A 55,914-nucleotide genomic window follows, 5' to 3' on the forward strand; every position below is an offset into this window, starting at 1 on the left:
GCTGAACGGCGCCAATGCCCGGTTCGTCCATGCCTCGGGGCTCAACGACCCGCTGGTCCGCAACGACGGCCCCTACGACCTGGTGTTCGCGAACATCCTGGCGCCGCCGCTGGTGGCGCTCTCCCAGGATATAAGGATGGCCCTGAAGCCCGGCGGGATCGCCATCCTCTCGGGCCTCCTGCGCACCCAGGAGCGCCGGGTCCTGGCCGCCTACATGTCCAAGGGCTTCCGGCTGGTGCGCCGCATCCATCGCGACGCATGGGCCACACTCGTCCTGCGTCGCGCCTGACGCCTGGAACCGGCGCCATAGGCCGGCGTTCTTCCGCCCGAGCCCAAGCGGGGCCTTAGGGAGAAGGACGCCAAAATGTCCGACCAATACGAACGCACCACCGTGACCGGCGAACCGGCGCAGGTGGTTATCCGCGAACGCAGCAGCAGCGCCGGCTGGTGGGTCGCCGCCCTCGTGGCCGTCATCGCCCTGGTGGGCGTCGTCTTCTACATGAGCAACTCGGGCACCACGCCGAACGAACTGGAGGCCGCCCGCGAGCAAGGCGCCGCCGAAGCGAACCTCGCCACCGCCACCCAGAACGCGCAACAGGCCGCCACCACTGCGGCGCAGTCCGCCCAGAACGCCGCAGCAAACGCCGCGTCGGCCACCGAGAGCGCGGCCAGCGCCGCGGCCGCCCGGACCGATCAGGCGATCGACAACGCCGCCCAGGCCGCCGACAACGCCGTGACGATCGAACCCGAGCCCAAGAACTAGCCGACCGCCTTCGTCGCGCCGAGCGTCGCAAGCCAGTGGCGTTCGCGCGACTTGATCGCATCGGCGCGCCCGAGCGGGGTCAGGTCTTCGTCGTCGATGCTTTCCAGCACTTCGAAGGCGAAGGCCCCCTCGCCGTGGGCGTTCCAGGCCGCCTGCATGGTCCTGTTGGCATGGCCCCCGGTGCGCAGGCTGAACCAGAGGCCGTTCTGCTGGGCGCCCAGGTTGCGCGAACCCGCCACCCAGACCTGGCCGGAGGGCGCGCAGCGCACCGCATAGACCCCGGGAACGGATCGCTTCTCCTTGTAGTCGCGGATGGCCTCGCGGCGGCTCTGCTTGTCCATTGCGCCGAAATACGCGACCGAGCTTCGGTCGTCAATTTTACCCGGATTAAATAAGCGAAAGCGCGGCCCTTTGCCCAGCGCGGTCGAAGGGCTTAAATCCCGCGCATGTTCCAGACCTTCGACGAAACCACCGACCGCTCCTTCGGGCCCAGGCACGTGCCCCTGATCCGCCAGGCGATGGCGAAGCAGGGCCTGGACGGCTTCCTCGTGCCCCACGAGGACGAGCACCAGAACGAGTACCTCCCCGCCGCCAACGACCGCCTGGCCTGGGCCACCGGCTTCACCGGCTCGGCCGGCGCGGCCGTGATCCTGAAGGACAAGGCCGCCGTCTTCGTGGATGGCCGCTACACCCTGCAGGTTCGCGACCAGGTGGACACCGGCCTGTTCGAGATTCGCGATCTGGTGGAGGGCGGCGTGCCGGCTTACCTTGAGGCCGCCACCGCCCGCGGCCAGAAGATCGGCTACGATCCGCGCCTGCATAGCCCCGACGCGCTCGGACACCTGAAGGCGGCCGCGGCCAAGACCGGCGCCGAGCTTACCCCCGTCAACGACAACCCGCTGGACCTGGCCTGGGGCCAGAGCCGGCCGGCGCAGCCGGCCGCGCCGGTCGTACCGCACCCGGCGGAGTTCTCCGGCGAGGACTCCAACGCCAAGCGCGCCCGCGTCGGCGCGCAGATCGGGGCCAAGGGCGGCGACGCCGCCGTACTGACGGCGCCCAGCTCCATCGCGTGGCTGTTCAACGTCCGCGGCGGCGACGTCATCCGCTCGCCCCTGCCCATCGGCCAGGCGATCCTGAACAAGGACGGCACGGCGCGCCTGTTCCTCGATCCCGCCAAGGTGACGCCGGACCTACCGGCCTGGCTGGGCAATCAGGTTCGGCTGGAGACGCCGGACGAGCTGCCCGCCGCGCTGGCCGAGTTGAAGGGCCAGAGCGTGGTGGTCGATCCCGCCCAATCCTCGGCCTGGTACTTCGACACCCTGGCCCAGGCCGGCGCCACGGTGATCCGCGCCGAGGACCCCTGCGCCCTGCCCCGCGCCCAGAAGAACGCCGTGGAGATCCAGGGGACCCGCAACGCCCACATCCGGGACGGCGCGGCCCTTACCCGCTTCCTGCACTGGCTGGCCACCGAGGGTCAGATCAATCCTCCCGATGAGGTGGAGGCGGTCAGCAAGCTGGAAGCCCTCCGCGCCGCCACCGGCAAGCTGAAGGACCTTTCCTTCGACACCATCGCCGGCGCCGCCTCGAACGGCGCCATCGTCCACTACCGACCGACGGAGCGCCTGAACAAGCGCTCCGAACAGGGCTCCCTTCTGCTGGTCGACTCGGGCGCCCAGTACCTGGACGGCACCACCGACGTCACCCGCACCGTGGCTATCGGCGAGCCCAGCCGGGAGATGCGCGAGCGCTTCACGCTGGTGCTGAAGGGCCACCTGGCGTTGGCGGCGATCCGCTTCCCAGCCGGCACCACGGGCTCGGCCATCGACGTGCTGGCCCGCCATGCGCTTTGGATGCACGGCCTGGACTACGACCACGGCACCGGCCATGGCGTCGGCAGCTACCTGGGCGTCCACGAGGGGCCGCAGCGGATCTCCAAGGCGCCGAACAACGTCGCCCTCAGGGCCGGGATGATCCTCTCCAATGAGCCCGGCTACTACAAGGAAGGCGGCTACGGCATCCGCATCGAGAACCTGCAGGTCGTGACACCCGCGGCCCCAATCCCCGGCGGGGAGCGGCCGATGCTTGGCTTCGAGACCCTGACCATGGCGCCCATCGACCGCCGCCTGATCGACCGCAACCTGCTGAGCCCCGCCGAGCGGGCCCAGCTCGACGCCTACCACGCCCGGGTCCGCGACCTGGTCGGCCCGCTGGTGGAGCCGGAAGTCCGCAGCTGGCTGATCGATGTGACGGCGCCGATCTGATGAGCGAAGCCAACGCCCAGCAGGTCGCCTACTGGAACGAATCCGCCGGCCCGACCTGGGCCGACCTACAGGCGCCGCTGGACCGCCAGCTCGCGCCGCTGGGTCGGCGCGCCATGGCGGAGCTGGACCTGAGCTCGGGCCAGCGCGTCCTCGACATCGGCTGCGGCGCCGGGGAGACGACCCTGCAACTCGCCCACAGCGGGGCCGAGGTGCTGGGCGTCGACATCTCCCACGTCCTGCTGGACGTCGCCCGGCGGCGTGTGCGCGACACCAACCTCGCGCGTTTCCTCGAAGCTGACGCCCAGACCTATCCCTTCGAGCCCGCGAGCTTCGACGCGGTGTTCTCCCGCTTCGGAGTGATGTTCTTCGCTGACCCCGAGGCCGCCTTCGCGAACATCCGCCGGGCCATGAAGCCGGGCGGCCGCATGGCCTTCGTCTGCTGGCGTACGCCGGCCGAGAACCCCATCATGAGTCTGCCGATGATGGCGGCGCTCGCCCACGTCGACAGCCCGCCTCCGCCCCCCGAGCCAGGCGCGCCGGGTCCCTTCGCCTTTGCCGACCCCGAGCGGGTGAAGGCCATCCTGGCGTCCGCCGGCTTCCAGGACGTCGCGGTGACGCCGCACGAGCAGGATATCGGCCCCGGCGACCTGGACACCACGGTGGGGCTGGCGCTGAAGGTCGGGCCGCTGGGCGCCCTCCTTCGCGAGAACCCCGGCCAGCGTGACGCGGTGATCGCCGCGGTCCGCGCGGCCCTCGCCCCGCAGGTGGGTCCGGAGGGGGTGAAGCTGGGCTCGTCCACCTGGATCGTCACGGCGGTCTCTCCGGCGTGAGCACCTGGTGGCGGGGCGGGCTGGCGGCAACGCTGGCCGGGGCGGCGCTGGGTGTGCTGGGCCCGTTCGGCACCTATGGGGATCTCTCGATCACCGAGCGCTACGCCTACTGGATCGGCCTGACCGTCCTGATGTGGACCCAGACCGCCGTGGTCTTCGCCGCCCTGCGCCTGGCCTCCCGGTTCGCGCGGCAGCCGCTCTGGTTGCAGGCGACCGCCGCCGCCCTCCTGGGCGCCGTGCCCACTACCTTCGAGGTCGCCTATGTGGAGGGCTTGCTTCGCGTCGGTGGCGTACTGACCCCACGCTCCCTGGCCGAAACCTACGGGAGCGTGGCCGTGATCGCGGTCGGACTGTTCCTGCCGCTGACCACGATCCTCCATCGGCGTCCCCATGCGCCCGCGGTCGAGTCCGCCAGTTTCGCCAGGGCGCTTCCGGCCGAGGTGGGAAGCGCCGTCGTCGCCCTCGCCGCCGAGGACCACTACCTGCGGGTCCATACCGATCGCGGCGACAGCCTGATCCATCATCGCTTGTCCGACGCGGTCCGCGAACTCGGCGATGCGGGCATCCAGGTCCACCGGTCGTGGTGGGTCGCCAAGGACGCGGTGGAACGCGTCGAGCGCGATGGCGACCGCCACGTCCTTGTACTCCGCGGCGGCGTGCGCGCGCCGGTCAGCCGGACCTATGGCCTGGCTGCGCGCAAGGCCGGCCTCATCCCCTGAGCGCCACCGCCAGTCGCGAAACGGCTCGCGATTCCGCGAAAAGCGCGTTGCGGTCGCCGCCTGCCCCGCGGCAACAGCCCGCCGCCGGCGCGGATGCCGGCGTGTGGAGACTCCCATGAAGAGCATGCTCATCGCGGCCCTCGCCTGGGCCGCCGCCGGCGCCGGCGCCGCCATGGCGGCCCCGCCCTCCCCCGCCGACGTCAAGGCGCTTCGCGCGCTGGGCGACGCGGCGGATGCGGCCTGGGACGCCCGGGACGCCGACCGTATGGCCAGCTACTACGCCGCCGACGCGAGCCTCCTGGTCGGCGGCGGCGGGCCCGTTCAGCTGGGCCGCGACGACATCCGCGCCTACTTCACCCGCGCCTTCGCCCAGCGCGTCGGGACGATGCGGCACGTCAGCGAGTTCCGCGGGCAGGACATGCTGGGCCCGGACCTGGTGCTCACCGACCTCTGGGTCCGGGTGGAAGAGCGCCAGCCGGACGGGACATGGAAGGAGGTGCGCCGTTTCAACAACATCTCGCTCGCGGTCCGCGAGGACGGAGCCTGGAAGATGAAGGCCGTACGCGCCTATCCGGTGGGCTAGCGTGACGCCAGGAACCCGTGTCTCCTCCGCGCCGGAGGAGACACTATGAAGCCGCTGATTCCGACCGTCCTCGCCGTCCTGGCCCTCGCCGGCCCTGCCGCCGCGTCCACGGCCGACGAGGAGGCCGCCGTCAAAACCGCCCAGCGGTTCTTCGACGCGATGGCCGCCAACGACGGCGCCGGGGTCACCGCCACCGCCCTGCCGGCCAGCGTGTTCACCGCCATCCGGCCGGCGCCCGGCGGGGGCACGAAGGTGTCGCGGGTGACCGTCGAGGACTTCATCAAGAACCTGCGCCCCGGGCTGCACGAGGCCATGTGGTCGCCCAAGGTGGTCCTGCGCGGGACCCTGATGGCGACGGTGACGGCGCCCTATGAGTTCAAGCTGGACGGCAAGACCACCCACTGTGGGATCGATGTCTTCGACCTCGCCAAGGTCGACGGGCAGTGGAAGATCGCGAGCGCCGTTTGGACCGCCGAACCCGATGCCTGCGCCGAGCTGAAGGCCAGCCGGTAGGGCGGCGGATCGGTTCAGGGGGCGACGCTGAAGCCCTCGCTTGGCGAGACCCATCGCACCGGCTGGTCAAGTTGGGGGCGCCGTTTGCCGTCGACACTCACCTCGCCGTTGAGCTGGTCACCCGTTGGAACGTAGCGGGTGCAGATCTCACGGTTCAGGATGGCGTTGAATCCAGGCCGCATGGCGTTGCGGATCGCCTCGGCGTTTGGCGCGTCGGCCGGCTGGCCATCGATCGTGAACAGCATCGCCGCGAAGTCACCTTCGGTGATCCGCCCGCACACCGCCCCGCCCTTGATGACCACAGGCGCCTTCGATCGCGCTACGATCAGGGGTTCGGCGCGCAGCAGGATGGCGGCGGTGTTCTGCAGGGTTCCGTCCGGGTCCCGGGCATAGGCTGCGATCGACGCGCAGGTCTTCCGCGCCACGTCCGGGGCGTGGCACTGCAGTTTTCCACCTTCGGCGGGAGATAGGGGATCCAGGTCCGCAGTCGCGGCGGCGAACAGGAAGGCGAGGAGAATCATGAACCAACCCCGGTCGATCGAGCGTCGGATCTATGCCGGCCCCGCCTGGCCCTGGCCAGGGGCCCCGATCAACGCCGCGATGGCGCTGAACAACGCCATCATCGATACAGGCTTCAGGACCAGGTCGTCGGCGCCGGCGGCCCGGCATTCGGCCTCGATCGTCGAGCCGGCGTCCGCGGTGATCACGACGACCGGGATGCCCGCCTTGGTGTCCGCGCGGGCGCGAATGTGCCGGATGGCGGTTATGCCGTCCATGCCGGGCATCCTCAGGTCCATGAGTACGAGATCGAAGTCGGCCTCGTCGATCATCCGCAGTCCGGCCGGACCGTCCTCGGCCTCGTCCATCTCGAAGCCACCGGCGCGGAGCATCGCGCCGAGAACCCGCCGGTTCACGGAGTTATCCTCGACCAGCAGGATCCGCATCGGCCGAGGGGTTCCGGTTTCCACAGACGCGCTAACCATGCTCGCGTCTTAGCGGTCAAACCGCCGACGGGCAGTCCGCCCAATCGTCGCGGGGGCTAGCCTGCGACGAGCGCCAGCCACTCGTCCTCCGTCATGACCTGGATCCCCAGTTCGCTGGCGGTCTTCAGCTTCGACCCGGCGCCCGGTCCCGCCACCACGATGTCGGTCTTCTTGGACACCGAGCCGGACACCTTCGCCCCCATCCCCTCGGCCTGGGCCTTGGCCTCGTCGCGGGTCATCTTCTCCAGGGCTCCGGTGAAGACCACGGTCTTGCCTGCGATGGCGGTGTCGGTCTTCGGGCGCTCGGCCGGGATCACGCTCAGCTCCGCCAGCAGGTCGTCGACCAGGGCCCGGTTGTGGTCCTCGCCGAAGAACTCGGCGATCATCCGCGCAGCGACCACGCCGACGGCGTCCACCGAGGCAACTTCCAGGAAGGCGTCGCCGGGCGTCTCGGCGGCGGCCTGGCGGGCCGCGGCCTCCAGGCTGGACCAGTCGCCGAACCGCGCCTCAAGCGCCGCCCGCGCCCTCGAGTTCAGCTTCGGGATCGCGATGCGCAGATGCGCATCCAGCGAGATCTCCGGAGGGATCAGCAACGCCTGGCCCGAACGGGCGAACTCCAGAATCGCGGCCACCGCCGTCGGACCCAGGCCGTCCAGGTCGGAAAGCTCGGCGTACAACGGCCCGGCCGTCTGCTCGGCGGCCGCCTTCGAGATCTCGACGAAGCGCTCCACCGTCTCGAAATGCCGCGCCAGCGCCAGCGAGGTTGTCTCGCCGATGTGGCGAATGCCCAGCCCATAGATGAAGCGGTCCAGCGCGATGCGCCGGCGATCCTCGATGCTGGCCAGCAGGTTGCCGACGCTGGTCTCGCCGAACCTCTCCATTTCCAGGATTTCGGCGCGCTTCTCGTGCAGCCGGAAGATGTCGGCGGGCGCCTGAAGCCAACCCTTCTCCACGAACAGGGTGAGCTGCTTCTCGCCCAACCCTTCGATGTCGAACCCCCGCCGCGACACGAAGTGGCGCAGGTGCGCCAGCTTCTGGAACGGACAAGCGAACTCGCCCGAGCAGCGCCGGACGACGGTCTCGGCACCGGCGGCGGTGGTCTCGCGCACCAGCTCGGTGTGGAGCGGGCAAGGGCAGTGGGTGGGGAATTCGAAGGGTTGCGAGTCCTTCGGCCGCTCCTCGGGTACGATCGAGACGATCTGCGGGATCACGTCGCCGGCCCGCTGCAGGATCACGGTGTCGCCGACCCGGATGTCCTTCCGCGCGATCTCGTCGGCATTGTGCAGTGTGGCGTTGACCACGACGACGCCGCCCACCGTCACCGGGTGAAGCCGCGCCACGGGCGTGATCGCGCCCGTACGCCCCACCTGGATGTCGATGGCCTCCAGGATCGTACGCGCCTGCTGGGCTGGGAACTTGCGCGCGATCGCCCAGCGGGGCGTGCGGGTGATGAAGCCCAGCCGCTGCTGCCAGTCCAGCCGGTCCACCTTGTAGACCACCCCGTCGATGTCGTAGCCGAGGTGCGGCCGCAGGGCCTGCATCTTGGCGTAGGCCTCCAGCAGCCCGGAGGCGTTCTCCACCCTGCAGCTCTCCGGCGTGGTCTGGAAGCCCCATGCCTTCAGCTTGCCCAACGCCTCCCACTGCGTCCGGGCGACCGGCGCGGAGTGGGAGCCCCAGGCGTAGGCGAAGAACCGCAGCGGCCGCGCGGCGGTGATCTTCGCATCGATCTGCCGCAGCGAGCCGGCGGCGGCGTTGCGTGGGTTGGCGTAGGTCTTCTGGCCGGCGGCTGCGGCGGCCTCGTTGATCGCCGCGAACGCCTCGTGGCTCAGGTAGACCTCGCCGCGGATCTCGATCTCGTCGGGCCAGCCCTCGCCCGCCAGCCTGTGCGGGAGGCCCGTGATCGTGCGGACGTTGGCGGTGACGTCCTCGCCCACGCGTCCGTCCCCGCGGGTGGCCGCGTGGACCAGCTTGCCGCCTCGGTAGAGGATCGAGCACGACAGCCCGTCGATCTTCGGCTCGGCGGTGTAGCCCACCGTCTCGTCGGGCGGGAGGCGCAGGAACCGGCGGATGCGGGCGTCGAACTCCACCGCCTCGTCGTCGGCGAAGGCGTTGTCGAGGCTGAGCATCGGCACGCCATGCTCGATCGGCCGGAACTTCTCGGACCGCGCCGCGCCCACCTTCAGCGACGGCGAGTTCTCGCGGACCAGGTGCGGGAAGCGCGCCTCGATCTCCAGGTTCCGGCGCTTCAGGGCGTCGTAGTCGGCGTCCGAGATCGTCGGGTCGTCGTTCTGGTGGTAGCGGATGTCGTGCGCCGCGATCTCGTCGGCGAGCCGGGTCAGCTCGTCGGCGGCTTCGGCTTCGGTCAGGGCGTCGATGGGCGTCGGGGAATCCATCCGGCGAACCTAGCGCTGAGCGGCGACCCAATCGAGGATCGCCTTCGCTTCCGGGTCGTCGCCCAGCGAGGTCGCGGCGATGATGCGGCGGTCGGCCCACAGCTCCAGGGCGTCGAGGATCGCCCGGCGCTGCCGCGGCGGCCAGTCGGCGAACGCGGCGTGGTCCAGCTTCGGCAGGATCACATAGGCGTCGCTGGTGGCTGCGTCCGCATAGGCGGGGGCCTCGATCATGACGGCCAGGAAGCGCGACAGCGCATATTTGAAGGTGGGCACGCCGCCGGCGGTGCTGATCGCGCGGAAGACCAGCAGATCGAGATCCTGCGGCGACAGCCGGTCCATGCCGCGCGCCTCCAGCGCCTCGACCCAGGGCCGGCGATCCGGAGCGACCGTGTCGGCGCGGAGGTCGTGCGGCTGGTCGGCGAAGGCCTCGCCGAGCCGGGCGACGACAACCTCCGGCTCCTGCATCACGCGTCCATCAGGGCCCGGGCGGCCGCGCGGGCGGCGTCGGTGATCTGGGCGCCCGCCAGCATTCGCGCGATCTCCTCTTCGCGGTCGGCGGGGGACAGCACCTCGACCGCCGTACGGAGGCGCTCAGCGTCGCCCGCCTTGGCGATGCGCCAGTGGGCCTCGGCGCGGGCGGCCACCTGCGGGCTGTGGGTGACGACGAGAACCTGGGCGCCCGGCCTTCCTTCTTCAGGGGCGGCCAGGCGCTTCAGGCGCAGGCCAACGGCGTCGGCCACGGCGCCGCCGACGCCCTGGTCCACTTCGTCGAAGATCATCAGCGGCTGCGCGCCGGCCGTGCGGGCGGCCAGGGCGGCCTTCAGCGCCAGCGCGAACCGGGCCAGCTCGCCGCCCGAAGCGATGGCGCCCAGGTCGCCGAACGGCGCGCCGGGGTTCGTGGAGATCTCGAACGCCACGCGGTCCAGGCCAGCGGAACCGGCGCGATCCTCGGCCAACGGCTCGACGGCGACGCGGAACCGGGCCTTTTCCAGCTTCAGCGGGGCAAGTTCGGCCATGACCGCCTCGGCCAGCCGGTCGCCGGCGGCTCGGCGGGCCTTCGTCAGGTCTCCGGCCGCGGCCAAGTAGGCGGCGCGCGCTGAGGCCTGTTCGGCCTCCGCGGCCCTCAGGCTCTCCTCGGAGGACTCCACGGCGCGCAGGCGCTCGGCGAACCGCACCCGCAGGATCGGCAGCTCCTCGACCGCGACGTTCAGCTTGCGGGCCAGGCCGCGCAGGTCGAACAGCCGCTCCTCGGTCTTCTCCAGGCGGTCGGGCTCGAAGTCGAAGGCGCCCGCGGCGCCGTCGATAGCGGCCTCCGCCTCGCCCGCCTCGACCAGCACCCGGTCCAGGGCCTCGGACGCGGCGGCCAGCCGCAGGACGGCAGGGCCGTCGACCGCGGCGCCGGCGGTCAGCGCCCGCTCCCTCGCCCGCTCGAGGGCGCGGATGGCGCCGGCCACCTTAGCCCCCAGGCCCTCGAAGGTCTCCCGCGCCGACTGGATGTCGGCCAGCGCCTTCTCCGCCGCGCCCAGCACGGCGCGTTCCTCGGCCAGCGCCGTCTCCTCGCCCTCGCGCGGGTCCAGCCGGTCCAGTTCGGAGAGGCGGAAGGTCAGTTCCTCGGTCTCGGCGGCCGAGCGGGCCACGTCGGCGCGCAGGGCCTCGGCCCGCTCCCGCGCCTCGCGCCATGCTTTCCAGGCCGAGGCGACCGCGCTCCCCTGCCCGTCCAGCGCGCCATAGGCGTCCAGCAGCGGCCGGTGGGTGCGAGCGTCCAGCAGGCCCACGGTCTCGTGCTGGCCGTGCACCTCCAGCAGCGCCTCGCCCAGTTCCTTCAGCACGCCGACGCCGGTGGCCTGGTCGTTGACGAAGGCGCGGCTGCGGCCGTCGGCGCTGAGCGTCCGGCGAAGGACCAGGTCCTCGTCGCGGGCGTAGGCCAGGCCCTTCTCCTCCAGCAGGTCCCAGACGGGATGATCGGGCGCGGGCGCGAAGGCGGCGGTGGCCACGGCCTGGGCCGCGCCGCGGCGCACCAGGCCGGCGTCGCCGCGCGCGCCGGTGGCCAGGCCCAGGGCGTCCAGGATGATCGACTTCCCCGCGCCGGTCTCGCCGGTAAGCGCGGTCAGGCCCGGCCCGATGGACAGGTCCAGGGCCTCGATCAGCACCACGTCCCGGATCTGGAGACCGATCAGCATCGCTGCGGAAGATCGTACGGAATCGCTCGGGAAAGAAGGGGCGCGGACAGGTTTTGTTCTGCCCCCCGCAATCCGGCTACTTCGGCTCCGGCGTGGTTTCCACCGGCGGGAGCTTCTCGTCCTTCTTGCCGAGGGGCAGCTTGAAGATCGTGCGCTGGTCCGTCGCCTTGCTGGTTTGGACGACGACGTTCGAGTCGGTCGCGCCGGGCGGCTGGACCGTCTTGTCCTTGTCGCGCCGGAACGGCATGCGGAAGATCCCGCGCCCGCCGCCGCCCTTGGGCTCCACCGCGGGCTTCAGGCCCTTGGAGGTCAGCAGCTTGTAGGCGTCGCCGTACCAGGGATCGCCCGGATAGTTGTAGCCCAGCACCGCCCCGTTCCGCTTGGCTTCTTCCATCAGGCCCAGGGTCAGGTAGCTCTCGACCAGCCGGTACAGCGCCTCGGGCGTATGGCTGGTGGTCTGGTAGCGGTCGACCACGGTCTTGAAGCGGTTGGTGGCGGCCAGGGTGTCGCCGGCGCGCAGGTACCAGCGGCCGATGGTCATTTCCTTGCCGGCCAACTGGTCGTTGACCATGTCGATCTTCAGCCGGGCGTCGGCGGCGTACTCCGTGCGCGGATAGCGCTGGACCACGTCGCGCAGCGCATCCAGCGCCTGGGCGGTCGCGGCTTGGTCGCGGTTCACGTCGACGATCTGCTCGAAGTAGCAGATGGCCTTGATGTAGTGGGCGTAGGCCGCCGTCGGATTGCCGGGATAGAGCTGGATGAAGCGGTCCGCGTCGGCGACGGCCTCGGCGTAGTCGTTGCCCTGGTAGTGCGCGAACGCCTGCATCAGGATCGAGCGGCGCGACCATTCCGAATAGGGGTGCTGGCGCTCCACTTCCTGGAAATAGTTGACCGCCTGGTTCCATTGCCGACGGTCCAGCCGGTCGGCGCCGGTCGCGTAGAGCAGCTCCACGGGCCGCTCCTCATAGGCCAGCCGGGGCTTGTTCTTCTTGTTGCCGGCGCAGGCGGACAGGGCGAGAGCGCAAGCAGTCACCACGAGCAGAGCACGGGTGGAATTTCGAACCGAAGACACCTTCACCTCAAGACAGCGCGCGCGCCCCCACGCGGAGAGTCGCTTCTACACTACGACTTGTGGCGAGCAAACGGCGGCGCAGTCGCAGATCAGAGCGATTGTCTGAGACCTTCCACCTGCTCTTCGTGCGTGGTGGTGGGTCTCGGCAGGCCGATCTGGTCGCTGACCATCTCCGACAGCGACGGCAGGCTGGCGCGATCGATCCGGTATTTCTCGCCCCACAGGTCGGCGCGCATCAGCGCCTTGGGGCAATGCAGATAGGCCTCGCGCACCTCGATCTTGAGCAGGGTCTTGGGAACTTTGCCGAAATCGACGAAATCGTTGGCCAGTTCGTCGTCCACCAGCAGGCTGGCGCGGCCGTTGACCCGGTAGATGTCATCGACCCCGGGGATCATGAACATGAATCCCACCTCGCCCGTGCCGTCGGCGATGTTGCGCAGCGTGTCGAGTCGGTTGTTGCCCGGCCGGTCGGGCATGATCATCGACCTGCCGTCCTCGGCCACGTGGACGAATCCCGGCCCGCCCCCGCGCGGCGAGACGTCCAGGCTGCCCGTCGGCCCCACCGAGGCGATGGTCGCGAAGGGCGAAAGGGCGATGAAGCGGCGACCATGCGGATCGATGAAATCCAGGCACTTGGCCACGGTGAACTTGTGCGGCGGGTTGTACAGCCGATCCAGTTCGGCGGATGCGTCGTCGGGCATGGCGAGGTCTCCCTTCGCCACCTTACCTCCCGTTGCGAATTATTCGCAAGAAGCTAGACCGCCTGGCGCAGGTCCTCGACCAGGGTGCGCATGCGCCACGCCTGCGGACGGGCCAGCAGCGCGCGGACCACGGCGTTGTTCAGGCCATGGCCGGCCAGCACGCCCTCGAACCGGCCCAGCAGCGGGCCGCCCAGCACATAGAGGTCGCCGATGGCGTCCAGCGCCTTGTGCCGCACGAACTCGTCGGGGCGGCGAAGGCCCTCGGGGTTCAACACCCGGTCGCCGTCCAGCACCACGCAGTTGTCCATCGAGCCGCCGCGGGCCAGGCCCATGGCGCGCAGGGCCTCGACCTCGCGCAGGAAACCGAAGGTGCGGCAGTCGGCCAGCTCCTCGCGGAACGCCTGCTCGTCCATGAACAGGTCGATGGACTGGCGGCCGATGGCGGCGCTGTCGAACGAGATCTCGAAGGCTACTTCGAAGGTGTCGGCCGGCTTCAGCGTCGCGCGCTTGTCGCCGTCCACGACCTCGACGGTCTCCAGGATCTCGATGTAGCCGCGTGGGCTTTCCTGCTCGCGCAAGCCGGCGCGGTCCAGGATGCGGATGAACGGCAGCGACGAGCCGTCCATGATCGGCATCTCGGGTCCATCGACCTCGACGATCGCATTGTCGACGCCCAGCATGGCGAAGGCCGCCATCAGGTGCTCGATGGTGGCGACCGTGACGTCCGCGTCGTTCCCGATGACGGTGCCGAGCTGGGTCTTGCAGACCGCCTCGCCGCTCACCGGAACGACGTTGTCGCGGTCCTTCACGTCGGTGCGCACGAAGACGATGCCGGTATTGCTGGCCGCCGGGCGCACGGAGACGCGCGTGTAGGCTCCGGTATGCACGCCGACCCCGGCGAACAGGGCCGGAGACCTGACGGTGTGTTGGAACGCGGCCAAGGTGGACCTTCCTGCAACGAACTCGGTGCGACGACCGACCTTATGCCCCAACGCCTTGGCTAAGCTGCTTGATGCAGCGCAGCAAAGCACATCGTGTTTCGCAATGTTTCGCTTCAGGATTGGTTAATGGACCGGGTCAACCCAGCACTGTTTTTGCTCGATTTTGCGGCGCAGAGGTGAATCTACACCGCCGGATAGAGCTGGGTTCCGACCAGGTTGCGCGCGCGATCCAGGATCCGGACCTGCACGGCCCGCCCCAGCTTCGCCAGGCAGGCCGCGAGCCGTTTGGCCTGGGCCTCGGCCCGGGCGCCGGATCGGAACACGATCGGCTCCAGACCGGCGCATAGCACCGCCCAGCCGTTGGCCAGCGGCGAGACCCAGATAATGCGGTTGGCGCTCATGGGAAACCTCCCGGAGTTGCCCCCAGGAGGTTCTACCAAGTCCCGCCATTAATCGGCGTGACGATTTCGTGGAGTTTTCGGGACGATCACGTCGTCCGGGACACACTAGTTCGCCAGGCGACGCAGGAAGGACGGGATCTCCAGGTCCTCGTTCTGGTCCAGGTCCTCGACGTGCTGGGCGACTTCCATCGGCTGGGCGCCGCCGCGCGCCGGAGCCGGAGCCGGACGCGGCGCCGAGGCCTGGGGCGCGGAAGCCGGAGCCTGCGGGGCGTCGTAGCGCGGGCGGCCGCCGAAAATGCTCAGGAACCCACCGCGCGGCCGGCGCGGCTCGTAGGCCGGCTCGGCGAACAGCGGTTCGTCCGCCACGTCGCTGGCTTCGGCGGCTTCCGGATCGACGATGCGGGTCATCGGCTGGACGGCCGGCGCCTCGGCCGACGCAGCCGCCACGGCGGGCGCGCTGAAGATGTCGGGCTGCTCCTCCTCGCGGGCGTCCATGGCCAGCGCGGGCTCGGCGGCCGCGACCGGCTCGGCCACGGGCTCGGCCGCGCGCGGCGTCACGGTGGCGCGCAGCGGCTCGGCCTGCAGCGAGCGGCGCTCGATCTTGGGCTCGATGGCCGCGATGGAAGCGCCGTCCATGCCGGTGGCGACCACCGACACGCGGATCATGCCCTCCAGAGTCGGGTCGAAGGCCGCCCCGAAGATGATGTTGGCTTCCGGATCGACCTGTTCGGAAATGGCGTTGGCCGCCTCGTCGACCTCCAGCAGGGTCATGTCCAGGCCGCCGGTGACGTTCACCAGCACGGCCTTGGCGCCCTTCAGCGAGACCTCGTCGAGGAGCGGGTTCTGGATGGCGTTCTGGGCGGCCATCAGGGCGCGGTCCTCGCCCGTGGCCTCGCCCGTGCCCATCATGGCCTTGCCCATCTCGGTCATCACCGTCCGGACGTCGGCGAAGTCCAGGTTGATCAGGCCGGGCAGCACCATCAGGTCGGTGATCGAGCGCACGCCCGAGTGCAGGACCTGGTCGGCCATGCCGAAGGCTTCGGCGAAGGTGGTCCGCTCGTTGGCGACCCGGAACAGGTTCTGGTTGGGGATGACGATGAGGGTGTCGACGTAGCGCTGCAGCTCAGCGATGCCGGCGTCGGCCAGGCGCATCCGGTGGCGGCCTTCGAAGTGGAAGGGCTTGGTGACCACGCCCACCGTCAGGATGCCGCGCTCACGGGCGCACTTGGCGATGATCGGGGCTGCGCCGGTGCCGGTGCCGCCGCCCATGCCGGCGGTGATGAAGACCATGTGGGCGCCGTCCAAGTGCTCACCGATCTCCGGAATGCTCTCCTCGGCCGCGCTCATGCCGACCTCGGGGTGGGCGCCGGCGCCCAGGCCCTGCGTCACCTGCACGCCGAGTTGGATGCGGCGCTCGGTCTTGGCGAACTGGAGCTGTTGCGCGTCCGTGTTCCCGACCACGAACTCCACGCCTTCGAGGCCCGCTTCGATCATGTTGTTGACGGCGTTGCCGCCGGCGCCGCCGATGCCGAACACGACGATGCGGGGCTTCAGTTCCGTGGCGCGCGGCGCGGAAAGCGAAATGGCCATTTGGACGTCCTGTCCTTCCCCAAATTGCGGTCTAGCGCGCCCGACACCCCATCGCCGACGCGCCTGAGTAACGATGCGTTAAGTACGCGCCGACACCCTTAATCGAGTGTTAACCGCATACTCTGAGTCGGAAGGTCGTCGAGCTTAGCTGAACGTGTTTTTCCGCCTGACCCACAAGAGGAACACAGGCGAATCAACAGTAACGCTGCGGCTGTGTGACTCAGGGCTGGCAGCGCCGGGGTCAAGGCCGCGGTCGCAAAGATCCGCCATTACCTGTGCGTCAATCTCCCGGTCGCGGCGCGGCGGAGGCCGGCGCCGCGCCACCGCCGAGCGCGCGATAGAGCTCCACCCGGTTCGTCGCCTGGGCAAGCTGGGCCGCGAGCTGGGTCTGGCGCGCGGCGTAGAGCGTGCGCTGGGCGTCCAGCAATGACAGGTAGCTGTCGACGCCGCGGTCGTAGCGGGCCTGGGTGAGGCGCTGCGTCGCCGCGGCGGCCTCGACCAGCCGATCCTGCGCCGAGATCCGGTCGGCGATGGTCGCCCGCGTCGCCAGGGCGTCCGCGACCTCGCGGAATGCGGTCTGGATCGCCTTCTCGTATTGGGCGACCGCGGCGTCGCGCGACGCCTCGGCGCCGCGCAGGCCCGCGATATTGGCGCCGCCCGCGAAGATCGGCAGCACCACCTGCGGCGCGAAGCTCCACGTCCGCGTGCCGGCGCCGAACAGGTCCCCGAGTTCCGGACTGATCGCGCCCGCCGAGCCGGTCAGGCTGATGCGCGGGAAGAAGGCCGCCCTCGCCGCGCCGATGTTGGCGTTCTGGGCCTGCAGGGTGTGCTCGGCGGAGAGCACGTCCGGGCGGCGGACCAGGACGCCGGACGGCAATCCGGGTGAGATCTCGGCCAGCACGGCCACCGCGGTCAGGCCGCCCTGGGGCAGGAGATCGGCAGGGACCTCGGCCCCGACCAGCAGGCGGAGCGCATTGCGGTCGCGGTCCACTTGAGCTGTGGCCACCGCCGCGTCGCTGCGCGCCTGTTCGGTCAGGGTCTGGGCCTGGCGCAGGTCGAGCTCGGAGGTCGCCCCCGCCTCGAACCGCTTGCGGGCGAGGTCGAGCCCGGCCTCGCGGCTGGCCAGGGTGTCCTGGGTGATCTTCAGCAGATCCTGGTCCGCGGCGAGGGTCAGATAGGCGCTGGCGGTCTCGGCGATCAGGCTGATCTGGACCGTGCGCCGGTTCTCCTCCGTCGCGAAGTAGGACTGCAGCGCCGCGGCGCTCAGGCTCTGCACCCGGCCGAACAGGTCCAGCTCATAGGCCGAGAAGCCGGCGCTGACGCTGTACTGGTCGGTGACGTCGGACCGGCCGGTCTGGGAGACTGAAGCCGGTGTGCGGGTGCGGGTCCCCGCCGCGACGCCGTCGATGGCCGGCAGCAGGTCGGCCCGCTGCACGCGGTACTCGGCCCGGGCGCGGGCGATGTTGGCCACCGCCACGCGCAGGTCTCGGTTCTGCTCCAGCGCCAGCGCGATCACCGATTGGAGGCGCGTATCCTGGAAGACGTCGCGCCAGGCGAGGTCGGCGCCGGACACGGCCGAGGAAGCGCCATCCGCGGCCACCGGCCAGGCTTGGGCCACCGGCAGGCCAGGCCGTTCGTAGCGCGGCGCCAGGGTGCAGCCGCCCAGCGCGGTCGCCGCGATGAGGGCCAGGAGAAGGGATCTGGCGGGCATCTCAAACAGCCTCGTGGGGAGCAGCGGCTGGCGGAGCTTCGCGGTCGGCCTTGCGACCGAGATAGCGCTGCACCAGCACGAAGAAAAGCGGAACGAAGAAGATCCCCAGGATCACGGCCGACAGCATGCCGCCGATCACCCCGGTGCCGATGGCGTGCTGGCTGCCCGAGCCGGGGCCGTTGGAGATCGCCAGCGGCAGCACGCCGAACATGAACGCCAGCGAAGTCATGATGATCGGCCGCAGACGGATGCGAACCGCCTCCAAGGTGGCGTCGACCAGCGAGGCACCCGCCTGAAAGCGGTCCTTGGCGAACTCGACGATCAGGATGGCGTTCTTGGCCGCCAGGCCCATGGTCGTGAGCAGGCCCACCTGGAAGTAGATGTCGTTGGACAGGCCCCGCGCCGCGGTCGCCAGCAGCGCGCCGACGACGCCCAGAGGGATCACCAGGATGACGGACAGCGGGATGGTCCAGCTCTCGTAGAGCGCCGCCAGCAACAGGAAGACGACGATGATCGACAGCGCGTAGAGCGCCGGCGCCTGGGCGCCCGCCTCCCGCTCCTGCAGCGACAGGCCGGTCCACTCGTAGCCGATCCCGGGGGGCAGTTTGGCCGCGAGCGTCTCCATGGCCTGCATGGCCTGGCCCGAGCTCTGCCCTGCGGCGGGGGAGCCCTGGATGTTGACCGACGAGAGGCCATTGTACCGCTCCAGCCGGGGCGAGCCGATGGTCCAGTGCGTCGAGGCGAAGGACGAGAACGGGGCCATCTGGCCGGCCCCGTTGCGCACGTACCAGCGTTCCAGGTCTTCGGGCGCCATGCGGAAAGGCGCGTCGGCCTGGACGAAGACCTTCTTCACCCGGCCACGATCCATGAAGTCGTTCACATAGCTGCCGCCCAGCGCCGCCGAGAGGGTGGCGTTGATGTCGGCCGTGGTCAGGCCCATGGCCCCGGCCTTGGCCTGGTCGACGTCGATGGCGAACTGCGGAGTGTCGTCCTGGCCGTTCGGGCGGACGCCGGACAGTTTCGGATCCTGGCCAGCCATGCCGAGCAGCTGATTGCGGGCCGCCATCAGCGCCTCGTGGCCGACCCCGCCGGTGTCCTGCAGCTGGAAATCGAAGCCCGACGCATTGCCGAGTTCCGGCACCGCCGGCGGAACCACTGCGAACACCATGGCGTCGCGAATCTGGGAGAACCTGCCCATCGCGCGTTGGGCGACGGCGGCGACCTTGCGGTCGGCCGCCTTGCGCTCGTCGAAGTCCTTCATGCGGACGAAGGCGATGCCCGCGTTCTGGCCAGCTCCGGCGAAGCTGAAGCCCGAGACGGTGAAGACGGCCTTCACCGACTCCGCCTCGTCTTTCAGGTAGTAGTCGGCCACCTGTTTCAGGACCGCCTGGGTGCGCTCCTCGGTGGCGCCGGGAGGGAGCTGGACGAGGGTGTAGATCGTGCCCTGGTCCTCTTCCGGCAGGAAGGCGCTGGGGAGACGCACGAACAGCAGCGCCATGACGAGGACGACGGCGCCATAGACCGCCATCCAGCGGCCGCCCTTGCCCAGCATGGTGCGCACCTGGCCCTGATAGCGGAGGCTGGCGTGGTCGAAGTTGCGGTTGAACCAGCCGAAGAACCCGCGTTTGGCGATGCTGTGCCCCTTGTCCACGGGCTTGAGCAGCGTGGCGCACAGCGCCGGCGTCAGCACCAGCGCCACCAACACCGACAGCGCCATGGCCGTGACCAGGGTGATCGAGAACTGCCGGTAGATCACGCCCTGCGATCCGCCGAAGAAAGCCATCGGCACGAACACGGCCGCCAGCACCAGGGCCACGCCGATCAGGGCGCCCGTGATCTCGTCCATCGACTTGCGCGTGGCCTCCTTTGGAGAGAGGCCCTCCTCGCTCATCACCCGCTCGACGTTCTCCACAACCACGATGGCGTCGTCGACCAGCAGTCCGATGGCCAGTACGAGGCCGAACATGGTGAGCGTGTTGATCGAGTAGCCGAAGACCGCCAGCACCCCGAAGGTCCCCAGCAGCACCACCGGCACGGCGATGGTCGGGATCAGGGTGGCGCGCCAGTTCTGCAGGAACAGGAACATCACCACGAAGACCAGGATCACCGCCTCGACCAGGGTCTTCACCACCTCCTCGATCGACTGTTTCACGAACGGGGTGGAGTCCACCGGGATCTCGTAGCCGATGCCGGGCGGGAAGGCCTTCGACAGCTCCGCCACCTGCGCCTTCACCGCCTCGGCCGTGTCCAGCGCATTGCCGCCGGGCGCCAACTTGATGGCCAGGCCGGCCGCCGACTTGCCGTTGTACTTGGCCAGCGAGTTGTAGTTCTCGGCGCCCAGTTCCACGCGAGCCACGTCGCGCAGGTAGACGTGCGTGCCGCCGCCCGTGTCCTTCAGGATGATCTGTTCGAACTGGGCCGGCGTCTGCAGGCGCGACTGGGCGCTGATGGTGGCGTTCAGCGTCGTGCCCGGCAGCGCGGGCGTGCCGCCCAGCTGGCCTGCCGAGACCTGGGCGTTCTGGGCGCGGATGGCCGCGATCACGTCGGCCGGGGTCAGGCTGCGCGACGCGAGCTTGTCGGGATCCAGCCAGATTCGCATGGCGTACTGCGCGCCGAACAACTGCACGTCGCCCACGCCGTCGACGCGGCTGATCGGGTCCTGCAGGTTGGCGGCCAGGTAGTCGGCCAGGTCGGAGTTGGAGGCCTTGCCGTCGGTGGCGTAGAGGCCCACGACCATCAGGAAGTTGCGCGTCGACTTGACGACGCTGAGGCCCTGTTGCTGGACCTCCTGCGGCAGGAGGGCGGTGGCCGTCTGCAGCTTGTTCTGGACCTGCACCTGGGCGATGTCGATGTCGGTGCCGGCCTTGAAGGTCAGGGTGATGGTGGCCGCGCCCGTGCCGTCGCTGGCCGAGTTGATGTATTCCAGCCCGTCCAGCCCCTTCATCTTCTGTTCGATGACCTGGGTGACGCTGTCCTCGACCGTCTTGGCCGAGGCGCCGGGATAGACGGCCTGGATGGCCACCTGCGGCAGGGCGATGTCGGGGTACTGGGCGATCGGCAGGGTGCGGATGGCGAGCGCACCGGCCATCATGATCACGATGGCGACGACCCAGGCGAAGATCGGGCGGTCGATGAAGAAGCGTGACAGCATGACCGGGCCCTAGCGCGCCGCGCCGATGACGGCGGGTTTCACGGCGCCGCCGGGCCGCACCTTCTGCAGCCCCTCGACGATCACCCGCTCGCCGGGCTTCAGGCCGCTGGTCACCAGCCACTTGTCGCCGACGGTCCGGGAGACGGTGATCGGGCGCAGCTGCGCCTTGCCGGCCGCGTCGACCACATAGACCGTGGCCGAGCCCTTCGGATCGCGGCTGACCGCCGCCTGGGGCGCCAGGATGCCCGACGTCGCCACGCCCTGTTCGAGCCGTGCGCGGACGTAGAGGCCCGGCAGCAGGGCGCCGTTCGGATTGGGGAAGATCGCCCGCAGGCCGATCGAGCCCGTGCCCTCGTCCACCGTGATGTCCGAGAACGCCAGGGTTCCGGCGATGGGATAGGTCGAGCCGTCCTCCAGGACCAGGCGGACCTGGGCCGAGGTGGGCGCGTCCACGGCGCCGGCGGCCATGGCTCGGCGCAGCTTCAGCAGGTCCGCCGCCGACTGGGTGACGTCGACGTAGATCTTGCCGAGGTCCTGGACCGTGGCCAGCGCGGTCGCCTGGTTGGCGGTGACCAGGGCGCCCGGCGTCACCGTCGACTTGCCGATCCGGCCGGAGATGGGCGCCCGGACTTGGGTGTAGTCGAGGTTGATGCGCGCCTGCTGCACGGCGGCGCGCTGGGCCAGCACGTTGGCGGCGGCGCCTTGCGCGGCGGCCTGGGCGTCGTCGTTGTCCTGCTTGCTGACCGCATTGATCGCGACCAGCTCCTTGTAACGGTCGGCCTTCAGCTTCGCCGAGGTCGCGGTCGCCTGGGCCTGAGCCAGGGCGGCGTTGGCGCTGTCGAGGCTGGCCCGGTAGGTCGCGGGATCGATCTGATACAGCGCCTGGCCCGCGCGGACGTTGGAGCCCTCCTGGAAGAGCCGGGCCTGGATCACGCCGTTCACCTGCGGCCGGACCTCGGAAACCAGCGAGGCCGATGTCCGGCCGCTCAGCTCCATGGTCAGCGCCACGGGCTCGGTGCGGACGACGACCACACCGACCGGCGCCGGCGCGTTCGGGTCCGGCCCGGCCGGCGCCTTGGCTCCGCAGGCCGACAGGAGGACAGCCAGCGCAATCGCCGCGCCGGTGAGGATCGATCTGGGCATCTAACGCACCTGGAGGCAGGGATATCCGGGCCGAGGCCTTGACATATCCCCGTGGAGAAACCATGAGAATGAACGTTCATTCTCAATCCCGTGATTAGATGGGCGCTTCCCCTAAGTCAATCCGTCACCACTCGATTTTGTTGCAGCGCACAACAGGAATCTCATGACCGAACCCGGGACGAAGCGAACCGACGCCGAGGCGCGGCGCCAGCAGATCCTCGACGCCGCCTCGGCCTGCGCGCGCCGCTCGGGGTTCCATGGGGCCAGCATGGCCGACATCGCCCACACCGCAGACCTGAGCGTCGGCCAGATCTATCGGTACTTCGAAAACAAGGAGGCGATCATCGCCGCCATCGTCGCGCGCGACATGGCTGAGATGCGGGACCGGTTCTCCGAAATGCAGGGCCAGGATGGGCCCTTGCTGGACGCCGTCTTGGACAAGTGCTCGACGGCCGTCGACGAACTCTACGACCGCGAGCGGGCTGCCCTGATGCTCGAGGTCGTCGCTGAAGCCGCTAGAAATCCGGCCGTCGCCCGCATCCTGGAAACCGCCGATGTCGAGGAGCGCCAGATGCAGCAGGACCTGTTGCGCCAACTCGCGCCGCCGGAGTGGGACGAGGGTGAGCGGCTGGCCCGGAGCGAGGTGATCAGCATGCTGTTCGAAGGCATGGCCGTGCGCGGCGTGAACAACCCCGGCGCGGACCGCGTGGCGATGGCGCGTGTGCTGCGCTGGGTCATGCGGCAGCTGCTCGCCGAACCGCTGCACGATCCGACGGCATAGGGGCCGCAGGACTCCACTGGCCAAGGCCCCGCTCTTGGCGCATGCTCCCCTTCCAGCGGACGGTCTGCCCTCGAGAGCGAACCGACGCGACGGAGGAAATGCAGATGGCCTTTCGCGAGCCCGTCCACGATGCGCCCAAGACCCTGGCCGAAGGCGCGATCTGTTTTGGCTGCGCCCTCGCCGCCTTGGCGGCCGCCGCGGTCGCGCTCCAGTGGATGATGGGCATCCTGTACTAGGCTCGGCCCGGGCCTAGAGGCCCAGCGCCGCCTTCACCGCGCGCCAGTCCACCAGCTTGAAGTTCTGCCTGCCGCCCGTCGCGCCTTGATCCTCGTCGTCCTGCACGACCACTAGGCCCTGCGGAAACGCGCCCACCTGGCCGCCCAGGGCCGCGACGCCGTCCGTGCCGGTCACCGCATCGACGCCGCCGCTGGCCATGACGCTGAAGCGGCCGCGGTACCGCGGCGCCGCGCCCTCGACGTTCCAGACCGCGAAGGCCGAATCGCCCTGGCTGGAGGCGATGAGGTAGGTGGACGCCCCTTCCCGCAGCAGCGTCAGCCCCTCGACGTCGGGCTTCAGCATGCCGGACGGCGCGCGGGCGATGATCTCGCCCTTGGCCGGCCCGGTCCCGAGGTCGAAGCGCCAGATCCCGGCGCCCTCCTCGCCCAGGTAGAGGCGACCGGTCGCATCGTCGACGACACAGCCCTCGGGCTGGCTGGGTACGGCGAAGCGGCGCTCCTCCCTGAACAGGGGCTTGCCGTCGGCCCCCGCTGCGACGGTGTGCTGCCTCACCTGCCCGTCCGTGCCGTTGACGATCACCAGGAACGTGTCACCCCGCCGGGCGAGACACAGGCCATACGGCTCGGCCAGATCGACCGGGACCTCCCCCCACAAGGCAAGCCTCAGGGTCGCCGGATCCAGCAGGAAGAGCGCCGCCCCTGCGCCGGGGCGACCACGGTCCGAGGCCGCCACCAGCACGCGAGGCCCTTGCGCCGTCGGGAAGCCGTCGCGCAGGTCGACATTGTTGGGCATGCCACCCGGCACGTACTGAAGCTGCTTGCCCGCCAGGTCGTAGACGTAGAGCCCGGCCTTCTTGTCCGTCCCGATCACGACGCCCCGGCCAGGGTTCTTCGGGTCCACCCAGATCTCCGGGTCGTCGGCCGCGTCGCGCGCTTCGGTGCCGACCGACGGGGTTTCCGCCGCCGCCGGCACAGGTTTTCCGACACCGAGGGTCATACCCCCGGAGTCCGACAACTCCTCCGGATCAGTTTTCGTGCAGGCCGTTACAAGTAACGCCGCAATGAAGAGTGACACGTAAGTGTCACGCAACTGCCGCCGAAACATCACTGGCCCCCATCAATCCACGAAACTAAGTCCTGCCCGGAATAGGCGTGGCCGTATTGCTCCGTCAACGGTCCGTAATGGGGATAGATCAGATGAAAAAGGCGATGCTTTTCGCCGTGGTTTCGCTCGCGCCTCTGATGGGGGCGCCCGCGTGGTCCGCCGAGGCCGAGGATGAGGCCGAGCGCACCAAGACCGTGGAAGAGCTTGTCGTCACCGGCGACATCAGCTTCCGCAATCGGGTGGAAGGCCCCGAGCCGGTCCTGTCCTATGACCTGGAATATTTCCAGCGGTTCGAGCCGCTGACGGCGGGCGACGCCCTGAAGCGCGTGCCCAGCGTGGCCTTCCTCTCCGACGTACTCGAATCCGACGGCGCGCGCCTGCGCGGCCTCGATCCCGGTTACACCCAGATCCTGATCAACGGCGAGCGGGTGCCCGGCGCCGGCGTCGACCGCTCGTTCTTCGTCGACCGCATCCCCGCCGAGTTGATCGAGCGGGTCGAGGTGGTCCGCTCCTCGTCCGCCAACCGCAGCGGCGACGCGGTGGCCGGCGCCCTCAACATCGTGCTGCGCGACGGCTATTCGCTGGACGGCGGCTATGTCCGCGCCGGCGGCATCATGCTGGACGACAAGCGGGTGAAGGGCACGGCCGGCGGCGTCTACTCCGGCCAGGTCGGCCCGGGCCGCCTGCTCGTGGGCGCCAACGTCCAGGGCCGCCGAAATCCCAAGCTCAAGGAGAGCTTCCGCTACGGCCAGCCGGGCGGCGCGCTGAACGACATCGAGTTGCAGACCGACACACGCGATGGCACGGACTATTCGCTCAATGCCAGCTACGACCTGAAGGGCGAGACCAGCACGCTGAAGCTGTCGGGCTTCTTCGTCCGCACCAACCGCTACGAGGACGAGGACTCGATCGAGTACGCCGGCGGCCGGGTCGGCCCCGCCGACCTGCTGACCCTCAACGACAACAATGTGAAGATCCGCACCGACAACTGGTCGCTGGGCGCCCGCTACGACCAGCAGATGCTGGGCGGCGTGACCCGCTTCAAGGTGGCCTACGCCGAACTCAAGGACCGCCAGGACGAGATCGAGGAGGAGTACGAGTACCTCCGCGACACCCGCCCCTTCCCCGAAGACGACCGCTTCACCGGCGACTTGACCTTCACGCGCCTGAAGGACCGCGAGCTATCGGGCGAGATCTCGCACAAGCGCGACCTCGGCGCGGTGAAGCTGGACCTGGGCGTGCAGTACGTGGGCAAGGACCGCGACACCGACATCACCACCGACCGCAACCGGGTGACCATCCCGAACCCGCCGGCCGCCCGCCCGACCCTGCCCGGCGACTACGGTCCGTTCCTGCCGGAACCCGGCGGTCTGAACACCATCGAAGAGACCCGGATCGACCCCTACGTGATGCTCTCGGGCCGCATGGACACCATTTCCTGGGAAGCCGGGGTCCGCTGGGAAAACACCGAGACCACCATCGAGGACGCCACCGCCCCCGCCGCCAGCCGGAAGGTCGAGAACGACTACGACTTCATCCTCCCCTCGGCCCACCTGCGCTGGAACCTGACCCCCAGCGACCGGATCAACATCTCGGGCTCGCGCACCGTGCGCCGGCCGAACTTCGACTATCTGTCGCCCGCCACCCTGCTGGCCGAGTACGGCGACAACGACTTCATCGGCAATCCCGACCTGAAGCCGGAGAGCGCCTGGGGCGTGGACGTGGGCTACGAGCGCCGCCTGGGCCGCCAGGGTGTGGCCGGCGTCAACGTCTTCTACCGCGACATCAAGAACCTGATCGAAGTCGCCAGCGACGGCCAGGTCGGCAGCGAGGGCCCCGGAACCTTCGTGCTGCGGCCCCGCAACACCGGCGACGGCCAGGTCTGGGGGATCGAGCTGGATCTCTCCACCCCCCTCACCGCCTTCGGCCTCGAGCACACCGGGGTGTTCTTCAATTACTCCTGGCTCGACAGCGACGTGGACGACGAATTCGGTTCGCGCCGCTTCAACGACCAGGCCAAGTATGTCGTGAACGTCGGCTTCATCCACGACCTGCCGGAGTGGGGCGCGGCGTTCGGCGCCACCTACCGCAAACAGGGTGACGCCTTCGGCCGCACCGTCGGCGAGGAGGTGACCACCAAATATGGCGCGGACCTGGAAGTCTTCGTCGAGAAGCGCTTCGGCGACCGCTTTGTGGTGCGCCTGACCGGCTCGAACCTCCTGGACGGCAAGAAGCGCGAGGCGTTCAACAAATTCACCACGATCGAGGATCAGATCGACCGAAACTTCGACGAGTACGAGCTCGAAGCGGAACAAGCCGGTCCGGTGTTCCAACTGGTGGCGCGGGCGACCTTCTAGGCCCGTTGGTCGTGAGGTCATGATGATGTCGCGTCGCGTTCCCATCCTCCTGCTCGCCGCCGGCGTTCTGTTTGGTGGGGACGCGGCCGCCCATGATGGGCCCCACGCGCACTTCGCGCCGATCCCCGGCGCCGCGCCGTCCAAGGTCGATCCGGCCCGCCGCGCCTGGCTGGCCGGCGACCATCACGTCCACAGCTGGTTCAGCGTGAGCTACAAGGCCTCGACCGACGGCAAGTCGCCGCCGGAGCCGATCAAGGGCGGCGACGCCAGCAACCCGATCACCACCAATGCGAAGCAGGCCGCGGCCCACGGCTTGAGCTGGATGGTGGCGACGGACCACGGCGGCCCCGACCATGCGAAGCTGAATCGGGAGCAAGCCTACCCCGAGGTCCTCAAGGCGCGTCGGGACACGTCCGGCCTCCTGCTCTTTTTCGGCATGGAGCTGGATACGCCCGGCGCCGAGCACTCCAGCGTGATCGTGCCGCGCACGCCGGCCGAGCGCGACACGCTGTTCGGGATCGAGAGCGGCTACAATCGGCGCCAGCCCTGGCCAGCCGACCCCGCTTGGGACACCGAGGCCCGCATGGTCGAGGCCTTGAAGCACATGGGCGCGATCAAGGCCCCGCCCGTCGTCATCGCCAACCATCCCTCCCGCACGGCGACCGCCGTCGGCGTCTATGGCCAGGTGTCGCCGTCCGAGCTGCGCAACTGGAACGATGCGGCCCCGCAGGTCGCGGTGGGCATGGAGGGCGCCCCGGGACACCAGGCCGGGGGCCTGAAACCGGACGGCTCGCGCGATCCCGAGGGCCGGCGCGGCAGCTACGGGCGTTCGCCGACGCTGGGCGGCTTCGATCAGATGACGGCGCGCCTGGGCGGCTTCTGGGACTCCATGCTGGGCGAAGGCCGGCGCTGGTGGGTGACGTCCACCTCCGACTCGCACCGCCACTACACCGACGGCGGCAACGACTTCTGGCCAGGCGAATATTCGAAGACCTACGTCAGGGCCGCGCGGACCTATGACGACGTCCTGGACGGCCTGCGCAACGGTCGGGTGTTCGTGACGCTGGGCGACCTGGTCTCGGAGGTCGATGTGATCGTCCAGACCGCCGACGGGCGGAAGCGCGCCGAGATCGGCGGCCGGTTGAGGGTGGCGCGTGGCTCCGACGTGACCGTCGTCATCCGCGTGCGCGACCCGGCGGGCGCCAACTTCGGCGGCAGGACTCCCGAGGTCCGGCGCGTCGACCTGATCCGCAGCGAGATCACCGGTCCCGTGGCCGACCGGACTTCGGACAGCAACCCCCGGGCCCGGGTGGAGAAGCGCTTCGGTCCGGGCGAGTGGGCGAAGGACGGCGAGCGCATCGCCATGGCCTACACGATCCGCAACGTGACCGAGCCCACCTACCTCCGGGTGCGGGGCACGAACGGCGCCGAGCTGGAGCCCCAGCCCGACCCGGCCGGCGAAGATCCCTGGTCGGACCTGTGGTTCTACGCCAACCCGGTCTTCATCGACGTCGCCGACTAGAGGTTATCGCGCAGCCACTGGGCGGCCTTGGCCACCGGGTTCGCCCGGGGGTCCAAGGGCTCGCGGCGCAGCTTCGACGACGAGAGCTGCTTGGTCGACACCGCTTCGCGCGGACCGAAGGCGGCGCGGTGCAGGATGCCGGCGGCGGCGGTGAACGCCGGGCCCGACGCGGCGTCGGCCAGGTGCGGCACGCGCCGCGGCCGGCCCAGGCGCACCGGGCGGTCGAACACCCGGACGGCCACTTCACGCACGCCGGCGAGCTGGCTCGCGCCGCCGGTCAGCACCAGGCCCGCGCCCGGCTCGATCGGCGCGCCGGCGGCCTTCAGGCGGTCGCGCAACAGCTCCAGGGTCTCTTCGACGCGCGGGGCGATGATGCCCTTCAGCAGGCTGCGCGGGGCCACGACGGGACCCGCGCCCGGATCGTCGCCCCGCGGCGGGGCCTCGATCATCTCGCGGTCCTCGTTGGCCGAGGCGATCGCCGAGCCGTGCAGGGTCTTGATCCGCTCCGCCCCGGCGATGGAGGTCGAGAGGCCGCGGGCGATATCCTGGGTCACGTGATGACCGCCCACCGGCACCGTCTCGACGTGGACGAGGCTGCCGCCGCGGAAGACCGAGGCCGATGTGGAGCCGCCGCCCATGTCGATGCAGACGCTGCCCAGGTCCATCTCGTCCTCTTCCAGCGCCGCGAGGGCCGAGACGAAGGGGGCGGCGACAACGCCTTCGAGCTGGAGGTGGGCCCGCTCCACGCAGGCGCCCAGGGTGTGGAACACGGTCTCGGCCACCGAAACGACCAGCAGCTCGACGCCCAAGGTCTTCCCGAACATGGCGCGCGGATCGCGCACCCCGCCCTGGCCGTCGACGGCCCAGGCCACAGGCAGGATGTGGATGGCGCGACGGCCCGGAATCTTGATCTGCGCCAGGGCGTTCTGGATCGCGCGCACCAGGTCGTTGTCGCCGATCGGTCGCGCGCCGATCGAGACCCGGCCCTGGATGCGGGACGAGCTGAGTTGACCGCCGGCGGTCGCGATGGTCACGCCCTGGACATTGACCCCGGCCACGTTCTCGGCCCGCTCCACCGCCTGGGCGATGGCCTCGGACGCCTCGTCCATGTTGACGATCGCGCCGCCCCGCACGCCGCGCGATTGCACGTAGCCGACGCCGCAGGTGGTGAGCGTCCGGTCGCCGCGGCGCACGCCGTCGGGCTTCATGATGAAACACGCGACCTTGGCCGCGCCCAGGTCCACGGCGGCCACGATCTTGGGCGGCGCCAAGGCCGCCTTCAGGCCGTCGCGCCCGTTCTTCGGGTCGGCCTTCTTGGCGGGCTTGCGGGCCTCATCGGGACGGTCGGTGGTCTTCAGCATGGGCGGGCTCAGGTCTCTCGTCACACGCCCTCGGCGGGCGTAGCGACGGCGGCGGTTGCGGTGGCGGCGGTGAGGTCGGGGGTCGGTTGCGGCGCGCGCGGACGCACGGCCACGACGTCGGGATTACGCAGGTCGATGCGCTCGAAGCCCAGCTCCAGGATCCGCGACCGCAGGTCCAGCTGTTCCAGCTGCATCAGCGCCTGTTCCTCGTCCACCGCGGGAAGCTGGATCAGGGCGCCGTCCTTCATGCGCAGGTCCCAGCGGCGGTCGTCGACTCGCACCAGGGCCTCCATCCGGGCCATCAGCTTCGGACGCTGCGCCAGGATCGGCAGGATCTCGCCGGCATGCTGCGCCCCGCCCGCGCCCACCACCAGCGGCAGGTCAGTGAAGCTGGCGGGATCCGCCTCGCGGATCACCTGGCCCTTGTCGTCGATCACCACGCTGCGGCCGCCGTGCTGCCAGACCGCGAGCTGGCGGCGCTCCTTGACCGAGATCACCAGGGTGTCGGGCAACAGGCGCACGACGCGGGCTTCCTCGACCCAGCCCACCTGCTCGATCCGCCCGCGCAGGGCGTTCAGGTCCATGCCCAGCAGGGGGTCGTCCTTGTGGACGTTGGCCGCGCGCACAATGTCGGTCGTGGCCAACGCCGAGGCGCCCTGGACATGCACGGTCTGCAGGCGGAAGCCGGCCTCGCCGAACTTGCCGTCGACGCCCATGCCGACGGCCGCAGCGATCTGCTGGCCGCGCCCGCCGGTGGCGAGGGTGACGCCCAGCGCCAGGGTCAGGACCCCGCCGGCGATCATCAGGATATGTTGGGGGCTCAGACGCCGGGCGCCGCCGCCCTCCGCCTTCGCCGTGGGGCGTTTGGCCTGAGGACTAGCGGGCGCCTTGGCCCGAGGTTTCGCCTTTGCGCGCGATCCCCCCCGCACCGCGGGCATAAGCGTCCTCCGTGATCCACAGCACCAAACGGTCGAAATCCACCCCGCCCGCCGCGGCCTGCTCCGGAACGAGAGAGGTCGGCGTCATCCCAGGCTGGGTGTTCACCTCCAAGAGGACCAAAACATCGTTAATGTCGTCATAACGGAGGTCCGCCCTGGTAACCCCTCGGCAACCCAGCGCCGCGTGAGCCATCTCGGAAAGTTTCTTCGCCTTTTCCATTACATGTGGCGGTATCCTCGCAGGCACGATGTGCTCCGACCCGCCTTCTCCGTACTTTGCCTCGTAGTCGTAGAAGGCGGTTTTCGGTACGATTTCGGTCACGGTCATGGCTTTGCCGTCCATGACGCCCACCGCCAGCTCCATTCCGCGGATGTACGGCTCCACCATCACCTCCTCGCCGAAGGTCCAGGAGGGGGCCACGACCTCCTGCGGCGGGCGATTCGCCCCGTCGGGGACGATGAACACGCCCACCGACGAGCCCTCGGCATTGGGCTTCACGACGTAGGGCGGCGGCAACACGTGGCCGGCGGCCACGTCGAAGCGGTTGAAGAGCCCGCCGCCGGGCACGGTGACGCCCGCCGCCGCCAGCACGGCCTTGGCCTTCGCCTTGTCCATCGCCAGCGCCGAGGCCAGCACCCCGCAGTGGGTGTAGGGGATGGCCAGCGTCTCCAGCACGCCCTGGACCGCGCCGTCTTCCCCCCACTCGCCGTGCAGGGCGTTGAAGCAGACGTCGGGCTTTAGGGCCGTCAGAACCTGGGCCAGGTCGCGGCCGGCGTCGACGCGGCTGACCTTCGCGCCCAGGCGCTCCAGGGCGTCGGCGCATTCGCGGCCCGAGACCAGGCTGACCTCCCGCTCGGAGGAGAGCCCGCCCATGAGGACGGCGACGTGATGTCCGGAAAGAGGTGCGGCCATGGGGATCTCTTGAAACTCGTCGGAGGTGCGGTGGCCGAGGCGGCCGCGCGGGTCAGGGTTTGGCGGATGGAGGGGTGGGAAAATGCATGCGCGCCAGTTCCCGCAGGCGGTCGTCCGGAACGACGGCGCGGCTCGCCGCCGCCCAGAGGTCGAAGTGACTGGGGCGATGACGCACGATCACGCTGGGAAAGCCATTCTCGCTAAGGAGCTGCCAGAGCACCTGGGCGGTAAACCCGGTTCGATGGGCCATGAACAGGTTGCCCTTGGCCAGGGAGGCCCGATGCCCGAACAGAATGTCGATCGCGGAAATCGGCCCCATGCTCGACTCGTACAGGGGCTCCAGCAGCTTGCCTTGCGCAACGACGGCGGCCACCGACTGCAGGTCCGGGCAGGTGATCACCGCAAAACCGTCGGGCTTCAGCACCCGGGCGAACTCGCGCAGCGCCGTCGGCACCTCGGTCGGATAGAGGTGCTCGATGTTGTGGCTGGAATAGAGCCCATCCATCGAGGCGTCGGGAACGGGGGACATGTCGGTCGTCGATGCGACGATGTCGGGCTTCACATCCGGATCGATGTCGAGGCGCACCTCGTTCCAGTCCGCGGCGCCGAACCCGGGCGTGGTGTCCGCCTTGCGCAAGGGGCCGCAACCGACGTGCAGGAACGTGGGCATCCTACCGCCTCGGACGCTGGCTGGGGACGGAATTCGGCATGGCGCGCGGTCGGGTCATCAGCGAGTCGGCGTGACGGGAGAACATGTCCAGCCGGTGGCGGACGGCGCCGGCCGGGTCAAGGGCGCATGAATTTCCGGCGCACCCTGGAGGCCGCCCAGAACAGCAGCGCAAGGCCGCAGCCCGCGATGATCCCGGCCATCAGGTCATGCAGCACCGTGAGGCCGAAGGTGGCGAGCAGCACGGCGCCGGCCCGCCAGTTGGTCAGGAGACTGGCGAATTCCTTTCGCTCGGCCATGTTCCAGGCCACCACGACGAGGATGCCGGCGAGCGCGGCGAGCGGGATGTAGCTCGCCAGCGGGGCGGCCACGAGCATGAAGGCTAGGATGAAGGCCGCATGGAGTATGCCCGCGACCGGGCTGCGGGCGCCGGCCCGGATGTTCGTGGCGGTCCGCGCGATCGTCCCCGTGACGCTGATTCCGCCGAACGCCGCGGACCCGATGTTGGCCAGGCCCTGGGCGACCAGTTCCATATTCGATCGGTGGACCCTCCCGGTCATGCTGTCGGCGACCTTGGCCGACAGCAAGCTCTCCAGCCCGCCCAGCAGGGTGAAGGAGAGCGCCGCCGGAAACACCGCCGCCAGCAGCGGCCACGATACGGCCGGCAGATGCGGCGCCGGCAGGCCGTGGGGGATGCCGCCGAAGCGACTGCCGATGGTCTCGACAGGCAGGTGCAGGAAGGTGGCGGCGAGCGTGGCGGCCACCACCGCCACGAGCATGCCGGGCCAGGCGGGCCGCCAGGCGCGCATCCCCAGGATCACCGCCGCCACCGCCACGCCCAGGGCCAGGGCGAACAGGTTGGCCGTCGGCGCCGCCTGTCCCAGCGCGGCGAGCTTGGGCAGGACCGCCCCGGGCTCGGCGCCGGCCAGCTTCAGGCCCGCCAGGTCCTTGATCTGACTGGCGAAGATCGTCACCGCGATGCCGGCCGTGAAGCCAACGGTCACGGCGTGCGGGATGTGGCGGATCAACGAGCCTAGCCTAAGGGCGCCGACGAGCGTCAGCATGACGCCCGAAAGCACGACCGTCAGAATCAGGCCGTCGATGCCGAACTTCGCCACCGTGGCGGAGACCAGCACGATGAACGCGCCGGCCGGCCCGCCGATCTGATAGCGGCTGCCACCCAGGGCGGACACCAGGAAGCCCCCGATGATGGCGGTGTAGAGCCCGCGGTCGGGCGAAACCCCGGAGGCCACGGCGATGGCCATGGAGAGCGGGAGCGCCAGGATCGCCACGGTCAGACCCGCCATGGCGTCGCTGCGCAGGTCGCGCAAGTCATAGCCCTCGGACAAGGTGGTCGCGAGCTTCGGCCGATAGAGGTGCGACGTGGTCGTTCCGTCTGCCATGGGACTCAGTCGTATAGCCGACCGAAGCTAGCCTTGATCGGCGTCAAATTCACGCGCCCCGTCGTCGCGGCCGGCGGCCGCATCGCCTACGGCTGCGCGGGCTTGGCGCGGAAATCGATGTCGGAGTTGGCGACCGTGTAAAGGAAGGCCGCCCAGACCGCGACGTTCTGCGACAGCTCGTCCGGATCGATCTTGTCCAGGGTGTCGTCGGCCGAATGGTGCAGGTCGAAGTAGCGGCTCATGTCCTGATTGAAGTCCACGAAGGGGACGCCCAGTCCGATGATGCCCGCGATGTCGGCGCCGCCCGAGGCGGGGGCCGCGCGGCTGACCGCGACCTTCAGCTTCGGAAGCGTGCCGTAGAAGGCCTTCATCGCCGGGTGTCCCGCGCCGGCGGCCGGAACGCTGACGCTCCAGATGCGGCCCGCGCCGCCGTCGCTCTCGCCCGCGACGATCATCTTGCCCACCGCCTCCTTGTGGGCGGCGGCGAAGGCGCCGGACGACCCGCCCTGCTCTTCCGAGCCCCACATCACCACGCGGATCGTGCGTCGCGGCTTGCCCGGCTGGGCGGCCAGCTTGGCCGCCGCCGTGGTGATGGCGATGCCGGCGGCGTCGTCGATGGCGCCCGTGCCGGGATCCCAGCTGTCCAGGTGGCCGCCGATGACGATCACCTCGTCCGGCTTCTCCTTGCCGCGGATCTCGCCCGAGATGTTCCAGGCCGGCGCGGCGGGGTTGCTGCTGGAGGCCATCTCCAGCTTCACGCTCACCGGCTTGCCGCGGGCGGCCAGATGTTCCAGCAGCTCGGCGTCGGGCGGCGACAGGGCCGCGGCCGGGATGCCGCCGGCCGCGCCGCCGCCGGTGTGCGGCAGGCGCGTGTCGTCGGTCGAGATCGAGCGGATCAGATAGCCAACCGCCCCCCGCTTTGCGGCCTCCGCCGCACCGGCCCGGCGCTGTACGCCGACCGCGCCATAGCTGGAGCCGTCCTGGGTGCGGCCCATGGCCTGGGTCACGACCGCGATCTTGCCGGTCAGGGCGCCGGGCGGCTGGTCCAGCATGGCCTGGTAGGTCTTGAACACCACGATCGGCGCGGTGATCCCTCCGGCCGGCGTCGGGGCCGAGTTCCCCAGGCCGATGATGGCCAGCTTCTGCGGCCACGGCCCGACCACCTCGGCCGACTCCGCGCCCCGCGACCAGGCCGGGGTGGTGAAGGCCTCGACCTTGATGTTCTCGAAGCCCAGTTCCTTGAACTTGGCCACGCCCCAGTCCCTGGCCCGCTCCATGGCGGGCGAGCCCACCATGCGGGCGCCCACTTCCGAGGTCAGGGACTCGGTGATGTCCCAGGCGAGGGTGTCGGTCAGCGCCTTGTCGCGCACCGCGGCCGCGCCGGCGGCGAGGTCCTGGGCGAGGGCGGGGAAAGCGGCGAGGATGGCCGCGGCGAAGGCGAGCTGGGGAAGGATGCGCATCCCTCCGCGGTCCCACTGGCGGAGATTCCCGTCAAGTCCACCTTGTGGCCACCATGGTGGCAGCAGGCTGTCGGCAGGATGTGCGGGCGAAAAGGAGTCCTCATGCCTGTTCCGACCGCTTTGGACGGCCTGCCCCGCCCGCCCTGCGCCGAGCTGCTCGGCTGGGAGGTCGTCGAGGCCCGGCCGGCCGATGGCTGGATCCGCGTGCGGTTCGAGGGGCGGCCGGAGTTCGCCAATCCGGCCGGCTACATCCAGGGCGGCTTCCTCGCCGCCATGTTGGACGACACCATGGGCCCGGCGATGTTCATCTATTCCGAGGGGCGCCTCTTCACCCCCACCATCGAGATGCACGTGAGCTTCCTGGCGCCGGCCCGCCCCGGACCTCTCTATGGCGAAGGCCAGGTGCTGCAGGCCGGCAAGAGCATCGCCTTCCTCGAGGGAAAGCTGATGGACCTGTCCGGCACGGTCGTCGCGCGCGCCACGGCCAGCGCGCGACTTGTACCCTCCACAAGGGCGTTGGCGGCCTAGATCCGCTCGATCAACTCGCCGTTCGCGTCGAACACGAAGGCGTCGGGGGTGTGCAGGTTGCGCCAGAGGTCGTGGGCGTCGAGACCCAGCAGCTTCGCGACATAGAGGCTGAGCACGGTCCCGTGCGTCACCGCCAGCAGCGGCCGCACGGTATGTTTGGCGAGCGCGGCGGCCAGCCGCTCGCAGGCTTGTTCGGCGCTCTCGCCGCCGGGCGCGGGCGCCTGGGGATTGGCGAACACCTGGGCGATCCGCTGGCGGAACTCCTCCTCGGTGCCGAACGACACGTGCTGACGCTTGTGTTCATGCAGGCCATGCTCGACCTCGACGGCCAGGCCCAGGCGCTGGCCGATGATCTCGGCGGTCTGCAGGGCCTTGGGCTCGGGGCTCGAGATCGCCGCCTTGGCGCCGAACGGGATCAGCTTCTCGGCCAGGGCGGCCACGGCGTCGCGGCCCTCCGGGCACAGCCCCCACTGCGGCGGCGGGATGTCGCGGTCGATCACCGGCCGGCCGTGGCGCACGAGGATCAGCGACGCGGCGGTCATGCGGGCCTGCCGATCCGCTTGATCTCCCAGTGGAGATCGATGCCCGTCTTCGCCTTCACATCCGCGCGAACGGCCTCGCCCAGGCCCTCCAGATCCGCGGCGGTCGCTTCCCCGGTGTTGATCATGAAGTTCGAGTGCAGCGGCGAGAACATGGCCCCACCATACGGCTTTCCGCGCCAGCCCGCCTCATCGACGAGCTTCCATGAGGAATGGCCCGGCGGATTCTTGAAGGTGGAACCGCCGGTTTTCTCGCGGATCGGCTGGGTCGTCTCGCGGCGCGCGGTGATCTCGGCCATGCGCGCCTGGACGGCTTCGGCGTCGTCGGCGCGGCCCTGATAGGTCGCCTCGACCCAGATGATGTCGGCCGGCGCCTCGGAATGTCGGTAGGTATAGCCGAAGTCCGCCAATTGCAGCTCCCGCCGCGTCCCGGAGCGATCGTAGCCCCAGGCGGAGACAAGCACATCCTTGGTTTCGGAACCGTAGCAGCCGGCGTTCATGGTCAGGGCCCCGCCGATCGTGCCGGGGATGCCGGCGTAGAACTCGAGGCCCGCGATCCCCGCCTTCGCCGCCGCGCGCGCCACCGCGGCGTCCAGTGCAGCCGAGCCGGCGACGATCCGCTGGTTGGCGGGATCGGCCTCGACACCGGCGAAGACCCGGCCGGCCAGCCGGATCACCGCGCCTGGCACGCCAGCGTCCCGGATGATGACGTTCGAGCCGACGCCGAGCACGGTCACCGGCACGTCGGCCGGCAGGCCTTTGAGGAAATCCGCGAGGTCCGCCGGGTCCGCGGGCAGGAACAACAGCTCCGCCGCCCCACCGACCCGGAACCAGGTGAAGGGCCCCAGCGGCTCGTCCCGCAGCAGCTTGCCGCGGACCGCCGGCAGCGCGTCCCGCCAGTCCCGGCTCATTTGCCCAGCGCTTCCAGCTCGGCCGGCAGGGCGTAGGCCCAGCTCGTGATGTCGCCGGCGCCCAGCAGGACCACCAGGTCGCCCGCGGTCGCCTCCTCGTGGATCAGGCCGGCCAACTCGGACGGGACGCCCAGCGGCAGCACGCGGCGGTGGCCATAGCGGCGCAGGCCATCCACCAGGCTGTCCTTGCTGACCCCCTCCAGCGGCGTCTCGCCGGCGGCGTAGACGTCGGCCACCACCACCGTGTCTGCGTCGGCGAAACAGGCGCTGAACTCGTCGAACAGGTCGCGCAGGCGCGTGTAGCGGTGCGGTTGCACCACCGCGATCACCTTGCCGGCGGTCACCGCGCGGGCCGCCTTCAGCACCGAGGCGATCTCCACGGGATGGTGGCCATAGTCGTCGACGATCCGCACGCCGTTCGCGACGCCCGTGGTGGTGAAGCGCCGCTTCACCCCGCCGAACTCCGCCAGGCCCTTGCGGATCGCCGCCTCGCCCAGGCCCAGCTCGCGGGCCACGGCCACCGCGGCCAGCGAGTTCAGCACATTGTGCTGGCCCGCCATCGGCAGGTGCAGATCCACGTACCGCAGGGTCTCGCCCTCGCGCGGCCGGATCACCGCGTCATAGCGCGCACCGTCCGGGCCCATTCTGATATTTTCGGCGCGCACCTCGGCCTGGGGATTCACGCCGTAGGTGACCAGACGGCGGTTCTCGACCCGGGCGGCCATCGCCAGCACCTCCGGGTGGTCGGTGCAGATCGCGGCGAAGCCGTAGAACGGGATGTTCTCCACGAAGTCGCGGAAGGCCTTCTTCACCGCTTCGAAGTCGCCGTAGTGGTCCAGGTGCTCGGGGTCGATGTTGGTGACCACCGCGCAGGTGGACTTCAGCTTCAGGAAGGTGCCGTCGCTCTCGTCGGCCTCGACCACGATCCACTCGCCGGTCCCCACCTTGGCGTTGGTGCCATAGGTGTTGATGATCCCGCCGTTGACCACCGTCGGGTCCAGGCCGCCGGCGTCCAGCAGCGAGGCGATCATCGAGGTGGTGGTGGTCTTGCCGTGGGTGCCGCCCACGGCGATCGAGAACTGGAGCCGCATCAGCTCGGCCAGCATCTCGGCCCGCCGGACCAGCGGCAGCCGGCGTTCGCGGGCGGCCACCATCTCCGGATTGTCCGGCTTCACCGCCGTCGAATAGACGACGGCATAGGCGCCCTCGATATTGGCCGGATCCTGGCCGATGAAGATCTTCGCGCCCAGCTTCTCCAGCCGCTCGGTGTTGGCGCTGGCCTTGGCGTCGGAGCCCTGCACCGTGTAGCCGGTGCGCATCATGATCTCGGCGATGCCGCTCATGCCGATGCCGCCGATGCCGATGAAGTGCATGGGGCCGATTTCGAAGGGAACGGGTCGTCGCGTCATCTCGACGTGCTAGCCCATCAGGCCGCGCCGGGGAATATGCGGCCTATCTGGCGGTCGCCTCGACGACGTCGGCCAGCCGCTCGGCGGCGTCGGGGATGGCCACGGAGCGGGACGCGGCCGCCATCCGGGCCAGGCGGTCAGGATTGCTCAGCAGCTTTTCCAGCGCGCTGGCCAGGGATTCCACGGTGAGCTGGCTTTCGCGGGCGACCTCCGCGCCGCCGGCGTCGGCCAGCAGCTTGGCGTTCTGGCCCTGGTCGTCGTCGATGGCGATGGCCAGCGGGACCAGAATGGCGGGCTTCCCGGCGACGGCGAACTCGCAGACCGAGCCGGCGCCCGAGCGGCCGATCACCAGGTGGGCGTCGCGCAGGCGGGTGGCGATGTCACGGAAGAACGGCGCGATCTCGGCGTCGACCAGGGCGTCGCGGTAGGCCCGCCGCGCGGTGTTCATGGACTCCGCCCGGGTCTGCTGCTGGACGATCAGCCGCTTGCGCAGCTCCTCCGGCAGGGCCTTCACCGCCTCGGGCACCAGTTCGGAGAGCAGCCGCGCGCCCTGGCTGCCGCCGGTGACCAGCAGGCGCAGGGGGCCGTTCGGCTCCGGCGGGACATAGGCGATCTCGGCCAGGGCGCGGATCGGCGGCCGCACCGGATTGCCGACGACCCTGGCCCGCTCGGCCACGCCCCGGGGCGCCTTCGCCAGCGTCGGGAAGGCGCAGGCCACGGTCTGAACGTGCGGCGCGAGGAACCGGTTGGCCCGGCCCATCACCGCATTCTGCTCGTGGATCACGCTCGGGCGGCGGTCCAGCACCGCGGCCACCAGGGCCGGCGCCGACGGGTAGCCGCCGAAGCCGACCACCACGTTCGGGTTGATCTCGCGGAACGCCGCGCGGGCCTGCAGGGCGCCGCGCATCACCGCGAAGCCCGCCCGCAGCATCCCGATGGGGTCGCCCGGCTTGAAGGTGGCCGCCGACAGGCCGATGCGCCGCTCGGCGGGGAAGTCCTGCGCCAGGCCCGCCACCCGTTCGTCCGAAGCCAGCACGATGCCCCAGCCCCGCGCGATCAGGGCCTCGGCCAGGGCCTGGGCGGGAAACAGGTGGCCGCCGGTTCCCCCGGCGGCGACGATGGCGATCTTGCGCATGGTCAGCTGAACGTCCCGGCCTTGGCCAGGCCTTCGGTCGCCACGTAGGCGCCGGGCCGGCGCCGGGTGAGCGCCAGGGCCAGACCCATCGTCAGGCCCATCGCCAGCATGGAGGAGCCGCCGTATGAGATGAAGGGCAGGGTCATGCCCTTGGTCGGCATCATGTTGAGGTTTACCGCCAGATTGATGATCGCCTGCTGGCCGACCAGTACGAACAGGCCGGCCGCCGCGACCTGTTCGAACGGATCGTTCAGCTTCATGGCGCGCTGAAGGCCGCGCACGACCACGAACGCAAAAAGCGAGATCACCAGAAGCAGGAAGACCAGGCCGAATTCCTCGGCGCCCACCGAGGCCGCGAAGTCGGTATGCAGGTCCGGCACCTTGCGCTTCATCACGCCCTCGCCCGGGCCGCGACCGAACAGCCCTCCGGCGGCCTGGGCGACCGCGGCGGCGTCCACCTGGTGAGTGTCGGCCTTCTCCGGCGAGAAGAAGCGGTCCACCCGGCTCTGCACGTGGGAAAACATGAAGTAGGTCGACGACAGGCCCGCGATGGCGGTCGCGCCCAGCAGCATCACCCAAGACATCGGCACGCCGGCCATCCAGAACGCCGCCCCGAAGGCGACGGTGATCAGCACGGTCTGGCCCACGTCGGGCTGGATCAGCAGCAGCCCCACCGAGACGCCGAACAGGCCGAAGGCGATCGAGACGCCCGGCACCCCCTGCCCCTTCTGTCCCTCGGCGAACATCCAGGCGACGAGGATCACGAGGGCCGGCTTCATGTACTCTGATGGCTGGAAGGTGAAGCCGCCGAACTCGAGCCAGCGGGTCGCGCCCTTGGCGTTGTGACCGATGAACGGCAGCGCGATCATCACCGCGATGGCCCCCAGCCAGATGAAGAAGGCGGCGCGGCGCACACCCTTCACGTCCAGCATCGAGACGCTGAGCAGGATGGCGATGGCGCCCACGGCGAACACGCACTGGCGAACGGCGAAGTGGAACGGGTCGCCGATGTTCATTCGCTGGGCGGCGGCCGGGCTGGCCGCGAACGAGATCACCACCCCGATGGCGATCAGGATCGCGACGACCCCCAGCATCCAGCGGTCGACGGTCCACCACCACACGCCCAGCGGCGAGCGGTCGGACCGGGGGAAGGCATGCGCGTTACTGGCGGTCGTCATGCGGCCCCCCCGTTTTGCTTTGCCGGCGTCGCCTTGCCGGCGGCGATGGCCGCGACGGCGGCGCGGAACGCCTCGCCCCGGGCCTCGAAGTCGGCGAACTGGTCGAAGGAGGCGCAGGCCGGCGACAGCAGGACGATGGCGTCCTTGCCCGCGGCCGCGGCGTCCTTGAAGGCGGCCTCCGCGGCGGCGGCGATGGTCCCGCTCTGCACGGCCTCGGCCTTGCCCTTCAGCGCCTTGGCGAAGGCGGGCGCGGCCTCGCCCACCAGATAGGCCTTGATGACGCGCGGGAAGAGGTCGACCAGATCGTCGATGCCGCCGGTCTTCGGCTGGCCGCCCGCGATCCAATAGAACCTGGGATAGCTCGACATGGCCTGGCGCGCCGCGTCGGCGTTCGTGGCCTTGCTGTCGTTGACGAAGCGCACCTTGCCGACCGCGCCGACGGTCTCCATCCGGTGCGCGAGCCCCGGGAAGGTCATCAGGGCGCGCGCGGCGGTGGCCGGTTCGATCCCCAGGCCTCGCGCGGCGGCGTAGGCGGCCGCGGCGTTCTGCCAGTTGTGGCGGCCGGGCAGCGAGCGCGCGCGCTTCAGGTCCGTCACTTCCGAGGTCCGCTCGCCGGCGGCGTCGTACAGCAGGCCGTCCAGGGCGTAGACGCCCCGGCTCATCGCCTTGCTGGCCGAGATGGGGACGATGGTGCGGCGGTTGGCGGCAGTGATCTCGGTGCAGATCCGCTGGCCCCACTCGTCGTCCACGCCGATGACGGCGGTGTCGCCCTTGCCCTGGTTCAACAGGATCCGCTTCTTGGCGGCGACATAGCCCTCCATGTCGCCGTGCCGTTCGAGATGGTCGGGCGAGACGTTGAGGATGATGCTGACGTCGGCCTTCAGGCTGGAGGTCAGGTCCAGCTGGTAGGAGGACAGCTCCAGGACGTAGACCGCCCCGCCGTGCATGTCGTCCAGGCTGAGGACGCCCGTGCCGATGTTGCCGCCGATCCGCACGTCGCGTCCGGCCTCGGCGCAGATGTGGCCGATCAGGGCGGTGGTGGTGGACTTTCCGTTGGTGCCGGTGATCGCGACGATCTTCGGCCGCTTGTGCTCGACCGCGGCGTTCACGGTGCGGGCGAACAGCTCGATGTCGCCCAGGATCTCGACGCCCGCGGCCTTGGCCTTTTCCACGGTCCAGTGCGGCGCGGGGTGGGTCAGGGGCACGCCCGGCGACAGCATCAGGGCCGCGAACTCCGACCAGTCGGCCACGGTCAGGTCGGTGACCTCGAAGCCCTCGGCCTCGGCGGCCTCGCGGGTGGCGGCCTTGTCGTCCCAAAGCGCCACCTTGGCGCCTCCGGCCATGAGGGCGCGCGCCGCGGCCAGACCCGTGCGGGCCAGGCCGAACACGGCGACGGTCTTCCCTTCAAAGCCGCGGACCGGGATCATCAGAGGTTAGGCCGAGCCCCTCCCTATCGCAGCTTCAAGGTGGCGAGGCCGACCAGGGCCAGCATCACCGCGACGATCCAGAACCGGATCACGACGGTCGATTCCGACCAGCCCAGCTTTTCGAAATGGTGGTGCACCGGCGCCATGCGGAACACGCGCTTCCCCGTCAGCTTGAACGAGGCCACCTGCACCACGACCGACAACAGTTCGGCGACAAACAGGCCGCCGATGATCGCCAGGACGATCTCGTGGCGGGTGGCGACCGCGATCGTGCCCAGGGCCCCGCCCAGGGCCAGCGAGCCGGTGTCGCCCATGAAGATCTTGGCCGGCGGGGCGTTGTACCAGAGGAAACCCAGGCCCGAGCCGATCAGGGCGCCGCAGAACACCGCGAGCTCACCCACGCCGGGCACGAAATGGAGCTGCAGGTAGTTGGCGAAGACGTAGTTGCCGACCAGGTAGGCGATCAGGCCATAGGCGGCCGCGGCGATCATCACCGGCACCGTCGCCAGCCCGTCCAGGCCGTCGGTGAAGTTCACGGCGTTGGCCGCGCCCACGATGACGAAGGCGCCGAACAGCAGGTAGCCCCAGGAAAGATCGACGAAGAGCTGCTTGAAGATCGGGAAGGTCACCGACGTCAGCAGTTCCGGGCTCTCGGGCGGCTTGGCGGCGAAGACGATGATCAGGGTGATCGCCGCCATGGCGATCGCCGCCTCGAGCACCAGCCGCAAGCGGCCCGAGATACCGGCGGTGGTCTGCTTGGTGACCTTGGAATAGTCGTCCAGGAAGCCCAGCAGGCCGTAGCCGCCGGTGACGATCATCACCGCCCAGACGTAGACGTTCGACAGGTCGGCCCAGAGCAGCGTGCCGGAGAACAGGCCCGCCAGGATCATCACCCCGCCCATGGTGGGGGTGCCGGCCTTCTCGACGATGTGGCGTTCGATGCCCTCGGCGCGGATCGGCTGACCCTTGCCCTGCTTGGCCTTCATCCACCGGATGAACCGCGAGCCCAGCAGCACGACCACCAGCTGGGCCGTGACGATCGCCAGGCCGGTCCGCGTGGTCTGGTACTTCAGCAGGTTGAGGATCGGAACGTAGCCGGCCGAGGCGAACGTCAGATAGAGCCAGTAGAACATCAGCCGCGCTCCCCGGAACCGACGGCGAGCAGCGCCTGGACGATTAGCCCGGCCTTCGACCCGTTCGACCCCTTCACCATCACCACGTCGCCGGCCTCTACGGCCTGTGCGAGCTGCGGCGCGAGCGCGGCAGCCGTTTCGGCGTAGCCGCCCCGCCGAGTCGGCGGAAGGGCGTCCCAGAGCGATTTCATCAGAGGACCGGCGCAGAAGACGAGGTCAATCGACGCAGCCTCCAGCGCAGCCTCCAGCCCGGCGTGGAAGGCCTGGGCTTCCGGGCCCAGCTCCAGCATGTCGGTGAGCGCTACGATCCGGCGGCCGGCGGTGGCCCGCGCGCCCAGCGTCCTGATGGCCGAGGCCATCGAGATCGGGTTGGCGTTGTAGCTCTCGTCGATCAGCGTGAAGGCCCCGCCCTTCACCGCGACCGAGCTTTCGGCGCCCCGGCCGGCCAGCGGCTCGAACGATCCCAAGGCCGCCAGGCTCCTGTCCAGGTCGACGTCCAGCGCCTCCAGCATCAGCAGCACGGCCATGCTGTTCAGCCCCCAGTGGAAGCCGGTCTGCAGGATCGGGAAGTCCATCGCCTTGCCGTGCAGGCGCGCCTGGACCACGGCGTGGCTTCCGGGGACCTGGAAGTCGATGAGGCGGGCGTCGCAGCCCTCTCCCGTGCCGAACGTCCGGACCATCGCCCCCGCCTTCAGCGCCTCCGCCCGCAGGAGATCGAACCACCTGTTGTCGGCGTTCAGCACCGCCACGCCGCCGGGCTCGAGGCCCTCGAACACCTCGGCCTTGGCGCGGGCCACGCCCGCTTCGCCGTCGGGGAAGTTCTCGGTATGCACCGGGCCGACCGTGGTCACCACGACCGCATGGGGCCGGACGAACCGGGTCAGCGGCCGGATCTCATCGGCGTGGTTCATGCCGATCTCGAACACCGCGCGCTCGGTGTCGGCCGGCATGCGGGCAAGCGTCAGCGGCACCCCGATGTGGTTGTTGTAGCTCTTCACCGACGAGTGCGCCCGGCCGGCCAGGGTCAGCCCCGCCATGATCGCCTGGGTGACGCTGGTCTTGCCGACCGAGCCGGTGACCGCGCCCCGCCTGGCCCGGACCGCCCGGTCGCGGGCCGCGATACCGAGTCTCTCCAAGGCGACCAGGGTGTCCGCGGCCTTCACGAAGGGCGCGTCGACATCCTGGGAGACCAGCGCGCCGGCCGCGCCCTTGGCCATCGCCTGGGCCACGAACTCATGGCCGTCACGCACGCCCGCCAGGGCCACGAACAGGTCGCCCGGTTCCAGGGTGCGAGTGTCGATGGAGACGCCGGTGGCCGAGAACCCGCCGCCTTCCGCCCCGCCCGTCGCCCTAGCAATGTCCGCTGAGGTCCAAAGCGGGTCAGCCATGGACAAGCTCCAGGGCCTTCGCCGTCTCCTCGACGTCGTCGAACGGATGGACCGTGGCCCCGACGATCTGGCCCTGCTCGTGGCCCTTGCCGGCCACCACCAGGACGTCGCCGTCCTGCATCATCGCCGCCGCCGCGCGGATCGCCTCGCGCCGGTCGCCGATCTCCTTCGCGCCCTTGGCGCCGGCCAGAACCTCGGCGCGGATCGCGGCGGGAACCTCTGAGCGCGGATTGTCGTCCGTGACGATGGCCACGTCGGCCAGGCGCGCGGCGACCTCGCCCATCAGCGGGCGCTTGCCCCTGTCGCGGTCGCCGCCCGCGCCGAAGACGACGATCAGCTTGCCGCGCACATGCGGGCGCATGGCCTTGAGCACCGTCTCCAGGCCGTCGGGCGTGTGGGCGTAGTCGACATAGGCCTCGCCGCGCGAGGACCCCGCGCCGACCCGTTGCAGCCTTCCGGGCGCGCCCGTCAGCCGCTCCAGGCCGGCGAAGGTCTCCTCGAGGCTCATGCCCGCCGCGCGGCAAAGTCCCGCCGCGACCAGGGCGTTGGAGGCCTGGAAGGCGCCCGCCAGCGGCAGCCGCACGTCCCAGATCTTGCCCTCGGCTCGGATCGCCAGCCGCTGGCCGTCCGGCAGCAGGGTCCGCTCCAGCAGCTTCAGCGCCTGCCCGGTCTCGCCCACGCTCATGACCCGCTGGCCCGAGACCACCGAGGCGGCCGCGAAGAACGGGAAGGCCTCGTTGTCGGCGTTCAGCACCGCCGTGGCGCCGCGCGGCATCAGCTGTTCGAACAGCCGAAGCTTGGCCTTCATGTAGGCGTCCATGGTGTGGTGGTAGTCGAGGTGGTCCTGGCTGAGGTTCAGGAACCCCGCCGCCGACAGCCGCACGCCGTCGAGCCGCCGCTGGTCGATGCCGTGCGACGAGGCCTCCATGGCGAAGTGGGTGACGCCCAGCTGGGCGATGTGCATCAGCAGCTCGGCGACGTCGCCTGCGTCGGGCGTGGTCAGGCCGGGCGGCGTCACCTGCAGGTCCGCCTGGCCGGGCCGGGAGACCGTGACGCCCAGGGTGCCCATGCTGGCCGAGACGTGGCCGGCGCCGGCGAACATCTGGCGGCAGAAGTTGGCGACCGAGGTCTTGCCGTTGGTGCCGGTGACCGCCACGCAGGTCTGCGGCTGGCGGCCCCAGAAGTTGGCGGCGGCCAGAGCATAGCCGCGGCGCGGGTCGCGGCAGATCACGGTGGGGACCGAGAGGTTCAGGTCCTGGTCGGCGATCACCGCCGCGGCGCCCGCCTCCACTGCCTTGGCCGCGAAGGCCGCGCCGTCGGCCCGCGAGCCCGGCAGGGCGGCGAACAGGAAGCCCGGCTTCACCTTGCGGCTGTCGGCGGTGACGCCGGTGATCTCCGGGTCGACGCCCAGGTGACGCTTCACAAGGTTGGTCAGGCGAAGGCTCATTGCCCCTCGCCCATCTCTTCGACCGTCGGCTGTTCGACCGGGATGGCCTGGCCGATGTCGGCGCGCCGCTTCACGTTGAGGAAAGGCGCGATGCGTTCGATCACCCGCCCGGCCGCGGGCGCCGCCACCCAGCCGCCCGTCGAATAGCCGGCGCTGTTCGCCGAGGCATGCGGCTCGTCGAGCAGGACCAGGACGAAGTAACGCTTGGTGTCCGCGCCGCCGGTCGTCGGGAACACGGCGGCGAAGGACGACACCTGGCGGCCGTGGTTGTAGCCGCGGATCGCGGGATCGTACTTCTCGCCCGTCCCGGTCTTGCCGCCCACGGACAGCCCCGTGATGTTGGCCGACTTGCCGCTGCCGCCGGTGACGTTGGCGCGCATGATCGACAGCATCTGCAGCGAGGTGCGCTCGGACATGACCCGGGGACCATCGACCTTGGCGCCCGGTTCCAGCCTGTGGATCGTCAGCGGAATCAACTTTCCGCCGTTCAGCACCGCGCCATAGGCCCGCGCCAGCGCCAGCGGGGTCACGTTGATGCCGTGGCCGAACGAGGTCGAGGCCACCGCGTCCTCGTTCCACACCTTGGGCGTCAGCGGCCGAGCGGTCTCGACCAGCTCCACCTTGGCGGGCTTCGTAAGGCCCAGGCCGTCGAAATAGCGCTCCATCCGCTGGGGTCCGACGCTCTCGGCCAGCTTCGCGGTGCCGATGTTGGACGAGTGCTGGAACACCTCCACGAGGGTCAGGATCTTCCGGGCGGCGTGGTAGTCGGTGATCGTCCGGTAGCCCAGCTTGTAGGGGTTGCGGGCGTCGAAGGTGCTTTCGGGCGTGGCCACGCCCGCGTCCAGGCCGATGGCCACGGTGAAGCCTTTGAAGGTCGAGCCCATCTCGTAGACCGTCGCCGCCGCGCGGTTGGTCTGGGCGTAGACGCCGGCCTTGCCGGGCTTGTTGGGATCGAAGGCCGGCCAGCTCGCCATGCCCAGGATCTCGCCGGTGTGCACGTCCGTCACCAGGCCCACGGCGCCCTTGGGCTTGAATTCGGCTACCGCCTTGTAGAGCTCGTCCTCCAGCGCCCCTTGCACCCGCAGGTCGATGGAGAGCGGCACGGGATTGCCGCCGCGGGCCGCGGCGCGGATGTCGTCGTTGAACGCCGCCTCGGCGCCCGAGATGCCTTCGCCGCCGGCGTCGGAGAAGCCGACGATGTGCGCGGCCGATGTTCCCAGCGGATAGACCCGGCGCTGCTCGGGCTCGAAACTGATGCCCGGCAGGCCCAGCTCGTGGACGCGGTTACGCTCCTGCGGGGTGAGCGCGCCCAGCACGAAGATCCGACGGTTGCCCCGGAGCGCCCGCTCCAGCCGCTCGGACTCGAGGTTGGGCAGCAGCTTCAGGAGGCCGCGGCGCGTCTCGTCCTGGTCCCAGATCTCGCGCGGATCGATGTAGAGGCCGTAGTGCAGCAGGTCGGCCGCCAGCAGCATGCCGTTACGGTCCACCAGGTCCGCGCGCGAGGCGCCGAGGGGCCCGGCCGCCATGCCGCCGCGGGCGTCCGAGAACAGCGCGGCGCGCGTCGCGCCGATCGCCAGCGTCATGAAGCCCAGGGAGAACAGCGCCAGGACGAAGAAGATCCTCAAGCGGGTGTCGTCTTCGGCCTTGCCCGAGGCCCGCGCGCGCTCGAACGCGTGCTCCAGGCCCCAGACGCGCTCGATCAGCCAGCGGGGCAGGCCAGAACGGCCGAAGGTGTTCTGGCTCAGGCTCATCGCGCCACCCCGGCGGGAGCGGCCGGCTGGGCCTGGGCGACGCGCACCGGGTTGGCCTCGGGCGGCGGCGGCGGGGGCACGCCGGGGATGCTGTCGGAGCCGTCGACCATCCCGGCCACGGCGGACACGGCCTTGGCCTTCTTCGGCGGGCCGGCGCGGGCCAGGTCGATGATCTGGTCGGGCGTCGCCTCGCGATGCGCCGACACAGGCTCCATCTTCAGGTAGGTCACCGACAGGCGTTCCAGGCGGCCCGGCTGTTCCAGGTGCGCCACCTCGGCCTGCAACAGGCGGATGCGCGCCCTTTCGCCATTGATCTGGCGTTCGATCTTGGCGATCTCCGCGCGCTCGCGGCCCGCCATGGTCTTGGCCAGGTAGACGCCCAGGATGATGGCCACCAGCAGGCCGATGCCCACGAGGTCCAGCAGGCGGAAACCCCGCACTCGGCGCGTGAAGACGCTCATGCCGCGGCCCTCCACACCGGCGCTTCGGTGCGCACGGCCGCCCGCAGCTTCGCCGAGCGCGCGCGGGGGTTGGCCCTGGTCTCTTCGTCCGAGGGGCTCTGAGCGCCGTTGAACAGCAGCCGGAAGCTGGGCTCTGCGCCCTTCTCCACCGGCGGCGCGTGACGCGACCCGGCCGGGGTTCGGCCCGCCCGGACGCTCAGGAAGTTCTTCACGATCCGGTCTTCCAGCGAGTGGAAGGTGACGACGCACAGCCGCCCGCCCGCCTTCAGCACGCGCTCGGCGGCGACGAGGCCGTCCTCCAGCTCGGACAGCTCCTCGTTCACGGCGATCCGCAGGCCCTGGAACGTGCGGGTGGCGGGATGAATCTTGGCGCCGCGCCGCCCGCCCAGCGACTTCTCGACGAACTCGGCCAGTTCCAGAGTCCGGGTGAAGGGCTGCGCCTCGCGCCGACGCACGATGGCGCGGGCGACCCGGCGGCTCTCGCGCTCCTCGCCGTAGACGAAGATGATCCGCGCCAGCTCTTCTTGTTCCAGCGTGTTCACGAGATCCGCGGCGGTCGGGCCGTCAGCCCCCATCCGCATGTCCAGCGGGCCGTCCTGCATGAACGAGAAGCCCCGATCGGCCTCGTCGATCTGCATCGAGCTGACGCCGAGGTCGAGGGCCACGCCGTCTGCGTGGCCCTCGCCCAGCACCGCGTCCATTTCCGAGAATCGCGCTTCCACCAGGCGGAAGCGGTCGTCCGGAAATCCCGCAGCGAAGCGACGGACCGTAGGGTCGCGGTCAAAGGCCACAACCTTCGCTCCCGTCGCCAGGAAGGCGCGGGTGTAGCCACCCGCGCCAAAAGTGCCGTCCACCACGGTGTCGCCCGGCCCGATCGCCAGGTTCTCGAGCACCTCGTCCAGGAGGACAGAAACATGGGGGGCGCTCATGCGGCGCCCCCGAGGCGGGCGGCGCGCTGCCGCGTCCGCATTTCCGCCAGGCCGGTGCGGGCGCGCTCGCGGTCGGCGGCGCGCTGGGCCTTGTAGGCGTCGCGCTCCCAGATCTCGAAACGATCGCGCAGGCCGACGACGGCCACCCAGTCGGTGAGGCCGTACTGCTCGCACAGCTGTTCCGGCAGGGTGATGCGGCCGGCGGTGTCGAACGAGAGCTTCTGCATTTCCCCGAACACGTTGCGCTCGATGGAGTCGCGCAGTTCGTCGCCGAATTCCAGCTCGTCGGCCATCGCGCCGTACCGATCGAACAGGGCCTGGCCGCCGCCTTCGATGCAATCGGAGCGGATGGAGGGGAACACGAAGACGCCGTCCGCCGGACCCGAGAGCGCGGCGCGGTAGTCCTGCGGCACAACGATGCGCCGCTTCGCGTCCAACTGCTTCTCGAAGGTCGAGAGAAACATCTCTCAGTACGGCCCCCTGCCCTTCGCCGATCAGCCTGAGTTCGCGCCCCGACCCGCCACTCCGACCGACGAATTGCAAATGGGTTAACATGGGATCAGATGGGTTTCAATGACACTCACTGACTATTTGGGCCAAAACGAAGGTGTCGCGTGGTCGCAGGGCGAGCTTCGGCAAGTTTTCCACAGAACATACTTGGAACGAATAGTTAACGGCAGCGCTTGGAGCGCGCTCCGCCAGCGATATGGTGAGGGTTGGAAGATCAGACGGCCTGTAAGCCGGGTTCTGTGCCGCCCCTTGCGGGACGCGGCGGTCATTCCTCTGGACCGACCCTCGCGGGCCGGTTCTCGCGACCTACCCGGAGCCCTCAGGCCGGCGACGGCCCTACCGGATTGCTCCGGCGCGGGATCCCTATTCGGTCTTGCTCCTGGCGGGGCTTGCCATGCGATCCCTGTTACCAGCGACCCGGTGCGCTCTTACCGCACCCTTTCACCCTTACCCGCGCCGTCGTCCCGAAGGGCGAAGGCGGGCGGTCTGCTCTCTGTGGCGCTATCCCTAGGGTTACCCCCGGCGGGCGTTACCCGCCGCCATGTCGTCGTGGAGCCCGGACTTTCCTCGACCCCCGAAGGGGCCGCGACCGCCCGGCCGTCTGATCCGCGCGGAACGTGGTCGTCGCGCGGCCTCAGGTCAAGTCGCCAGCCGCAACAGGGCGATCAGCCGTGCGCGGGTCTCGCCGTCCGCGATCCCGTCCACCCCCTCCGGCCGCCAGTGGCGCTGGAAGGCCCGGACCACCGCGGTGGTGTCGGCGTCGAACCGCCCGGACGGCGGCAGGTCGTAGCCAAGGCGGGTGAGGCCCGCCTGCAGGGCGAACACCGCCGCCCCTTCCTCGCCCTCGCCGATCGGATCGCCCGGCGCGGCGGGCCACTCGGCCCAGAGCCCGTGGCCCGCCTCGGCCAGCCGCTTCCAGGGGAACAGTTCGCCCGGATCGTCCTTGCGGGCCGGGGCCACGTCGGAGTGGCCGACGATGTCGCGGTCCTCGATCATCCAGCGGGTGCGGATGTCCGCGGTGAGCGCGATCACCGACGCGACCTGCGCCTCCGGGAACGGCCGATAGCCGAATTCATGGCCGGGATTGACGATCTCGATGCCGATGGAGTCCCCATTCACGTTGCGCCGCCCGCGCCAGAATGAGACCCCCGCGTGCCAGGCCCGCCGCTCCTCGGGCACCAGGCGGAAGATGCGGCCGTCCTCCTCCACCACATAGTGCGACGACACCCGCGCCTCCGGGTCGCGCAGCCGGGCGATGGCCTCCTCGCCGGTCTTCATGCCGGTGTAGTGCAGCACCAGGATGCTGGGCGTGGCGGTCCGGGCGTCGAAATTGGGCGACGGCGCTTCGATCATGTTCATTCGGGGCGGTTCCGCATCGCGAGCAGCATGGACATCACCTGGTTCGCCCTCAGCGCAATGATCAGCACCCCGGCCAGCGCCAGGACGCTGCCGATGGCCAGACGCGGGCCGAACGGCTCGTCCAGCACCGCGACGCCGAGCCCGATTGTGGCCAGGGGCGTGACCAGGATCAACGCCGAGATCAGGTTGGCCTCGTAGCGCTGCAAGAGGGTGACGTAGACGGTGTGCGCGCCCACCGACACCACCACGGCCGAGAAGACCAGTGCGGCCCAGAACGGCAGGCCGGCCGCGAAGGCCTTGTCCACCTGCCCCGGCTCCAGCCGCGCCGACAGCAGCGCCATCGGCAGGACCGACACCAGCCCCACCCAGGCCTGGAAGGTGATAGGGCGCATCCCCTCGATCTGCTTGGTCAGCACGACGCCGATGCCCGACATCAACGTGGCGCCGGCCACCAGCAGCAGGCCGGTCGAAAGCGCGAAGCCCTCGGGGTTCCACATCACCGTAAGGACGCCCGCGAAGGTGAGCGCGATGCCCAATCCGCGACGCCAGCGGATCCGCTCGCCCAGGAAGATCACCGAGAGGATCAGGGTGATGGGCATGCCGAGTTGAAGCACCACCGCCGCGGTCGAGGCGGTCGAGTACTTCAGGCCCACGAACATCAGGCCGAAGTTGCCGCCGCCCATCAGGAAGGCCGTCAGCATCAGCCGCCAGATCGGCCGGGGCGCAGGCCGCAGGAAAGGGATCAGCATCGCGGCCACGATGGCGAAGCGCGCGGCCGCATAGAACAGCGGCGGCACGTCGAGGTCGGTCACCACGTACTTCGAGATGATGTTATTGACCGCCCAGACCACGCACATGGCCATGAGCAGGCCAAAGTCGCGGAGGGCCATCCCGGGGAGCTAAGCCACGCCGCCCTCCGCAGCAACCTACGCCTTGATGTCGCGGCGGTTCATGATGGGGTCTCCCGTGTCTCCGGGAGATGACCGCAAGCCGGGAGGCCGGTCGGTTAGGCGGGAGGTAGCGCCTTTGCGCGCGTAAACCGCAGCGCGGTGAGCGTCGGCGAGAAGCCCACGACCTTGCTGTCCACGAGTCCCGCGGCCTTGGCGGCGGCCATGACATCGACGTCTCTGACGGTGGCGGCCTTGCCCTTCTTCGAGACGATCCACATCGCGCCGGCCTCGGCCAGCGCCGGGATCAGGCCTTCGACCTTGGCCAGCTCCTCTGCGCCGTCGGCGGCGTAGAACAGCAGGTCCAGGTCCTTGAGCTCGGTCACCGGCACAGCCCCGCGTCCGGCCAGCTCGGCGGTGAAGGTCGCGTCGGCGACGCCGATCACCGCGGCTCTCATCCCGGGCTTCACGCCGATCTTGTCGAGGCGTCCCTTCGGATTGAGGATCGCCTCGGCCCAGTTCGCCGCCCGCGTCTCGCCCAGGGTGAACCGCGCCCCGTCGGCCAGCACCAGGTCGCCGCCCTCGGCCCGCACGCCCTTCAGCGCCTCACCCTCGAACACGCGGCGCTGGGCGCCCCGGAACACCAGCTTCGGCGCTTCGTACTGCAGGCGGCCGTGGTCCGCGCCATCGGCGAAGACGGCGCTCACCTCGGCTTCCTTGCCCAACTAGGCGGCCTTGCCCAGGCTCAGGAACTCGTAGCGGGCGAGGTGGTGGTCGACCGAGCCGAAGGCGCTTTCGATCATGGTGGCGCGCTTGAAGTAGTGGCCGATGGCCATCTCGTCGGTCATGCCCATGCCGCCGTGCAGCTGGATGGCGTTCTGGCCCACGAACTTGCAGGCCTTGCCGATCTGCACCTTGGCGGCGCTGACGGCCTTGGCGCGCTCGGCGTCGTCGCCGACCTTGATGTTGGCCATGTAGGTCATCGAGACGGCCTGCTCGACGTTGATGAACATGTCCACCATCCGGTGCTGCAGCACCTGGAACGAGCTGATCGGCTGGCCGAACTGCTTGCGCTGCTTGGTGTATTCGAGGGTGCCCTCGTGCAGCTTGCGCAGCACGCCACAGGCCTCGGCGCAGGTGGCGGCGATGGCCTCGTCGACCACCTTCTCCACCAGCGGCAGGCCCTGGTCCGCCGGGCCCACCAGGGCGTCGGCGCCCAGGGACACGTTCTCGAAGTAGACCTCGGAGGCGCGGAAGCCGTCGACCGTGGGATAGTCGCGGGTGGTGACGCCCTTGGCGTTCTTCTCGACGATGAACACCGAGATACCCTGCGCATCGCGCTCGCCGCCGCTGGTGCGGGCGGTGACGATGAAGTGGGTGGCGAACGGCGCGCCGATCACCACGGCCTTCTGGCCATTGAGCGTCCAGCCGGCGCCGTCCTTCTTGGCCGTCGTGGTGACGGCGGCCAGGTTGTAGCGGCTCTGCGGCTCCGCCTGGGCGAAGGCGAAGATCACCTTGCCCTCGATGATCCCGCCGATCAGATCGGCCGCCGCGGCGTGCCCCGAGTGCTTGAGGAAGCCGCCGCCGATCACCACGGTCCCGAGGTAGGGTTCGACGACCAGCGCCTTACCGAACTCTTCCATGACGATCATGTTCTCGATCGGGCCGCCGCCCAGGCCGCCCAGCTCCTCCGAGAACGGCGCGCCCAGGATGCCCAGCTCCTCGGCGAAGGCCTTCCAGACGTCCGGCCGCCAGCCGGGCTCCTTGGACACCGCGGCCCGGCGCTTGTCGAAGTCGTAGTGGTCGCCGAGGTAGGCCGCGACCGTGTCGCGCAGCATCGACTGTTCTTCGGTGAAGCTGAAATCCATCGGCGGGCTTCCTCAAACGTTTGTTCGTCTACCGCATAGCGCGGCAGTTGGGGGCTGTCAGCTAGGCTTTCGGAGCGGGATCAGAGCCCCAGCACCATCTTGGCGATGATGTTGCGCTGGATCTCATTGGACCCGCCGTAGATCGAGGTCTTCCGGCCGTTGAACATTTCGCCGGCCAGGCCCTTGGCGTAGTCCGGCCCGACCCCGGCGTTCGAGCCCGACAGGTCGCGCAGGAACGGCGCGCCGTAGTGGCCCACAGCCTCCAGCGCCAGCTCCTGCAGGCGCTGCTGGATCTCGGTGCCCTTGATCTTGAGGATCGAGCTTTCCGGGCCGGGGCCCTTGCCGCTCGACTCGCCGGCCAGCGTCCGCAGTTCGGTGAATTCCAGCGCGGTCAGGTCGATCTCCAGCTCCGCCACCTTGCGGCGGAAGAAGGCGTCGGTCAGCAGCGCCGAGCCGGTGTCGCTCCGCTCGGTGCCCGCGATGGTCCGCAGCTTCTCCAGGTTGCGCTTCGAGCGCGCCACGCCGGCGATGCCCGAGCGTTCGTGGGCCAGCAGCGCCTTGGCGCAGGTCCAGCCCTGGTTCTCGTGGAAGATCCGGTTCTCGACCGGCACCTTCACATTGTCGAGGAACACGTCGTTCACCTCGTGCCCGCCTTCGAGCGTGATGATCGGCCGGACCTCGATGCCGGGGGTCTTCATGTCGATCAGCAGGAACGAGATGCCCGACTGCGGCTTCGAGTTCGGATCCGTCCGCACCAGGAAGAAGCCCCAGTCGGCGTACTGGCCCAGCGTCGTCCACGTCTTCTGGCCGTTGACGATGTAGTATTCCTTGCCGTCGTCGGCGGTGATCCGCTCGGCCTTGCACTTCAGGCTGGCCAGGTCCGAGCCGGCGCCCGGCTCCGAGTAGCCCTGGCACCACCAGACCTCGCCGTTGTAGATGCCGGGCAGGAACCGCTTCTTCTGTTCGTCGGTGCCGAAGGTGTAGAGCACCGGGGCCAGCATCGACATGCCGAAGGGCAGGATCGGCAGGCAGTCCGCGCGCGCGGTCTCTTCCGACCAGATGTACTTCTGGGTGGGGGTCCAGCCCGTGCCGCCCAGCTCCTTCGGCCAGCCCGGCGCGACCCAGCCCTTCTTCGCCAGCACCTTGTGCCAGAGCAGGTACTCGTCCTTGGTCAGCGGCCGGTGCTCGTCCTGCGCCTTACGCAGTTCGGGCGGGTAGTTTTCCTTGATGAAGGCCCGGACCTCGTCGCGGAACGCGTTCTCTTCAGGCGTGAAGTCGAGGTTCATGGGCCATCTCCCTGGCGCGCCGCTTATCGGCGATCAGTTTGCCCGACCCTATACGCGCCGCCCCGTCAGGAGAAAAGATGACGCTAACGTCAACGTAAGTGGAACCGGCCGCTGGGTGACCACCGCCCCTTTTCCAAGCTGCCCGTCATCGTCGGACTGGTCTCGGGGATCCCTAGTCTCCCCGTAGCGGATGCAGCGGGACCCTAATTCGTCTGAGGCCGCGCGGAGGACAATCGCACCGGCACGCGTATCCGCCGCCCCTGGACCTTAAGGCCGTAGGAGTCGACCTCGTCCAGTTCAAACTTGGGCATGAGGGTTAAGGCGGCCCCACCGAACCCGAGGCCAGCAGGATCTTCCTCGTGAGTCTTGCAGTCGGCGAGCTTTCCGCGCGCCTCGACCTTGCAGTCGATGACCGCGTTCCCCGCCAGGCCCTTGGCGCGCGCCATCTCCGGATAAGCGCGGAAGATCTCGGTCGGCGTAGGCCGCTCTCTCCAACGCGGCTGGGTGATGAATTCAGGCGGGGCAAATGCGCCAGACGCGTCGGTGAAGACTAACGGCAAGACGATGCGACCTTGCTGCCGTCGAGTGGGAAGCGTTGGAAGGGTGACCTGACCCGCCACCTTCAAGGCGACTTCGCTGGCCTTCGGCGACCCGCCGCGCGCGAAGCAGTTATCCAGTTTCTGGCCTTGGAAGCGACAATCGAGTTCGATGATCTCGCTCACGACCTCCGCATGACGCGCCCGAACAGGGGCGCTCCGGAGGTTGGCGGGCATGAGGAAGCGGATAGGGATCCGAACCGTGCCGCCGGCCACCGCCTGTCCGTCCCGAGTTTCGGGCCGCATCCGGAAGACCTCGGACATCGCCAGTGCTGCCTCGCCGAACCCTGCCCCTTCGGGCCAGGCGGTCGCGGCCGAGCATCCGACAAGGCGGCCCTCGGCGCTGACTGTGCAACTTAGGACCGCCCGGCCCGCTAGGTCCGCCTCGAGCGCCGCCTTCGGATAGTAACGCGAGATGTCCTCGGCCGTCGGAACTCGCTGCCAGTCGGGATTGGTAATCACCCCTGGCGCGGCGGGCGTAGGCGGCGGCGCAG

General features: G+C 69.8%; 51 protein-coding genes, 1 other RNA gene and 1 pseudogene (2 of these 53 cut by a window edge). 12 read left to right on the top strand and 41 right to left on the bottom strand.

Annotated features, from left to right (window positions below):
• Positions 1-289, top strand: partial view of a 50S ribosomal protein L11 methyltransferase gene (locus EPO51_RS11105; protein ID WP_293350139.1) — the 3' end only. It extends 578 nt beyond the left edge of the window; the window shows 289 of its 867 coding nt (coding positions 579-867); its start codon lies beyond the left edge, outside the window; the stop codon is at positions 287-289.
• A gap of 75 nt (positions 290-364) precedes the next feature.
• On the top strand, positions 365-763 hold the full coding sequence (locus tag EPO51_RS11110; RefSeq protein ID WP_293350142.1) for a hypothetical protein: 399 nt from the start codon (positions 365-367) through the stop codon (positions 761-763).
• Here EPO51_RS11110 and EPO51_RS11115 read toward each other — a convergent pair.
• Positions 760-1,104: a GIY-YIG nuclease family protein gene (locus EPO51_RS11115; RefSeq protein ID WP_293350145.1), complete on the bottom strand. Its 345-nt coding sequence runs from the start codon at positions 1,102-1,104 to the stop codon at positions 760-762. The two genes, EPO51_RS11110 and EPO51_RS11115, sit on opposite strands and share 4 nt — an antisense overlap.
• A 105-nt stretch (positions 1,105-1,209) precedes the next feature.
• Between EPO51_RS11115 and EPO51_RS11120 the strand changes: the two genes are divergently transcribed.
• The 5 genes from EPO51_RS11120 (at position 1,210) to EPO51_RS11140 (ending at position 5,669) form a co-directional block, all read left to right on the top strand.
• Positions 1,210-3,024, top strand: coding sequence for an aminopeptidase P family protein (locus EPO51_RS11120; RefSeq protein ID WP_293350148.1), 1,815 nt, complete (start codon positions 1,210-1,212; stop codon positions 3,022-3,024).
• The gene (locus EPO51_RS11125; RefSeq protein ID WP_293350151.1) at positions 3,024-3,854 is read left to right on the top strand and encodes a class I SAM-dependent methyltransferase; all 831 of its coding nucleotides are present in this window, start codon (positions 3,024-3,026) and stop codon (positions 3,852-3,854) included. The genes EPO51_RS11120 and EPO51_RS11125 overlap by 1 nt, the downstream gene beginning before the upstream one ends.
• Positions 3,851-4,573, top strand: coding sequence for a LytTR family DNA-binding domain-containing protein (locus EPO51_RS11130; protein WP_293350153.1), 723 nt, complete (start codon positions 3,851-3,853; stop codon positions 4,571-4,573). The genes EPO51_RS11125 and EPO51_RS11130 overlap by 4 nt, the downstream gene beginning before the upstream one ends.
• 115 nt (positions 4,574-4,688) lie before the next feature.
• Entirely contained in the window at positions 4,689-5,156 is a 468-nt protein-coding gene (locus EPO51_RS11135; RefSeq protein ID WP_293350156.1) for an SgcJ/EcaC family oxidoreductase, read from the top strand.
• 45 nt (positions 5,157-5,201) lie between these two features.
• The gene (locus EPO51_RS11140; RefSeq protein WP_293350158.1) at positions 5,202-5,669 is read left to right on the top strand and encodes a nuclear transport factor 2 family protein; all 468 of its coding nucleotides are present in this window, start codon (positions 5,202-5,204) and stop codon (positions 5,667-5,669) included.
• A 14-nt stretch (positions 5,670-5,683) separates the two neighbouring features.
• Here EPO51_RS11140 and EPO51_RS11145 read toward each other — a convergent pair whose 3' ends face one another.
• The 13 genes and pseudogenes from EPO51_RS11145 to EPO51_RS11205 form a co-directional block, all read right to left on the bottom strand.
• Entirely contained in the window at positions 5,684-6,190 is a 507-nt protein-coding gene (locus EPO51_RS11145; RefSeq protein WP_293350160.1) for a hypothetical protein, read from the bottom strand.
• Between the two features lie 30 nt (positions 6,191-6,220).
• On the bottom strand, positions 6,221-6,652 hold the full coding sequence (locus tag EPO51_RS11150; RefSeq protein WP_293350163.1) for a response regulator: 432 nt from the start codon (positions 6,650-6,652) through the stop codon (positions 6,221-6,223).
• Between the two features lie 56 nt (positions 6,653-6,708).
• The gene (gene ligA, locus EPO51_RS11155) at positions 6,709-9,045 is read right to left on the bottom strand and encodes an NAD-dependent DNA ligase LigA (protein WP_293350166.1); all 2,337 of its coding nucleotides are present in this window, start codon (positions 9,043-9,045) and stop codon (positions 6,709-6,711) included.
• A gap of 9 nt (positions 9,046-9,054) precedes the next feature.
• On the bottom strand, positions 9,055-9,510 hold the full coding sequence (locus EPO51_RS11160; RefSeq protein ID WP_293350169.1) for a hypothetical protein: 456 nt from the start codon (positions 9,508-9,510) through the stop codon (positions 9,055-9,057).
• The gene (gene recN / locus EPO51_RS11165; protein WP_293350171.1) at positions 9,510-11,225 is read right to left on the bottom strand and encodes a DNA repair protein RecN; all 1,716 of its coding nucleotides are present in this window, start codon (positions 11,223-11,225) and stop codon (positions 9,510-9,512) included. Before recN ends, EPO51_RS11160 begins: the two co-directional genes overlap by 1 nt.
• 202 nt (positions 11,226-11,427) lie before the next feature.
• Positions 11,428-12,267, bottom strand: a pseudogene (locus EPO51_RS11170) (outer membrane protein assembly factor BamD); the annotation flags it as partial.
• Between the two features lie 119 nt (positions 12,268-12,386).
• Positions 12,387-12,998 carry an MSMEG_1061 family FMN-dependent PPOX-type flavoprotein gene (locus tag EPO51_RS11175; RefSeq protein ID WP_293350174.1) on the bottom strand — a complete coding sequence of 204 codons (612 nt, stop codon included), beginning with the start codon at positions 12,996-12,998 and terminating at the stop codon, positions 12,387-12,389.
• Positions 12,999-13,051: 53 nt separating this feature from the next.
• Positions 13,052-13,939, bottom strand: coding sequence for a UDP-3-O-acyl-N-acetylglucosamine deacetylase (gene lpxC, locus EPO51_RS11180; protein ID WP_293350177.1), 888 nt, complete (start codon positions 13,937-13,939; stop codon positions 13,052-13,054).
• 182 nt (positions 13,940-14,121) lie between these two features.
• Entirely contained in the window at positions 14,122-14,340 is a 219-nt protein-coding gene (locus tag EPO51_RS11185; RefSeq protein WP_293350180.1) for a hypothetical protein, read from the bottom strand.
• Positions 14,341-14,445: 105 nt separating this feature from the next.
• On the bottom strand, positions 14,446-15,930 hold the full coding sequence (gene ftsZ / locus EPO51_RS11190; RefSeq protein ID WP_293350183.1) for a cell division protein FtsZ: 1,485 nt from the start codon (positions 15,928-15,930) through the stop codon (positions 14,446-14,448).
• Positions 15,931-16,210: 280 nt separating this feature from the next.
• Entirely contained in the window at positions 16,211-17,641 is a 1,431-nt protein-coding gene (locus tag EPO51_RS11195; protein WP_293350186.1) for an efflux transporter outer membrane subunit, read from the bottom strand.
• A 1-nt stretch (position 17,642) separates the two neighbouring features.
• Positions 17,643-20,792, bottom strand: coding sequence for an efflux RND transporter permease subunit (locus EPO51_RS11200; protein WP_293350189.1), 3,150 nt, complete (start codon positions 20,790-20,792; stop codon positions 17,643-17,645).
• 9 nt (positions 20,793-20,801) lie between these two features.
• Positions 20,802-21,935: an efflux RND transporter periplasmic adaptor subunit gene (locus EPO51_RS11205; protein WP_293350192.1), complete on the bottom strand. Its 1,134-nt coding sequence runs from the start codon at positions 21,933-21,935 to the stop codon at positions 20,802-20,804.
• A gap of 163 nt (positions 21,936-22,098) precedes the next feature.
• Here EPO51_RS11205 and EPO51_RS11210 point away from each other — a divergent pair, with 163 nt between their 5' ends.
• Positions 22,099-22,716, top strand: coding sequence for a TetR/AcrR family transcriptional regulator (locus tag EPO51_RS11210; RefSeq protein WP_293350195.1), 618 nt, complete (start codon positions 22,099-22,101; stop codon positions 22,714-22,716).
• A gap of 104 nt (positions 22,717-22,820) precedes the next feature.
• On the top strand, positions 22,821-22,952 hold the full coding sequence (locus EPO51_RS11215; protein WP_293350198.1) for a hypothetical protein: 132 nt from the start codon (positions 22,821-22,823) through the stop codon (positions 22,950-22,952).
• A 13-nt stretch (positions 22,953-22,965) separates the two neighbouring features.
• On the opposite strand, the gene EPO51_RS11220 is transcribed toward EPO51_RS11215, so the two are convergent.
• Complete coding sequence (locus tag EPO51_RS11220; RefSeq protein WP_293350201.1) at positions 22,966-23,949, bottom strand: phytase; 984 nt, start codon at positions 23,947-23,949, stop codon at positions 22,966-22,968.
• Positions 23,950-24,149: 200 nt separating this feature from the next.
• On the opposite strand from EPO51_RS11220, the gene EPO51_RS11225 reads away from it, so the two are divergent.
• Positions 24,150-26,414, top strand: a complete 2,265-nt coding sequence (locus EPO51_RS11225) for a TonB-dependent receptor plug domain-containing protein (RefSeq protein ID WP_293350204.1) — start codon at positions 24,150-24,152, stop codon at positions 26,412-26,414.
• Positions 26,415-26,439: 25 nt separating this feature from the next.
• Positions 26,440-27,936 (top strand): CehA/McbA family metallohydrolase domain-containing protein, encoded by a 1,497-nt coding sequence (locus tag EPO51_RS11230; protein WP_293350207.1) that lies wholly within the window; start codon positions 26,440-26,442, stop codon positions 27,934-27,936.
• Here EPO51_RS11230 and ftsA read toward each other — a convergent pair.
• From ftsA to EPO51_RS11260, 6 genes are all read right to left on the bottom strand, one after another.
• Positions 27,933-29,297, bottom strand: coding sequence for a cell division protein FtsA (ftsA, locus tag EPO51_RS11235; RefSeq protein WP_293350209.1), 1,365 nt, complete (start codon positions 29,295-29,297; stop codon positions 27,933-27,935). The genes EPO51_RS11230 and ftsA overlap by 4 nt on opposite strands.
• A gap of 20 nt (positions 29,298-29,317) precedes the next feature.
• Positions 29,318-30,235: a cell division protein FtsQ/DivIB gene (locus tag EPO51_RS11240; protein ID WP_293350211.1), complete on the bottom strand. Its 918-nt coding sequence runs from the start codon at positions 30,233-30,235 to the stop codon at positions 29,318-29,320.
• Positions 30,174-31,148, bottom strand: a complete 975-nt coding sequence (locus EPO51_RS11245; RefSeq protein WP_293350213.1) for a D-alanine--D-alanine ligase — start codon at positions 31,146-31,148, stop codon at positions 30,174-30,176. Before EPO51_RS11245 ends, EPO51_RS11240 begins: the two co-directional genes overlap by 62 nt.
• Positions 31,149-31,200: 52 nt before the next feature.
• On the bottom strand, positions 31,201-31,818 hold the full coding sequence (locus tag EPO51_RS11250) for a class I SAM-dependent methyltransferase (protein WP_293350216.1): 618 nt from the start codon (positions 31,816-31,818) through the stop codon (positions 31,201-31,203).
• A 116-nt stretch (positions 31,819-31,934) separates the two neighbouring features.
• Positions 31,935-33,218, bottom strand: coding sequence for a SulP family inorganic anion transporter (locus tag EPO51_RS11255; protein WP_293350219.1), 1,284 nt, complete (start codon positions 33,216-33,218; stop codon positions 31,935-31,937).
• 86 nt (positions 33,219-33,304) lie between these two features.
• A complete protein-coding gene (locus tag EPO51_RS11260; protein ID WP_293350222.1) occupies positions 33,305-34,678 on the bottom strand; it encodes a M20/M25/M40 family metallo-hydrolase in 1,374 nt (457 codons plus the stop codon).
• Positions 34,679-34,780: 102 nt separating this feature from the next.
• Between EPO51_RS11260 and EPO51_RS11265 the strand changes: the two genes are divergently transcribed.
• A complete protein-coding gene (locus EPO51_RS11265) occupies positions 34,781-35,206 on the top strand; it encodes a PaaI family thioesterase (RefSeq protein ID WP_293350225.1) in 426 nt (141 codons plus the stop codon).
• Here EPO51_RS11265 and EPO51_RS11270 read toward each other — a convergent pair.
• From EPO51_RS11270 to EPO51_RS11365, 20 genes are all read right to left on the bottom strand, one after another.
• Positions 35,203-35,748 carry a histidine phosphatase family protein gene (locus EPO51_RS11270; protein WP_293350228.1) on the bottom strand — a complete coding sequence of 182 codons (546 nt, stop codon included), beginning with the start codon at positions 35,746-35,748 and terminating at the stop codon, positions 35,203-35,205. The two genes, EPO51_RS11265 and EPO51_RS11270, sit on opposite strands and share 4 nt — an antisense overlap.
• Positions 35,745-36,656: a UDP-N-acetylmuramate dehydrogenase gene (murB, locus tag EPO51_RS11275; protein WP_293350231.1), complete on the bottom strand. Its 912-nt coding sequence runs from the start codon at positions 36,654-36,656 to the stop codon at positions 35,745-35,747. Before murB ends, EPO51_RS11270 begins: the two co-directional genes overlap by 4 nt.
• Positions 36,653-38,065, bottom strand: coding sequence for a UDP-N-acetylmuramate--L-alanine ligase (murC, locus tag EPO51_RS11280; protein WP_293350234.1), 1,413 nt, complete (start codon positions 38,063-38,065; stop codon positions 36,653-36,655). Before murC ends, murB begins: the two co-directional genes overlap by 4 nt.
• 43 nt (positions 38,066-38,108) lie before the next feature.
• A complete protein-coding gene (gene murG / locus EPO51_RS11285; protein WP_293350237.1) occupies positions 38,109-39,200 on the bottom strand; it encodes an undecaprenyldiphospho-muramoylpentapeptide beta-N-acetylglucosaminyltransferase in 1,092 nt (363 codons plus the stop codon).
• 2 nt (positions 39,201-39,202) lie between these two features.
• Positions 39,203-40,378, bottom strand: coding sequence for a putative lipid II flippase FtsW (gene ftsW, locus EPO51_RS11290; protein ID WP_293350240.1), 1,176 nt, complete (start codon positions 40,376-40,378; stop codon positions 39,203-39,205).
• Complete coding sequence (murD, locus tag EPO51_RS11295) at positions 40,375-41,805, bottom strand: UDP-N-acetylmuramoyl-L-alanine--D-glutamate ligase (RefSeq protein ID WP_293350243.1); 1,431 nt, start codon at positions 41,803-41,805, stop codon at positions 40,375-40,377. Before murD ends, ftsW begins: the two co-directional genes overlap by 4 nt.
• A gap of 23 nt (positions 41,806-41,828) precedes the next feature.
• The gene (mraY, locus tag EPO51_RS11300) at positions 41,829-42,938 is read right to left on the bottom strand and encodes a phospho-N-acetylmuramoyl-pentapeptide-transferase (RefSeq protein ID WP_293350246.1); all 1,110 of its coding nucleotides are present in this window, start codon (positions 42,936-42,938) and stop codon (positions 41,829-41,831) included.
• Positions 42,938-44,326 (bottom strand): UDP-N-acetylmuramoyl-tripeptide--D-alanyl-D-alanine ligase, encoded by a 1,389-nt coding sequence (locus tag EPO51_RS11305; protein ID WP_293350249.1) that lies wholly within the window; start codon positions 44,324-44,326, stop codon positions 42,938-42,940. The genes mraY and EPO51_RS11305 overlap by 1 nt, the downstream gene beginning before the upstream one ends.
• The gene (locus EPO51_RS11310) at positions 44,319-45,773 is read right to left on the bottom strand and encodes a UDP-N-acetylmuramoyl-L-alanyl-D-glutamate--2,6-diaminopimelate ligase (RefSeq protein ID WP_293350252.1); all 1,455 of its coding nucleotides are present in this window, start codon (positions 45,771-45,773) and stop codon (positions 44,319-44,321) included. The genes EPO51_RS11305 and EPO51_RS11310 overlap by 8 nt, the downstream gene beginning before the upstream one ends.
• Positions 45,770-47,524, bottom strand: a complete 1,755-nt coding sequence (locus tag EPO51_RS11315) for a peptidoglycan D,D-transpeptidase FtsI family protein (RefSeq protein WP_293350255.1) — start codon at positions 47,522-47,524, stop codon at positions 45,770-45,772. The genes EPO51_RS11310 and EPO51_RS11315 overlap by 4 nt, the downstream gene beginning before the upstream one ends.
• Positions 47,521-47,985 (bottom strand): cell division protein FtsL, encoded by a 465-nt coding sequence (ftsL, locus tag EPO51_RS11320; RefSeq protein ID WP_293350258.1) that lies wholly within the window; start codon positions 47,983-47,985, stop codon positions 47,521-47,523. The genes EPO51_RS11315 and ftsL overlap by 4 nt, the downstream gene beginning before the upstream one ends.
• Positions 47,982-48,914 carry a 16S rRNA (cytosine(1402)-N(4))-methyltransferase RsmH gene (gene rsmH, locus EPO51_RS11325; protein WP_293350261.1) on the bottom strand — a complete coding sequence of 311 codons (933 nt, stop codon included), beginning with the start codon at positions 48,912-48,914 and terminating at the stop codon, positions 47,982-47,984. The genes ftsL and rsmH overlap by 4 nt, the downstream gene beginning before the upstream one ends.
• Positions 48,911-49,378, bottom strand: coding sequence for a division/cell wall cluster transcriptional repressor MraZ (locus tag EPO51_RS11330; protein WP_293350264.1), 468 nt, complete (start codon positions 49,376-49,378; stop codon positions 48,911-48,913). The genes rsmH and EPO51_RS11330 overlap by 4 nt, the downstream gene beginning before the upstream one ends.
• Positions 49,379-49,634: 256 nt before the next feature.
• Positions 49,635-50,029: RNase P RNA component class A (rnpB, locus tag EPO51_RS11335), an RNA gene on the bottom strand.
• Between the two features lie 34 nt (positions 50,030-50,063).
• Complete coding sequence (locus EPO51_RS11340; protein WP_293350267.1) at positions 50,064-50,783, bottom strand: N-acetylmuramoyl-L-alanine amidase; 720 nt, start codon at positions 50,781-50,783, stop codon at positions 50,064-50,066.
• Positions 50,780-51,673, bottom strand: coding sequence for a DMT family transporter (locus EPO51_RS11345; RefSeq protein WP_293350270.1), 894 nt, complete (start codon positions 51,671-51,673; stop codon positions 50,780-50,782). Before EPO51_RS11345 ends, EPO51_RS11340 begins: the two co-directional genes overlap by 4 nt.
• Before the next feature lie 116 nt (positions 51,674-51,789).
• Positions 51,790-52,377: a DUF3052 domain-containing protein gene (locus EPO51_RS11350; RefSeq protein ID WP_293350273.1), complete on the bottom strand. Its 588-nt coding sequence runs from the start codon at positions 52,375-52,377 to the stop codon at positions 51,790-51,792.
• An 18-nt stretch (positions 52,378-52,395) separates the two neighbouring features.
• Positions 52,396-53,538 (bottom strand): acyl-CoA dehydrogenase family protein, encoded by a 1,143-nt coding sequence (locus EPO51_RS11355; protein ID WP_293350276.1) that lies wholly within the window; start codon positions 53,536-53,538, stop codon positions 52,396-52,398.
• 80 nt (positions 53,539-53,618) lie between these two features.
• On the bottom strand, positions 53,619-54,824 hold the full coding sequence (locus EPO51_RS11360) for an acyl-CoA dehydrogenase family protein (RefSeq protein WP_293350279.1): 1,206 nt from the start codon (positions 54,822-54,824) through the stop codon (positions 53,619-53,621).
• A gap of 203 nt (positions 54,825-55,027) precedes the next feature.
• Positions 55,028-55,914 carry the 3' portion of a TonB family protein gene (locus EPO51_RS11365; RefSeq protein WP_293350282.1) on the bottom strand. It continues 40 nt past the right edge of the window, so only the last 887 of its 927 coding nucleotides appear in the window; its start codon lies beyond the right edge, outside the window — the gene reads right to left on this strand; it ends in the stop codon at positions 55,028-55,030.

The sequence above is a fragment of the Phenylobacterium sp. genome (assembly GCF_004297125.1).
Lineage (GTDB): Bacteria > Pseudomonadota > Alphaproteobacteria > Caulobacterales > Caulobacteraceae > Phenylobacterium.

Bases quoted from the DNA above. Each gene is read 5' to 3' on its own strand.
- EPO51_RS11110 (WP_293350142.1), top strand. From the start codon at position 365: ATGTCCGACCAATACGAACGCACCACCGTGACCGGCGAACCGGCGCAG.
- EPO51_RS11115 (WP_293350145.1), bottom strand. From the start codon at position 1,104: ATGGACAAGCAGAGCCGCCGCGAGGCCATCCGCGACTACAAGGAGAAG.
- EPO51_RS11120 (WP_293350148.1), top strand. From the start codon at position 1,210: ATGTTCCAGACCTTCGACGAAACCACCGACCGCTCCTTCGGGCCCAGG.
- EPO51_RS11125 (WP_293350151.1), top strand. From the start codon at position 3,024: ATGAGCGAAGCCAACGCCCAGCAGGTCGCCTACTGGAACGAATCCGCC.
- EPO51_RS11135 (WP_293350156.1), top strand. From the start codon at position 4,689: ATGAAGAGCATGCTCATCGCGGCCCTCGCCTGGGCCGCCGCCGGCGCC.
- EPO51_RS11140 (WP_293350158.1), top strand. From the start codon at position 5,202: ATGAAGCCGCTGATTCCGACCGTCCTCGCCGTCCTGGCCCTCGCCGGC.
- EPO51_RS11145 (WP_293350160.1), bottom strand. From the start codon at position 6,190: ATGATTCTCCTCGCCTTCCTGTTCGCCGCCGCGACTGCGGACCTGGAT.
- EPO51_RS11150 (WP_293350163.1), bottom strand. From the start codon at position 6,652: ATGGTTAGCGCGTCTGTGGAAACCGGAACCCCTCGGCCGATGCGGATC.
- ligA (WP_293350166.1), bottom strand. From the start codon at position 9,045: ATGGATTCCCCGACGCCCATCGACGCCCTGACCGAAGCCGAAGCCGCC.
- EPO51_RS11160 (WP_293350169.1), bottom strand. From the start codon at position 9,510: ATGCAGGAGCCGGAGGTTGTCGTCGCCCGGCTCGGCGAGGCCTTCGCC.
- recN (WP_293350171.1), bottom strand. From the start codon at position 11,225: ATGCTGATCGGTCTCCAGATCCGGGACGTGGTGCTGATCGAGGCCCTG.
- EPO51_RS11175 (WP_293350174.1), bottom strand. From the start codon at position 12,998: ATGCCCGACGACGCATCCGCCGAACTGGATCGGCTGTACAACCCGCCG.
- EPO51_RS11185 (WP_293350180.1), bottom strand. From the start codon at position 14,340: ATGAGCGCCAACCGCATTATCTGGGTCTCGCCGCTGGCCAACGGCTGG.
- ftsZ (WP_293350183.1), bottom strand. From the start codon at position 15,930: ATGGCCATTTCGCTTTCCGCGCCGCGCGCCACGGAACTGAAGCCCCGC.
- EPO51_RS11195 (WP_293350186.1), bottom strand. From the start codon at position 17,641: ATGCCCGCCAGATCCCTTCTCCTGGCCCTCATCGCGGCGACCGCGCTG.
- EPO51_RS11200 (WP_293350189.1), bottom strand. From the start codon at position 20,792: ATGCTGTCACGCTTCTTCATCGACCGCCCGATCTTCGCCTGGGTCGTC.
- EPO51_RS11205 (WP_293350192.1), bottom strand. From the start codon at position 21,935: ATGCCCAGATCGATCCTCACCGGCGCGGCGATTGCGCTGGCTGTCCTC.
- EPO51_RS11210 (WP_293350195.1), top strand. From the start codon at position 22,099: ATGACCGAACCCGGGACGAAGCGAACCGACGCCGAGGCGCGGCGCCAG.
- EPO51_RS11215 (WP_293350198.1), top strand. From the start codon at position 22,821: ATGGCCTTTCGCGAGCCCGTCCACGATGCGCCCAAGACCCTGGCCGAA.
- EPO51_RS11220 (WP_293350201.1), bottom strand. From the start codon at position 23,949: ATGACCCTCGGTGTCGGAAAACCTGTGCCGGCGGCGGCGGAAACCCCG.
- EPO51_RS11225 (WP_293350204.1), top strand. From the start codon at position 24,150: ATGAAAAAGGCGATGCTTTTCGCCGTGGTTTCGCTCGCGCCTCTGATG.
- EPO51_RS11230 (WP_293350207.1), top strand. From the start codon at position 26,440: ATGTCGCGTCGCGTTCCCATCCTCCTGCTCGCCGCCGGCGTTCTGTTT.
- ftsA (WP_293350209.1), bottom strand. From the start codon at position 29,297: ATGCTGAAGACCACCGACCGTCCCGATGAGGCCCGCAAGCCCGCCAAG.
- EPO51_RS11240 (WP_293350211.1), bottom strand. From the start codon at position 30,235: ATGCCCGCGGTGCGGGGGGGATCGCGCGCAAAGGCGAAACCTCGGGCC.
- EPO51_RS11245 (WP_293350213.1), bottom strand. From the start codon at position 31,148: ATGGCCGCACCTCTTTCCGGACATCACGTCGCCGTCCTCATGGGCGGG.
- EPO51_RS11250 (WP_293350216.1), bottom strand. From the start codon at position 31,818: ATGCCCACGTTCCTGCACGTCGGTTGCGGCCCCTTGCGCAAGGCGGAC.
- EPO51_RS11255 (WP_293350219.1), bottom strand. From the start codon at position 33,218: ATGGCAGACGGAACGACCACGTCGCACCTCTATCGGCCGAAGCTCGCG.
- EPO51_RS11260 (WP_293350222.1), bottom strand. From the start codon at position 34,678: ATGCGCATCCTTCCCCAGCTCGCCTTCGCCGCGGCCATCCTCGCCGCT.
- EPO51_RS11265 (WP_293350225.1), top strand. From the start codon at position 34,781: ATGCCTGTTCCGACCGCTTTGGACGGCCTGCCCCGCCCGCCCTGCGCC.
- EPO51_RS11270 (WP_293350228.1), bottom strand. From the start codon at position 35,748: ATGACCGCCGCGTCGCTGATCCTCGTGCGCCACGGCCGGCCGGTGATC.
- murB (WP_293350231.1), bottom strand. From the start codon at position 36,656: ATGAGCCGGGACTGGCGGGACGCGCTGCCGGCGGTCCGCGGCAAGCTG.
- murC (WP_293350234.1), bottom strand. From the start codon at position 38,065: ATGACGCGACGACCCGTTCCCTTCGAAATCGGCCCCATGCACTTCATC.
- murG (WP_293350237.1), bottom strand. From the start codon at position 39,200: ATGCGCAAGATCGCCATCGTCGCCGCCGGGGGAACCGGCGGCCACCTG.
- ftsW (WP_293350240.1), bottom strand. From the start codon at position 40,378: ATGACGACCGCCAGTAACGCGCATGCCTTCCCCCGGTCCGACCGCTCG.
- murD (WP_293350243.1), bottom strand. From the start codon at position 41,805: ATGATCCCGGTCCGCGGCTTTGAAGGGAAGACCGTCGCCGTGTTCGGC.
- mraY (WP_293350246.1), bottom strand. From the start codon at position 42,938: ATGTTCTACTGGCTCTATCTGACGTTCGCCTCGGCCGGCTACGTTCCG.
- EPO51_RS11305 (WP_293350249.1), bottom strand. From the start codon at position 44,326: ATGGCTGACCCGCTTTGGACCTCAGCGGACATTGCTAGGGCGACGGGC.
- EPO51_RS11310 (WP_293350252.1), bottom strand. From the start codon at position 45,773: ATGAGCCTTCGCCTGACCAACCTTGTGAAGCGTCACCTGGGCGTCGAC.
- EPO51_RS11315 (WP_293350255.1), bottom strand. From the start codon at position 47,524: ATGAGCCTGAGCCAGAACACCTTCGGCCGTTCTGGCCTGCCCCGCTGG.
- ftsL (WP_293350258.1), bottom strand. From the start codon at position 47,985: ATGAGCGTCTTCACGCGCCGAGTGCGGGGTTTCCGCCTGCTGGACCTC.
- rsmH (WP_293350261.1), bottom strand. From the start codon at position 48,914: ATGAGCGCCCCCCATGTTTCTGTCCTCCTGGACGAGGTGCTCGAGAAC.
- EPO51_RS11330 (WP_293350264.1), bottom strand. From the start codon at position 49,378: ATGTTTCTCTCGACCTTCGAGAAGCAGTTGGACGCGAAGCGGCGCATC.
- EPO51_RS11340 (WP_293350267.1), bottom strand. From the start codon at position 50,783: ATGAACATGATCGAAGCGCCGTCGCCCAATTTCGACGCCCGGACCGCC.
- EPO51_RS11345 (WP_293350270.1), bottom strand. From the start codon at position 51,673: ATGGCCCTCCGCGACTTTGGCCTGCTCATGGCCATGTGCGTGGTCTGG.
- EPO51_RS11355 (WP_293350276.1), bottom strand. From the start codon at position 53,538: ATGGATTTCAGCTTCACCGAAGAACAGTCGATGCTGCGCGACACGGTC.
- EPO51_RS11360 (WP_293350279.1), bottom strand. From the start codon at position 54,824: ATGAACCTCGACTTCACGCCTGAAGAGAACGCGTTCCGCGACGAGGTC.